The organism is Pseudonocardia kujensis (genome assembly GCF_021283305.1).
In the GTDB taxonomy this organism is placed as follows: Bacteria; Actinomycetota; Actinomycetes; order Mycobacteriales; family Pseudonocardiaceae; genus Pseudonocardia; species Pseudonocardia kujensis.
Genome location: NZ_JAJSOK010000043.1, coordinates 1 through 53,619 on the forward strand (window position 1 = coordinate 1; position 53,619 = coordinate 53,619).

The 53,619-nt window shown below is 75.1% G+C and carries 61 protein-coding genes and 3 pseudogenes (1 of these 64 only partly in view); 32 read left to right on the forward strand and 32 right to left on the reverse strand.

Annotated features, from left to right (window positions below; genetic code table 11):
- The first annotated feature begins 67 nt into the window (after positions 1-67).
- The 5 genes from LWC35_RS40470 to LWC35_RS25350 all read left to right on the forward strand — a co-directional run bounded on the left by LWC35_RS40470 (position 68) and on the right by LWC35_RS25350 (position 3,196).
- A complete protein-coding gene (locus LWC35_RS40470; RefSeq protein ID WP_232872755.1) occupies positions 68-670 on the forward strand; it encodes a phage holin family protein in 603 nt (200 codons plus the stop codon).
- Between the two features lie 9 nt (positions 671-679).
- Positions 680-1,429, forward strand: coding sequence for a DUF3618 domain-containing protein (locus LWC35_RS25335; protein ID WP_232872756.1), 750 nt, complete (start codon positions 680-682; stop codon positions 1,427-1,429).
- A 71-nt stretch (positions 1,430-1,500) separates the two neighbouring features.
- Positions 1,501-2,190: a DUF2231 domain-containing protein gene (locus LWC35_RS25340; protein WP_232872757.1), complete on the forward strand. Its 690-nt coding sequence runs from the start codon at positions 1,501-1,503 to the stop codon at positions 2,188-2,190.
- A 38-nt stretch (positions 2,191-2,228) separates the two neighbouring features.
- Entirely contained in the window at positions 2,229-2,489 is a 261-nt protein-coding gene (locus tag LWC35_RS25345) for a DUF6158 family protein (protein WP_232872758.1), read from the forward strand.
- 206 nt (positions 2,490-2,695) lie between these two features.
- Entirely contained in the window at positions 2,696-3,196 is a 501-nt protein-coding gene (locus LWC35_RS25350; protein ID WP_232872759.1) for a DUF4383 domain-containing protein, read from the forward strand.
- Here LWC35_RS25350 and LWC35_RS25355 read toward each other — a convergent pair.
- Positions 3,193-3,858 (reverse strand): hypothetical protein, encoded by a 666-nt coding sequence (locus tag LWC35_RS25355; protein ID WP_232872760.1) that lies wholly within the window; start codon positions 3,856-3,858, stop codon positions 3,193-3,195. The genes LWC35_RS25350 and LWC35_RS25355 overlap by 4 nt on opposite strands.
- A gap of 118 nt (positions 3,859-3,976) precedes the next feature.
- Between LWC35_RS25355 and LWC35_RS25360 the strand changes: the two genes are divergently transcribed.
- Positions 3,977-4,606, forward strand: coding sequence for a hypothetical protein (locus LWC35_RS25360; RefSeq protein ID WP_232872761.1), 630 nt, complete (start codon positions 3,977-3,979; stop codon positions 4,604-4,606).
- 44 nt (positions 4,607-4,650) lie between these two features.
- Here the strand turns inward: LWC35_RS25360 and LWC35_RS25365 are convergent, their stop codons facing one another.
- Positions 4,651-4,839 carry a hypothetical protein gene (locus LWC35_RS25365; protein ID WP_232872762.1) on the reverse strand — a complete coding sequence of 63 codons (189 nt, stop codon included), beginning with the start codon at positions 4,837-4,839 and terminating at the stop codon, positions 4,651-4,653.
- A 165-nt stretch (positions 4,840-5,004) separates the two neighbouring features.
- Here LWC35_RS25365 and LWC35_RS25370 point away from each other — a divergent pair, with 165 nt between their 5' ends.
- On the forward strand, positions 5,005-5,229 hold the full coding sequence (locus LWC35_RS25370; protein ID WP_232872763.1) for a hypothetical protein: 225 nt from the start codon (positions 5,005-5,007) through the stop codon (positions 5,227-5,229).
- Positions 5,230-5,232: 3 nt separating this feature from the next.
- Here the strand turns inward: LWC35_RS25370 and LWC35_RS25375 are convergent, their stop codons facing one another.
- The gene (locus LWC35_RS25375; protein ID WP_232872764.1) at positions 5,233-5,571 is read right to left on the reverse strand and encodes a DUF3140 domain-containing protein; all 339 of its coding nucleotides are present in this window, start codon (positions 5,569-5,571) and stop codon (positions 5,233-5,235) included.
- A gap of 134 nt (positions 5,572-5,705) precedes the next feature.
- Between LWC35_RS25375 and LWC35_RS25380 the strand changes: the two genes are divergently transcribed.
- Positions 5,706-7,076, forward strand: a complete 1,371-nt coding sequence (locus tag LWC35_RS25380; protein ID WP_232872765.1) for an MFS transporter — start codon at positions 5,706-5,708, stop codon at positions 7,074-7,076.
- Between the two features lie 9 nt (positions 7,077-7,085).
- On the opposite strand, the gene LWC35_RS25385 is transcribed toward LWC35_RS25380, so the two are convergent.
- From LWC35_RS25385 to LWC35_RS25410, 6 genes are all read right to left on the reverse strand, one after another.
- On the reverse strand, positions 7,086-7,253 hold the full coding sequence (locus LWC35_RS25385; RefSeq protein ID WP_232872766.1) for a hypothetical protein: 168 nt from the start codon (positions 7,251-7,253) through the stop codon (positions 7,086-7,088).
- Positions 7,254-7,367: 114 nt separating this feature from the next.
- Positions 7,368-8,402, reverse strand: a complete 1,035-nt coding sequence (locus LWC35_RS25390) for an esterase/lipase family protein (RefSeq protein WP_232872767.1) — start codon at positions 8,400-8,402, stop codon at positions 7,368-7,370.
- A gap of 88 nt (positions 8,403-8,490) precedes the next feature.
- Positions 8,491-9,030: a hypothetical protein gene (locus LWC35_RS25395; protein WP_232872768.1), complete on the reverse strand. Its 540-nt coding sequence runs from the start codon at positions 9,028-9,030 to the stop codon at positions 8,491-8,493.
- An 89-nt stretch (positions 9,031-9,119) separates the two neighbouring features.
- On the reverse strand, positions 9,120-10,208 hold the full coding sequence (locus tag LWC35_RS25400; RefSeq protein WP_232872769.1) for an iron-siderophore ABC transporter substrate-binding protein: 1,089 nt from the start codon (positions 10,206-10,208) through the stop codon (positions 9,120-9,122).
- Positions 10,209-10,323: 115 nt separating this feature from the next.
- Positions 10,324-10,464 (reverse strand): hypothetical protein, encoded by a 141-nt coding sequence (locus tag LWC35_RS25405; protein ID WP_232872770.1) that lies wholly within the window; start codon positions 10,462-10,464, stop codon positions 10,324-10,326.
- Positions 10,465-10,513: 49 nt separating this feature from the next.
- Complete coding sequence (locus LWC35_RS25410) at positions 10,514-11,980, reverse strand: protein adenylyltransferase SelO (RefSeq protein ID WP_232872771.1); 1,467 nt, start codon at positions 11,978-11,980, stop codon at positions 10,514-10,516.
- 292 nt (positions 11,981-12,272) lie between these two features.
- Between LWC35_RS25410 and LWC35_RS25415 the strand changes: the two genes are divergently transcribed.
- The gene (locus LWC35_RS25415) at positions 12,273-13,724 is read left to right on the forward strand and encodes an MFS transporter (protein WP_232872772.1); all 1,452 of its coding nucleotides are present in this window, start codon (positions 12,273-12,275) and stop codon (positions 13,722-13,724) included.
- Between the two features lie 61 nt (positions 13,725-13,785).
- Here the strand turns inward: LWC35_RS25415 and LWC35_RS25420 are convergent, their stop codons facing one another.
- Positions 13,786-14,169: a cupin domain-containing protein gene (locus LWC35_RS25420; RefSeq protein WP_232872773.1), complete on the reverse strand. Its 384-nt coding sequence runs from the start codon at positions 14,167-14,169 to the stop codon at positions 13,786-13,788.
- Between the two features lie 129 nt (positions 14,170-14,298).
- Here LWC35_RS25420 and LWC35_RS25425 point away from each other — a divergent pair, with 129 nt between their 5' ends.
- Positions 14,299-15,045 (forward strand): winged helix-turn-helix transcriptional regulator, encoded by a 747-nt coding sequence (locus LWC35_RS25425; protein WP_232872774.1) that lies wholly within the window; start codon positions 14,299-14,301, stop codon positions 15,043-15,045.
- Here the strand turns inward: LWC35_RS25425 and LWC35_RS25430 are convergent.
- Positions 15,003-15,683: a VOC family protein gene (locus tag LWC35_RS25430; RefSeq protein ID WP_232872775.1), complete on the reverse strand. Its 681-nt coding sequence runs from the start codon at positions 15,681-15,683 to the stop codon at positions 15,003-15,005. The two genes, LWC35_RS25425 and LWC35_RS25430, sit on opposite strands and share 43 nt — an antisense overlap.
- Before the next feature lie 259 nt (positions 15,684-15,942).
- Here LWC35_RS25430 and LWC35_RS25435 point away from each other — a divergent pair, with 259 nt between their 5' ends.
- Together LWC35_RS25435 and LWC35_RS25440 are read left to right on the forward strand one after the other, a co-directional pair.
- Complete coding sequence (locus LWC35_RS25435; protein WP_232872823.1) at positions 15,943-16,338, forward strand: YccF domain-containing protein; 396 nt, start codon at positions 15,943-15,945, stop codon at positions 16,336-16,338.
- A gap of 215 nt (positions 16,339-16,553) precedes the next feature.
- Entirely contained in the window at positions 16,554-17,723 is a 1,170-nt protein-coding gene (locus tag LWC35_RS25440) for a DUF3500 domain-containing protein (protein ID WP_232872776.1), read from the forward strand.
- A 13-nt stretch (positions 17,724-17,736) separates the two neighbouring features.
- Here LWC35_RS25440 and LWC35_RS25445 read toward each other — a convergent pair whose 3' ends face one another.
- Entirely contained in the window at positions 17,737-18,132 is a 396-nt protein-coding gene (locus LWC35_RS25445; RefSeq protein WP_232872777.1) for a hypothetical protein, read from the reverse strand.
- Positions 18,133-18,455: 323 nt separating this feature from the next.
- Between LWC35_RS25445 and LWC35_RS25450 the strand changes: the two genes are divergently transcribed.
- Complete coding sequence (locus LWC35_RS25450; protein ID WP_232872778.1) at positions 18,456-18,830, forward strand: cupin domain-containing protein; 375 nt, start codon at positions 18,456-18,458, stop codon at positions 18,828-18,830.
- A gap of 8 nt (positions 18,831-18,838) precedes the next feature.
- Here the strand turns inward: LWC35_RS25450 and LWC35_RS25455 are convergent, their stop codons facing one another.
- Positions 18,839-19,015, reverse strand: a complete 177-nt coding sequence (locus LWC35_RS25455; protein WP_232872779.1) for a hypothetical protein — start codon at positions 19,013-19,015, stop codon at positions 18,839-18,841.
- 196 nt (positions 19,016-19,211) lie between these two features.
- Here LWC35_RS25455 and LWC35_RS25460 point away from each other — a divergent pair, with 196 nt between their 5' ends.
- The 15 genes from LWC35_RS25460 to LWC35_RS25530 all read left to right on the forward strand — a co-directional run bounded on the left by LWC35_RS25460 (position 19,212) and on the right by LWC35_RS25530 (position 32,265).
- Entirely contained in the window at positions 19,212-21,023 is a 1,812-nt protein-coding gene (locus LWC35_RS25460) for a GAF domain-containing SpoIIE family protein phosphatase (RefSeq protein WP_232872780.1), read from the forward strand.
- Positions 21,020-21,436, forward strand: a complete 417-nt coding sequence (locus tag LWC35_RS25465; protein ID WP_232872781.1) for an STAS domain-containing protein — start codon at positions 21,020-21,022, stop codon at positions 21,434-21,436. Before LWC35_RS25460 ends, LWC35_RS25465 begins: the two co-directional genes overlap by 4 nt.
- Positions 21,437-21,480: 44 nt before the next feature.
- Complete coding sequence (locus LWC35_RS25470) at positions 21,481-22,341, forward strand: tryptophan 2,3-dioxygenase (RefSeq protein WP_232872782.1); 861 nt, start codon at positions 21,481-21,483, stop codon at positions 22,339-22,341.
- 11 nt (positions 22,342-22,352) lie between these two features.
- A complete protein-coding gene (locus LWC35_RS25475) occupies positions 22,353-23,351 on the forward strand; it encodes an amidohydrolase family protein (protein WP_232872783.1) in 999 nt (332 codons plus the stop codon).
- Positions 23,348-24,679, forward strand: a complete 1,332-nt coding sequence (gene kynU / locus LWC35_RS25480; RefSeq protein WP_232872784.1) for a kynureninase — start codon at positions 23,348-23,350, stop codon at positions 24,677-24,679. Before LWC35_RS25475 ends, kynU begins: the two co-directional genes overlap by 4 nt.
- Complete coding sequence (locus tag LWC35_RS25485) at positions 24,672-26,012, forward strand: FAD-dependent oxidoreductase (protein ID WP_232872785.1); 1,341 nt, start codon at positions 24,672-24,674, stop codon at positions 26,010-26,012. The genes kynU and LWC35_RS25485 overlap by 8 nt, the downstream gene beginning before the upstream one ends.
- Entirely contained in the window at positions 26,009-26,452 is a 444-nt protein-coding gene (locus tag LWC35_RS25490; protein WP_232872786.1) for a RidA family protein, read from the forward strand. Before LWC35_RS25485 ends, LWC35_RS25490 begins: the two co-directional genes overlap by 4 nt.
- Complete coding sequence (nbaC, locus tag LWC35_RS25495; protein ID WP_232872787.1) at positions 26,449-26,994, forward strand: 3-hydroxyanthranilate 3,4-dioxygenase; 546 nt, start codon at positions 26,449-26,451, stop codon at positions 26,992-26,994. Before LWC35_RS25490 ends, nbaC begins: the two co-directional genes overlap by 4 nt.
- 116 nt (positions 26,995-27,110) lie before the next feature.
- Complete coding sequence (locus LWC35_RS25500) at positions 27,111-27,572, forward strand: hypothetical protein (RefSeq protein ID WP_232872788.1); 462 nt, start codon at positions 27,111-27,113, stop codon at positions 27,570-27,572.
- Positions 27,573-27,664: 92 nt separating this feature from the next.
- Positions 27,665-28,456, forward strand: a complete 792-nt coding sequence (locus LWC35_RS25505) for a bestrophin-like domain (RefSeq protein WP_232872789.1) — start codon at positions 27,665-27,667, stop codon at positions 28,454-28,456.
- A gap of 88 nt (positions 28,457-28,544) precedes the next feature.
- The gene (locus LWC35_RS25510) at positions 28,545-29,201 is read left to right on the forward strand and encodes a DUF3159 domain-containing protein (RefSeq protein ID WP_232872790.1); all 657 of its coding nucleotides are present in this window, start codon (positions 28,545-28,547) and stop codon (positions 29,199-29,201) included.
- Between the two features lie 115 nt (positions 29,202-29,316).
- Positions 29,317-30,174 carry a universal stress protein gene (locus LWC35_RS25515; RefSeq protein WP_232872791.1) on the forward strand — a complete coding sequence of 286 codons (858 nt, stop codon included), beginning with the start codon at positions 29,317-29,319 and terminating at the stop codon, positions 30,172-30,174.
- 119 nt (positions 30,175-30,293) lie between these two features.
- Entirely contained in the window at positions 30,294-30,467 is a 174-nt protein-coding gene (locus LWC35_RS25520; RefSeq protein WP_232872792.1) for a hypothetical protein, read from the forward strand.
- 1 nt (position 30,468) lies between these two features.
- Positions 30,469-31,446: an Acg family FMN-binding oxidoreductase gene (locus LWC35_RS25525; RefSeq protein WP_232872793.1), complete on the forward strand. Its 978-nt coding sequence runs from the start codon at positions 30,469-30,471 to the stop codon at positions 31,444-31,446.
- A gap of 147 nt (positions 31,447-31,593) precedes the next feature.
- Complete coding sequence (locus tag LWC35_RS25530; protein ID WP_232872794.1) at positions 31,594-32,265, forward strand: hypothetical protein; 672 nt, start codon at positions 31,594-31,596, stop codon at positions 32,263-32,265.
- 225 nt (positions 32,266-32,490) lie between these two features.
- Here LWC35_RS25530 and LWC35_RS25535 read toward each other — a convergent pair whose 3' ends face one another.
- Positions 32,491-32,937 carry a hypothetical protein gene (locus LWC35_RS25535; RefSeq protein ID WP_232872795.1) on the reverse strand — a complete coding sequence of 149 codons (447 nt, stop codon included), beginning with the start codon at positions 32,935-32,937 and terminating at the stop codon, positions 32,491-32,493.
- Between the two features lie 662 nt (positions 32,938-33,599).
- Between LWC35_RS25535 and LWC35_RS25540 the strand changes: the two are divergent.
- Both LWC35_RS25540 and LWC35_RS25545 read left to right on the forward strand, forming a co-directional pair.
- A pseudogene (locus LWC35_RS25540) lies at positions 33,600-34,619 on the forward strand (DUF222 domain-containing protein); the annotation flags it as partial.
- Positions 34,620-34,662: 43 nt separating this feature from the next.
- Positions 34,663-34,887 (forward strand): annotated as a pseudogene (locus tag LWC35_RS25545) (HNH endonuclease signature motif containing protein); the annotation flags it as partial.
- Between the two features lie 386 nt (positions 34,888-35,273).
- Here the strand turns inward: LWC35_RS25545 and LWC35_RS25550 are convergent.
- From LWC35_RS25550 to LWC35_RS25620, 15 genes and pseudogenes are all read right to left on the reverse strand, one after another.
- Positions 35,274-35,457 (reverse strand): annotated as a pseudogene (locus LWC35_RS25550) (class I SAM-dependent methyltransferase); the annotation flags it as partial.
- A gap of 111 nt (positions 35,458-35,568) precedes the next feature.
- Complete coding sequence (locus tag LWC35_RS25555; protein WP_232872797.1) at positions 35,569-36,438, reverse strand: ABC transporter permease; 870 nt, start codon at positions 36,436-36,438, stop codon at positions 35,569-35,571.
- Positions 36,435-37,382 (reverse strand): ABC transporter permease, encoded by a 948-nt coding sequence (locus LWC35_RS25560; RefSeq protein WP_232872798.1) that lies wholly within the window; start codon positions 37,380-37,382, stop codon positions 36,435-36,437. Before LWC35_RS25560 ends, LWC35_RS25555 begins: the two co-directional genes overlap by 4 nt.
- Before the next feature lie 11 nt (positions 37,383-37,393).
- Positions 37,394-38,944 (reverse strand): ABC transporter substrate-binding protein, encoded by a 1,551-nt coding sequence (locus LWC35_RS25565; RefSeq protein ID WP_232872799.1) that lies wholly within the window; start codon positions 38,942-38,944, stop codon positions 37,394-37,396.
- Positions 38,945-39,394: 450 nt separating this feature from the next.
- On the reverse strand, positions 39,395-39,736 hold the full coding sequence (locus LWC35_RS25570) for an STAS domain-containing protein (protein WP_232872800.1): 342 nt from the start codon (positions 39,734-39,736) through the stop codon (positions 39,395-39,397).
- Between the two features lie 131 nt (positions 39,737-39,867).
- Positions 39,868-43,116 carry a bifunctional cytochrome P450/NADPH--P450 reductase gene (locus LWC35_RS25575; RefSeq protein ID WP_232872801.1) on the reverse strand — a complete coding sequence of 1,083 codons (3,249 nt, stop codon included), beginning with the start codon at positions 43,114-43,116 and terminating at the stop codon, positions 39,868-39,870.
- Positions 43,113-43,970 (reverse strand): hypothetical protein, encoded by an 858-nt coding sequence (locus tag LWC35_RS25580; protein WP_232872802.1) that lies wholly within the window; start codon positions 43,968-43,970, stop codon positions 43,113-43,115. The genes LWC35_RS25575 and LWC35_RS25580 overlap by 4 nt, the downstream gene beginning before the upstream one ends.
- Positions 43,967-44,143, reverse strand: coding sequence for a hypothetical protein (locus LWC35_RS25585; protein WP_232872803.1), 177 nt, complete (start codon positions 44,141-44,143; stop codon positions 43,967-43,969). Before LWC35_RS25585 ends, LWC35_RS25580 begins: the two co-directional genes overlap by 4 nt.
- A gap of 199 nt (positions 44,144-44,342) precedes the next feature.
- Positions 44,343-45,653 (reverse strand): acyl-CoA dehydrogenase family protein, encoded by a 1,311-nt coding sequence (locus LWC35_RS25590; protein WP_232872804.1) that lies wholly within the window; start codon positions 45,651-45,653, stop codon positions 44,343-44,345.
- Positions 45,654-45,904: 251 nt separating this feature from the next.
- Positions 45,905-46,516 carry an FMN-binding negative transcriptional regulator gene (locus LWC35_RS25595; RefSeq protein WP_232872805.1) on the reverse strand — a complete coding sequence of 204 codons (612 nt, stop codon included), beginning with the start codon at positions 46,514-46,516 and terminating at the stop codon, positions 45,905-45,907.
- Between the two features lie 287 nt (positions 46,517-46,803).
- A complete protein-coding gene (locus tag LWC35_RS25600) occupies positions 46,804-47,217 on the reverse strand; it encodes a nuclear transport factor 2 family protein (protein ID WP_232872806.1) in 414 nt (137 codons plus the stop codon).
- Between the two features lie 87 nt (positions 47,218-47,304).
- Positions 47,305-47,700, reverse strand: a complete 396-nt coding sequence (locus LWC35_RS25605; protein WP_232872807.1) for an SDR family oxidoreductase — start codon at positions 47,698-47,700, stop codon at positions 47,305-47,307.
- A gap of 217 nt (positions 47,701-47,917) precedes the next feature.
- Positions 47,918-49,300, reverse strand: a complete 1,383-nt coding sequence (locus LWC35_RS40475; protein ID WP_232872808.1) for a dihydrolipoyl dehydrogenase family protein — start codon at positions 49,298-49,300, stop codon at positions 47,918-47,920.
- The gene (locus LWC35_RS25615) at positions 49,297-49,488 is read right to left on the reverse strand and encodes a hypothetical protein (protein ID WP_232872809.1); all 192 of its coding nucleotides are present in this window, start codon (positions 49,486-49,488) and stop codon (positions 49,297-49,299) included. Before LWC35_RS25615 ends, LWC35_RS40475 begins: the two co-directional genes overlap by 4 nt.
- Positions 49,489-49,499: 11 nt before the next feature.
- The gene (locus tag LWC35_RS25620) at positions 49,500-50,000 is read right to left on the reverse strand and encodes a VOC family protein (protein ID WP_269804768.1); all 501 of its coding nucleotides are present in this window, start codon (positions 49,998-50,000) and stop codon (positions 49,500-49,502) included.
- 213 nt (positions 50,001-50,213) lie between these two features.
- Between LWC35_RS25620 and LWC35_RS25625 the strand changes: the two genes are divergently transcribed.
- Positions 50,214-51,005 carry a sigma-70 family RNA polymerase sigma factor gene (locus LWC35_RS25625; RefSeq protein WP_232872810.1) on the forward strand — a complete coding sequence of 264 codons (792 nt, stop codon included), beginning with the start codon at positions 50,214-50,216 and terminating at the stop codon, positions 51,003-51,005.
- A 55-nt stretch (positions 51,006-51,060) separates the two neighbouring features.
- Positions 51,061-51,972, forward strand: a complete 912-nt coding sequence (locus tag LWC35_RS25630) for an anti-sigma factor RsbA family regulatory protein (RefSeq protein WP_232872811.1) — start codon at positions 51,061-51,063, stop codon at positions 51,970-51,972.
- 9 nt (positions 51,973-51,981) lie between these two features.
- On the opposite strand, the gene LWC35_RS25635 is transcribed toward LWC35_RS25630, so the two are convergent.
- The 3 genes in view from LWC35_RS25635 to LWC35_RS25645 are tightly spaced (at most 54 nt apart) and all read right to left on the reverse strand, a layout consistent with a single transcriptional unit that may run on beyond the window.
- Complete coding sequence (locus tag LWC35_RS25635; protein WP_232872812.1) at positions 51,982-52,641, reverse strand: protein-L-isoaspartate(D-aspartate) O-methyltransferase; 660 nt, start codon at positions 52,639-52,641, stop codon at positions 51,982-51,984.
- A 52-nt stretch (positions 52,642-52,693) separates the two neighbouring features.
- On the reverse strand, positions 52,694-53,038 hold the full coding sequence (locus LWC35_RS25640; RefSeq protein ID WP_232872813.1) for a DNA polymerase ligase N-terminal domain-containing protein: 345 nt from the start codon (positions 53,036-53,038) through the stop codon (positions 52,694-52,696).
- A 54-nt stretch (positions 53,039-53,092) separates the two neighbouring features.
- On the reverse strand, positions 53,093-53,619 hold the 3' portion of the coding sequence (locus tag LWC35_RS25645; RefSeq protein WP_232872814.1) for an RNA polymerase sigma-70 factor. It continues 391 nt past the right edge of the window; only the last 527 of its 918 coding nucleotides appear in the window; its start codon lies off the right edge, out of view — the gene reads right to left on this strand; its stop codon occupies positions 53,093-53,095.

The following is a 53,619-nucleotide window of genomic DNA, read 5'->3' on the forward strand; positions in this document are numbered from 1 at the left end:
TCGACGTACTCGCCGACGAGCTGGGCCGTCGCGGTGACCCGCGGGTGACCGACGACCAGGACCAGCGGTGACCGCGCCGGGCGGCGGCCCGCCGCGCGACCTCTCGCGGGACCTTCCGCCGAACCTGCCCCCGACCACGTCGTCGAACCTGCCACCGAACGTGCCACCGAACGTGCCACCGGCGATGCCGCCGGACCCCGTGGCGGGCCGGCACTCGGCCCCCTCCCCCGGGGCGTTCGACCCGCCGGCGGCGCCGCCGCCCGCGGGGGCCGGCCCGGTCGGCGGGCCGCCCGACGTCTCCGACGTCTCGGTCGGCGACCTCATGGGCCGGGTCTCGCGCGACCTCTCGACCCTGATGCGCCAGGAGCTGGCGCTCGCGCAGGCCGAGCTGAAACAGGAGGCCCGCAAGGCGGGCAAGGCCGCCGGCGGCTTCGGGGCCGCCGGGTTCGCCGGCTACATGGTGCTGCTGTTCCTGTCCGTCGCCCTCTGGGCGGCGCTGAGCAACGTCATGGACAGCGGCTGGGCCGGCCTGGTCGTCGCCGTGGTCTGGGCGGTGATCGGGGCGATCGCCTTCGTCGTCGGGCGGAACAACGCGCGGCGCACCCACCCCACCCCCGAACGCACGGTCGACACGCTCAAGCAGGTTCCCGACGCCCTCAAGGGCCGGTGAGGAGGACCGATGACCACCCCGTACGACAGCACCACCCCCTACGACGCCCGGTACGGCGCCGCCGGGGCGTCCGACGACCCCGACGCGATCCGCCGCGAGATCGAACGGACCCAGAACCGGCTCAGCGGGGACGTCGACGCCCTGACCGAGAAGGTCACCCCCGGCCGGGTCGTGCAGCGCCGGGTCGACCGCGTCCGCGACCGGGTCTCGGGCTGGCGGGACGCCGTGATGGGCAGCGACCCCGCGGGCTCCACACGAGACACCGCGCACCAGGCCGCGGACACCGCCCGCTCCCTCGCCGGGCAGGCCCAGGACCGGGCCGGTTCGGTCGCCGGCACGGTGGGTGAGGCGGCTTCGGACGCCGCGTCGACGGTCGTCGACACCGCCCGCGAGGCCCCGCAGCGGGTGAAGCAGCAGACCCGCGGGAACCCGTTGGCGGCCGGGCTGATCGCCTTCGGCGCCGGCTGGCTCGTCTCCTCCCTCCTGCCCGCGACCCGCAGGGAGCAGGAGCTCGCGGGCCAGGTGAAGGACACCGCGACGGAGATCGGACGCCCGCTCGCCCAGCAGGTCGGCGAGAAGGCCAAGGAGATCGGTGAGGACCTGCGCGAGCCGGCGCAGCAGGCCGTGCAGTCGGTGCAGGAGACCGCGCAGGAGGCGGCTTCCACCGTGGCCGAGGAGGGCCGCTCCGCCGCCGGTCAGGTCCAGGACCGTGCCCAGGACGCGGGCCGGAACGTGAAGGAGCAGGCCGGACCGTCCTGACCGGCCGACCCGGGCCGGGGGTTCGCGCGCGACGGCGCGTGAACCCCCGGCCAGTGGGTAGGTCCTGCGGTATGAGCGGCTCACCGATCGTCCGGGCGCTGCGCGCCACCGAGTCCGTCCGCGCCGGCGACGACACCGCTGCGGCCGCGCAGCGCGCCCTGCGCCGGGTCCTCGCCCGGAGCCGGCTCGACGGGGCGCTGCGCGGCTCCTGGCTCGGCCATCCCGTGCACCCGCTGCTCGTGACCGTCCCGATCGGCGCATGGGTCTCCGCCGCCCTGCTCGACGCCGCCGGCAGTCAGGAGGAAGCGGCCCGCCGCGTCGTCGGGGCCGCGATGGTCAGCCTGCTGCCGACCGCGGTGACCGGCCTCGCCGACTGGAGCGGGCTCGACGACCGCCGTCGCCGGGTCGGGCTGCTCCACGCGGCCGGGAACGTGGTGTCCGCGGCCTTCCTCGGGGCCTCCTACGCCGCGCGCCGGCAGGGCCGCCACCGCACCGGCGCGCTGTTGTCGCTGGTCGGGGTGCTTCCGCTGGGCGTCGCCGGCGCACTCGGCGGGCACCTGTCCTACGCCCAGGGCGCCGGCGTCGGGCGCTGGGCCGAGGCCTCCCCCGACGCCGGGCGGACGGAAGGCGACGGCTCCGCCGGCTCCGTCGGTTCCCTCGACACCGCCGAAACCGTCGACACCGCCGAGACCGCCGAGACCGCGGGCACCCCCGACATCGGGCTGATCCCCGGCGCCGGGCCGGAGGCGAACCCGACCTGAGCCGCATGCCCGCCGCCGGCCGCGGGTAGCTGCGGGGCATGACCGACCGATCGCACGGAATCCCGCCGGCCGAGCTCGACGACGACGCGCTCCGCCGGGAGATGACCCATCTGCACGAGACCCGCCACGACACCGTCCTCGGCGGCTCCGAGGACGCGCTCGAGGCCCACACCCGCCGGATGCTCGAGCTCGAGAACGAGTTCCTGCACCGGCTGCCCGCGGAGGCCGCCCCGGACCCGCGGCGCACCCGCGCGGGCAGCCGCGAGGCGGCCGGGCAGCCGGTCACGGGCTCCGGCTGAGCGCGCCCGCTCCGCCGCCACGGCAGTCGTGGCGGCGGAGCACGGGCCGCTGTCGAGCCCTGCCTGCGCGACCCGCCGCCACCGTGCGCGGGGCCTGTCGCACACCCTGTCGCACATCGGGATCGCCGCATGCCGGGCGGGGGACGGGGTACGCGACGACGGTGGGTGCCGGGTGCACCCGCCCACGTCGTCCCGAGGAGGAAGTCATGTCCGAGCAGGCCGCCAGGCAGGCCGCGGAACCGGCCGCCGAGCAGGGGCCGGGGCAGGCCCGCTTCCCCTGGGTCCAGGTGGGGGCGCTGGTCCTCGGCGGGCTGCTGATGATCTACGGCATCGTGGGGTTCTGGCCGGCGTTCTCCCCGCCCGGGGCAGACGGCCGGCAGCCGACGCTGCTGGGCCTGGAGGTCAACCCGCTGCGCAGCGCGCTGCAGCTGGCGCTGGGCGTGATCGGGATGCTGTGCGCCACGCGGCTCTCCACCGCGCGCGTCTACGGCTGGCTGCTCGCCGTGGTGAGCGCCGCGTTCGTGGTGTTCGGGATCCTCGGCGTCCTGGACCATGACATCGACTGGCTGGGCATGAACGTGCCCTCCACCGTGGTCGCGGCCGTGTTCGCCGTGCTCGGTCTCGTGCTGGCGCTCGGGCCCGTGCGCCAGGGGTTCCCCGGTGGCGAGCGGTCCCCGGTGCACGCCGAGTCCCGGGAGAGCCGCTAGGGGGCGCGCGACAGATCCGTGGGCGCGGCGCGTCGGCCGCGCCGTGAGCCGCGGTAGGCCCGCGCGCGCAGCCCGGCGAGCAACGGCACCGGGCGCAGCCGCGGATGCTGGTGCAGGACGGGGTCGAACGCCACCGCTCCGGGACGCTCCTCGGTGAGCACCAGCGTGGCCACCGGCCGTCGCTCCCGTGACCGGGCCTCCACCAGCCGGAACCGCAACGACCGGGTCTGCAGCGCGTCCGGGACGGCGCGGGGGTCGGCCGGCGGGTCCGGCTCCCGCGGCTCCGGCTCCACGAGCAGCCGCAGGCGGCCCACGTCCGTCTCGTACGGCAGCAGGGTGCTGTAGGTCGACGTCCGCCAGCCCCGCGCCGGGGCGAGCATCGCGCCCCCGGCGGTCGAGGTCGTGAACAGCAGGTCGACGGCGTCGCGCGTCCCGTGCGGCTCGACGCGCACGGCCATGCCGAGCAGGTCCGGCGCCAGCCCCGGCGTCCCGGCGCCCTTCGACAGCCGCACCAGCACGCGGTGCGGGCCCGGGCCGAGCGCCTCCCCCACCGCGGACCCGCCGTCGTCGACCCGCAGCTCGCCGCCGAGCAGGACACCGCGCGGGTGGAACGCCGGAGCCCGCCGCAGCCGCGCGAGGGTCCGGAACACCGTCCTGATCACGGGGGGAAGGTGCCCACCGCGGGCGCGCGGAAACCGACGTCGCCGGCATGGGACGCGCGTCCGGTGGTACGCGGTGGGCGAAGGCTCGGCCCGGGCGGAGGCTCAGCCGGGAGGAGCGATGGTGTCGAGGGACCCGAGGATCCTGGCCCGCAGGCTCGCGCCGGTCGCCGCCGTGGCCGGTGCGGCCCTGCTGGTGCGCGGGTGCCTGGGGTTCACCACCGACGTGGCGGCCGCTGCGGCCGTCGTTCTGGTGATCGCGACCCCGCCCGTCGCGGCCTGGGCCCTGCAGGCCGGGCCGGAGCGCCCGCTCGTCCGCGTGCTCGGCGGGACCGGGCTCGCGGTCGTCGCCGTGGTCCTGGTGGGGTGGGGGGCGGTGGTCACCGTGCAGGGCGGCCCGGAGGGAGCGGTGGCGACGGTCGCCCTCGGCGGTCTCCTGGGCGCGGTGTCGCGGCCGGTGTCGCGGCCGGTGTCGCGGCCGGTCCGCCCTCGTCGCCACGAGCCGCCGCGCACCCCGTCGGCCACGCAGTCGGTCCCACTCGTCGAGCTGTGCCGGCAGTGGCGGCTGAGCTGCGCCCGGCTGCACCGCGTCCGCGACGCCGCCGAGCTCGACCTCCTCACCGCGCTGCGGGCCGCCTACCTCGACGAGTTCGAGCGGCGGGACCCCGAGGGCTTCCACACCTGGACGCGGCACGACGTCGCGGGCCGGTCCGATCCCGAAGGGTGGCTGCGGGAACGGCCGGCCCGCTGAGGACCGGGCACGCCGGCCGATCCCGTGCGCCGGGCGTCCTCGCGTCAGGGCGCCACGCTGCCGGGGCCGTCGCCGCGCACGCTGCCCGGCCCCTCGGCGTCCGCGTCCGGTCCCTCCCCCGCGTCGCTCTGCGGGCCCTCCCCCTCGAGCACCTCGTCGCCGTGCAGGATCTCCTCGCCACGCAGCACGGTGTCGTCGTGCTCGCCGTCCGTGGGCTCGTCGGGTCGGCTCATGGGTACGGCCTACCCGCCGGCCCCGGCCGCAACCGGGCGCCGCGGCGCGAACCTCGTCAGGAATCGAGAAGCCCCCGGCGACCGGCCGCTCCTAGCGTGAACGTCGTCGACAGCAGTGCCGGACCGGACCCCGCTCCCGTCCCCTCGTCTCCCAGGAGGTCCCCGATGAACCCCAACAAGGCGATCCGCCAGATCCACCGCTGGACGTCCCTCGTCTTCACGGTGACCGTCGTCGTCTGCTTCGCCGCCGTGGCGGGGGTGCTGCCCTTCTGGGTGTACTACCTGCCGCTGCTCCCGCTCGCCGTGCTGCTGTTCAGCGGTCTCTGGCTGTTCGCCCTGCCCTACGCCACCCGCCGGCGCGGCGCGCGACGCGCCGCGCTGGGGACGTGAGGCTCAGGCGCCCACGGGCTTGAGCGGGTCGTGGCCGAGGCGCATGAGCTTGCGGCGCCAGGCGGCCTGGCCGGCGGTGGGTTCGAGGTCGTCGCGGCGCTGCGACAGCACGCGGTCGACCACGCGTTGCATGCACTCGGCGTCGGCGGCGGTGAGGTCCTCGCGGCGCTTGCGCAGGACGGCGAGCACCTCACGGCCGGTCGGGGTGCCGGCGTGGTCGGGCTCCACCTCCGCGTCGACGTCGGCGGAGTCGGTCCGCAGCCAGTCCTCCAGCTCGCGGGACGTCATGTTCACCACGCGGTGGAACTCGTTCCAGAGGGAGTCGTCGACGTGTTCGGCCATGCCCCCGGTCTACCCGTCGCGGCGGTGCTCACACGGGTCCCGGGCGGCCCGGCCGAACGGGCCGTGAGTCGTCGAGGTCGTCGGGAGCCCCGAAGGACGGGCTGCCGGTGCCTGCGCCCGGCTACGGTTCCCGGGTGGCACTGCACCGGGGCCTGGCGTTGCTCGTCGCCGGGGCGTTCTTCATGGAGATCCTCGACGGCACCGTGATCGCCCCGGCCGCCCCGCACATCGCGGCGGACCTGGGCGTCGCCCCCGTCGACGTCAACGTGGCGATCACCGCCTACGTGCTGACCCTCGGCGTCCTCATCCCGGTCAGCGGCTGGCTGGCCGACCGGTTCGGCGGGCGCCGGGTGTTCTGCGTGGCCCTGGCGGTCTTCGTGCTGGCCTCGGCCGGGTGCGCACTGGCGCCGGACCTCGGCGCCCTCACCGCCGCGCGAGTGGTGCAGGGCGCGGGCGGGGCGATGATGGTCCCGGTCGGGCGGCTGGTCGTGCTGCGGACCACCGCGAAGACGGACCTGGTGCGGGCGATCGCGTACCTGACCTGGCCGGCCCTGCTCGCACCCGTGCTCGCCCCGGCCGTCGGCGGGGTGCTGGCCGAGTACGCGTCGTGGCGGTGGATCTTCGTGATCAACGTGCCGCTCGGGGTGGCCGCGCTGGTCGTGGCCCTGCGGATCGTCCCCGGGTTGCGGGCCGAGGCCCCGCCCCCGCTCGACCGGGGCGGGTTCGTGCTCACCGCGATCGGGGTCGCCGCGCTGATCGTCGGGCTGGAGGGGCTCGGCTCGGGCTTCTCCGCCACGACGATCGCCGCGCTCGCGGCGGCGGTGCTCGGCGTCGGGCTGGCGGTGCGGCACCTGCTGCGTGCCACCCGCCCCCTCGTCGACCTGCGGATCCTGCGGGTGGCGACCTACCGGGTCACGGCGGCGAGCGGCTCGGTGTACCGCGCGGTGATCACCGCGGTCCCGTTCCTGCTGCCGCTGCTGTTCCAGGTCGGGTTCGGCTGGTCGGCCGCGCAGGCGGGCGCGGTGGTGATCGCGCTGTTCGTCGGCAACGTGGCGATCAAGCCGGCGACCACCCCGATGATGCGCCGTTTCGGCATCCGGACCGTGCTGCTGGCCTCGATCGCGGTCGGCGCGGCCTGCCTCGTGGCGATGGCGTTCCTGCAGCCCACGACACCACTGCCGCTGCTCCTGGCGCTGCTGCTGGTCAGCGGGATCGCGCGGTCGACCGGGTTCACCGCCTACAACAGCGTCGCGTTCGCCGACGTCGAGCCCGAGCGGATGAACCACGCCAACACGTTGCTCTCCACGCTGCAGGAGCTGGGCGCGGGCCTCGGCGTCGCGGTCGCCGCCCTGCTCGTGCGGCTCGGCGAGGCGGTACCCGTCGCCGCGGGAGCGGCGGGGCCCTACCGCGTCGCGTTCGTGCTGCTCGCCGTCGTGCTCGCCGTGCCCGCCGTGTCGGCCCTGCTCCTGGACCGTGCGGCGGGTGACGCCGTCACCGGCCGCTGACCCCGCCGCTCACGGCCGGATCCCCGAGACGGCGAGGCCGGCCGGGTCGGCGCGGACACCCACGTCGTCGGACCCCGCGGCGCGCAGCGCACCGCCGACGGCCGTGGTGACCCGGTCCGGGCGCTGCGGCCCGCCGGAGCCGAAGCAGAGGTGGAGCCGGCCGCCGGGGCGGAGCACGGAGTGCAGCCCGGCGAGCTCCGTGGCGGGCGAGCGGGTCCAGCAGCTCGACGGCCCACACGACGCGCTCGGGGACGGGCACGCCGGACATCCTGCCCGGCGTGCCCCGTGTCGTCAGGCGGTCTCGGCGTAGGGCTGCAGCGGCGGCTCGGCCGCGACCCGCGGCGTCGTGGCGAGGGCGTCGGCGACCGAGGTGAGGACCTGGGCGAAGTCGGTCGGGAAGGTCGCCGGGTCGACACCCGGCTGGAAGGGCTGCAGGCAGACGGCCCGGTCGATCCGGTCCGGATCGGCGGGACCGTCGTGGTCGAGCGCGTCGACGACGAGGGCGTACGCGACCGCGTCGCTCGTCCCGATCGTCAGGTGGTCGGCGGGGTGCGCCGGGCAGATCGACTGCAGCGAGACGTTGCGGACGTTCGCCCCGCCGTCGCGCAGGGCCGAGCTGGCCGGCGGCGCGGCGTCGGGCAGCAGCGGCGGCGTCTCGACATTGGGCACCACGACCTCGTCGAGGTCGGTGAAGGCCACGGTGTAGTCGACCTCGTCGTAGGTCTCGCGCCCGGCGTTGAGCACGGCGAGGAACCGCGCGTCGGCCCGCTGCTGCTGGATCGCGGCGGCGCACCCGCCCGGCGCGAGGCAGATGCCGTTCGCGACCACGGTGCCGTGGTTCGACGGGGCGAGTCCGACCAGGTCGTCGACGTCGTGCCGGGTGTCCGGCCAGAACTTCAGCGCCCAGCGCGTGATCATGCCGCCCTGGCTGTGCCCGACGACGTCGACCGGCCCGCCGGCCCGCTCGCTCATGGTCCGCACCGCGGCGACGACGTACTCGGCGGCGACCTGGATGTCACCCATCGCCCTGTCCGGCAGCTCGACCGTGCAGAACGGGCGTCCCTCGGCGGCGAACGCCCGGGCGTAGTTCCACGAGAACTCCGCGGGTGTCAGGGTCGTGCCAGGGATGAGCAGCACGGGCCGGTGCTCCGGCTCGTCGAGGTCGCCGGTACAGCTCAGGCTCCGCGCCAGGGCCTGCTCCGGGACCTGCAGGGCCGGCCCGTCCTCGTCGGCGGCCGCGGTGGCGACCGAAGCCCCGAGCCCCACGGTCACGGCGGCGAGCACCGCCGCGACCCGGAACCCCGCCGTACGCGCGACGTTGCGCATCCCTGATCCCTTCACCGCTCGGCCGACCGGGTGATCAACGAGCGGTCGCGGGCCCGGGATGCTCCCCGTCCGGGTGGCGCCGCCGGCGTCAGTCGTGGCGCAGGGCCAGCCCCACCCACACGAACAACGCGACCCCGGACAGCACGCCCGAGATCACGCCGATCACCGCGGGCCCGGCACCGAGCAGCCCGGCGACGGCACCCGCCACCCCCAGGGCGGCGACGACGACGCCGAGCCCGGTGAACTGCGGGAGCCGCCAGATCCGGGCGAGCCCGAAGAAGTGCACGCCCACCACGAACGCGACCCACGCGACCGCGAACCGCGGCGCCTCCAGCACGCCGTTGATCACCGCGAGGCCCGCCGCCAGCGCGACGACCTCGGCGGCCACGACGGCGGCGTACCGCCGGTCGAAGCCGCCGCGGCCGGGCACCGCCTCGCCGGCCTCGGCCCGCCGCAGCTGCCGCACGGCGCCGACGGCCAGCGCGAGCGCCACCACCACCGCCGCGATCCGCAGGGCGAGGCGCGGGCCCGGGGCCAGCTCCCCGGTGTTGGCCAGGACGAACACCACCCCGAACACGAGCCCGATCGACGAGCCGATGAAACGTCCGGTCCGTGGGTCCACTGCCATGCAGTGGATCTTCCGGCCCGACGCCGGGTCGAGGCAAACCGGTTGCCGCGCCCGGCGTCGTGCGGCGTCGGTGCGGCGGCGGCCCGGGATCAGCCCGCGGCCAGCGGGGTCGGCGCGGGCGGCGCGGTGGCCGGGTCGCCGTCGGACAGCGCGGCGAGCTGGTCGGGCAGGGCGTCGAGCAGCACGGGGAGGCTCAGCACGGTGACGAAGCCGCCGATCGGGTCCAGCGTGCTGCCGCCGTCGTAGGAGACGAACAGGTCCCGCCCCTCGGTGTGCACGGGCCGGGCGGTGTACGACGGTTGGCCGAGCACGGACTGCTGCACGCCCTCACCGCCGGCGTCGAGCCAGATCAGCGCGTCGACGTCGAGGACGTCGCTGCGCTCGAGGCTCACGGTCGCCCCGAACTCCTGGCCGGCCAGCTGGTCGACGACGGGCGGGACGGTGAGGCCGAGCTCGCCCAGGACGCGCCCGCGCGGGTCCTTGCTGCCGTAGACGTAGTACTGGCCGTCGTAGAAGGTGGCGACCTCGGCGGTGCGGCCGGCGAACTCCGGGTGGGCGGCGCGCGCGTCGGCGAACCGCTTCTCGACGTCCGCGACCAGCTCGGCGGCCGCGGCCGGCCTGCCGAGGGCCGCGCCGACGGCGGTGGTCTGCTCGCGCCAGCCCAGCCCGTAGTCCGGCACGTCCCCGGGCTGCGCCACCGTCGGGGCGATCCGGCTCAGGCGGTCGTAGTCGGCCTGGCCCAGGCCGCTGTAGGTCGCGAGGATGAGGTCCGGCCGCAGCGCGGCGACACGCTCGTAGGCCACGCCGTCCGTGAACGGCAGCACCTCCGGCAGCGGCGAGCCGTCCGCGATCTCGTCGAACCGGGCCTTCGCCCAGGGGAACAGGGCGCCCGGCGCGTTGCCGAACCACTCCGTGGTCCCGACCGGCACGACGCCGAGGGCGAGCACGGCGTCCTGGTCGGTGAGGCCGACGGCGACCACCCGCTTCGGCTCCGCCTCGATCGTGGTGCTCCCGAACTTGTGGGCGACCGTCGTGGGAAAGGCCCCGGCCTCGGCCGCGCCCGCCGGCGGGGCGGCGGGACGCGCGTCGGGGCCCCCGGCGCAGCCGGCCAGCGCGAGCGCCAGCACGGCGAGGAACGGGAGCAGAACCCGGGGGGTTCGGGGACGCGGGCGGGGCACGGAACCTCCTGCAGGGTCGGGAAGGCTAACCTAACCCACGAGCCCGCGCCGCGGAACGCCTGCCTGATCGCCGGAGCAGCCGCGACCCGGAGCAGCCGCCGGCCCCGGATCGACCTCAGCGGTTGCGGAAGCGCGTCACCATCCTCCGGGCACGCTCACGGTTGCGCGGGTCGGCGGCGAGGCGGCGCCCCTGGTCGGTGAGCTGTCGCCCGCGCGGGCTCTGCAGGAAGCGCTTGACTCGTTCGACGATCGGCATGAGGCCCGGATACCCCGGGCTCCGCCGATTCACGCGTACGGGACGAACCTCACGTTCCGCAGAAGGTGCGGAAGGAGCCGAAGCTGGGCGGCGCCGGGAGGGCGTAGGTCTCCAGCCCGGGTCGCTCCTCGAACGGGTGGGCGAGCACCGCGAGCAGCCGGTCCAACGGCGCCCGGTCGCCCGCCACGGCGGCCGTGAGCGCCTCGTCGACCAGGTGGTTCCGCGGGACGTAGACGGGGTTGACCCGGTCCATCGCCGCGGCGGTCCCGGCCCCGCCCCCGGCCGGCAGGAGCGCCCGCCACCGCTCGGCCCAGGCGTCGAACCCCTCCCCGACCAGCGTCCGGGCCGGCTCGGGGTCGCCGGCCGCCGCACGCGACAGCGCCCGGAAGAACGACGTGAAGTCCACCTTGCGCTCCTCGAGCAGGGTCAGCAGGTCGTCGACGAGCGCCTCGTCCCCGGCCCCGTCGGCCAGCCCGAGCTTCGCGTGCATCCCCGCCCGCCGGTGCCGGTCGTAGCGGTCGGCGAAGGACAGCAGCACCTCGGTCACGGCCTCGATCGCGGCGTCGGTGTCCTCGGCGACCAGCGGGAGCAGGGCCTCGGCGAACCGGGCGAGGTTCCACTGCGCGACCCCGGGCTGGTTGCCGTAGGCGTAGCGGCCGCCGTGGTCGATCGAGCTGAACACGGTGGCGGGGTCGTAGGCGTCCATGAAGGCGCAGGGGCCGTAGTCGATCGTCTCGCCGGAGATCGTCATGTTGTCGGTGTTCATCACGCCGTGCACGAACCCGACGAGCATCCAGCGGGCGATCAGCGCTGCCTGGGCTTCCACCACGCTCGTGTAGAACGCGAGGTACGGGTTGTCCGCCTCGGCCGCGGCCGGGTGGTGGCGGGCGATGGCGTGGTCGGCGAGGCGGCGCAGCAGGCCGGTGTCGCGCGTCGCGGCCGCGAACTGGAAGGTGCCGACGCGGATGTGGCTGGCGGCGACCCGGGTCAGCACCGCGCCGGGCTCCATCCGGTCCCGCGCGACCTGCTCCCCCGTCCCGACCACGGCGAGCGCGCGTGTGGTCGGGATGGCGAGCGCGTGCATCGCCTCGCCGATCACGTACTCGCGCAGCATCGGCCCGAGCGGCGCCTTCCCGTCGCCCCCGCGCGCGAACGGCGTGCGTCCCGACCCCTTGAGATGCAGGTCGTGGCGGTGCCCCCGGCTGTCGAGCACCTCGCCGAGCAGCAGCGCGCGCCCGTCGCCGAGACGCGGGACGTATCCGCCGAACTGGTGCCCCGCATACGCCATCGCCACCGAGGCGGCGCCCTCCGGCTTCGCGTTCCCGGCCAGGACCGCGACGCCCTCGGGCGTCCGCAGGACCCCGGCGTCGACCCCGAGCTCGGCGGCGAGCCCGTCGTTGAGCACGACGAGCGACGGCTCCGGCGCCGGGGCGGCGTCCCACGGCACGCACAGCTCGCCCAGGTCGCGGACGTAGGAGTTGTCGAACGTGAACACCGACCCGAGCGCGAGACTCATGCGACCGAGGCTAACCGCCGGTCCGCCGGGGTGCCGGTCGCGCGCCGGCTGGTGCAGCTGCGGCATGGTCGTCGGCCGTGCCGCCGAGCGGACGCGCTCACCGCGCTCGTGACCGACGTCCCCGTGCTGTCGCTGGTCGGCGCGGCCGGCCACGCCAAGACCCGCCTGGCTCGTCGACGGGTGTTCCGCCTGCGTGCCACCGCGCCGCCGAAAGGGCGCGGCTGTCCTGAGTTTCCCGGTCACCTCGTCGGGGCGAAGTGCCGCCGGCACCGCGGCCCGCAAGCTGACGACCATGACGAGGACCGACGGGAACGGCGGCGTCGCGCTGGCGGCCGCGAAGGCGGCCGTGCTTCCGCTGGCACTGGCACAGTTCGTGGCGAGCTACGCCGCCTCGAACATGAACGTCGCGATCACCTCGATCGCCGACGACCTCGGCACCTCGGTCACCGGGATCCAGACCACGATCACGCTGTTCACGCTGACCATGGCGGCGTTGATGATCCCGGGCAGCAAGCTCACCGACATCTGGGGCCGGAAGTTCTGCTTCCTGCTGGGCCTCGCCGTGTACGGGGCCGGCGCCCTGCTCGCCGCGCTCGCGCAGGGGCTGCCGCTGCTCATGATCGGCTACTCGCTGCTCGAGGGCGTCGGGTCGGCGCTGCTCATCCCGCCGATCTACATCCTCATCACGGTGCTGTTCGACGACACGACCACCCGCGCCCGCTACTTCGGCGTGGTCAGCGGCGCGGCCGGGATCGGCGCGGCCGCCGGCCCGCTGATCGGTGGTCTCATCACCAGCTACGTGAGCTGGCGGGCGTCGTTCGTCCTGCAGGTCCTGATCGTGGCGGCGATCGCCTGGCTCGGACGCGGCATCGCCGACCCGCCGCTGCCGGAGCGGCGCCCGGCCTTCGACTGGCTGGGCGCGGTGCTCTCGGCACTGGGACTGTTCCTCGTGGTGTTCGGCGTGCTCCAGAGCGGCGCCTACGGGTGGGGCGCGGCGACGAAGGACTACGCGATCGGCGGCACGGTGATCGTCCCGGCGGGCGGCGTGTCCCCGGTGTGGATCTACGTCGGGCTCGGTGTGGTGGTGCTGGCCCTGTTCGCCGTGACCGCGTGGGCGCGGGAGAGGCACGGCCGAACGCCGCTGGTGTCGCTGCGGCTGTTCGCCAACCTGACCTCCAACCTGGGCCTGCTGACGCAGAACCTGCAGTGGCTGGTCCTGCAGGGCTCCTTCTTCGTGATCTCGGTGTTCCTGCAGCAGGTCCGCGGGTTCTCGGCGATCCAGACGGGCCTGCTGCTGATGCCCGCGACGATCGGCCTGCTGCTGTCGTCCGCAGCCGCACCGCGGATGGCCCGCCGGCACAGCCAGCGCCGCCTGATCCGCTTCGGGTTCTTCGTCACCGCACTGGGCCTGGTCCTGCTGCTCGCGCTCGGCGGCACCCGGCCCAGCATCTGGAGCTTCGTCCCCGGCCTGTTCCTCATGGGCATCGGCGTCGGGATCATGCTGACCGCCTCGGTCAACCTCGTGCAGTCGGCCTGGCCGGAGGAGGTGCAGGGCGACATCTCCGGAGTCTCGCGCAGCGTCTCGAACCTGGGTTCGTCGCTCGGTGTGGCGATCGCCGGCTCGCTCGTCGCGGGCGCGATCCCGGGAGGCGGCGACTACTTCTCCGCTCTGGTCATCGTCGGCGCCTTCGCGGTGCTCGGGTGGGTCGCGGCGCTGTTGATCCCGCGGACCGCGCGCACATAGCCGACGGGTCGGGCGGAAGGGTCGGGCGGAGCGTCCGCCCGACCCCTCCGCCGGACGGCGCTCACCGGCCCGGGTCCGGCCCGTCGACGTTGTGCACCGTCGCGCCCACACCGCCGGTGCGGACGACGAACCCGGCGCCGCCGTCGTCGGCGACGGTCTCGCGGTGGACGAGGTGGCCCGGGATGTACACCGCGTCACCGGCCCTCGCCACGATCTCGTCGGCCCCGGACGGACCGAACTCGATGACCATCTCCCCCTCGGTGATGTGGGCATAGGTCGCGTAGTCGCCGTGGTGGTGCCATCCGGTGGTGGCCCCGCCGGGGAACACGGCGTACCCGCACCACACCCCCTCGTGGGCGAACGCCTGCCCACGCTGCATGCCCGCGCTCTGCTCCGTCGCGGGTCCCACCAGTTCGTCGCGGGTCACGATCTCGGGTGTCGTCATCGTCGGCCGCCTCTCCTCGTGCCGCACTCCTGCCGTACCGGACGCGGACCAGGGTCGGGGCCGACCGCCGGGGCGACAATCCCAGAAACTGAACTGTTCGCCGCGCGCCCGGGGGCGGAGACTTCCCGGGTGCGCACCTACGGCCAGTACTGCCCGGTCGCGCGAGCCGCGGAGCTGCTCGCCGAGCGCTGGACGTTGGTCATCGTGCGGAACCTGCTCGCCGGCTGCCGGACCTACGGGGAGCTGCTCGACGGCGCGCCCGGCATCAGTCGGGCGCTGTTGACCCAGCGGCTGGACCTGCTGCAAGAGCACGAGGTCGTCGCCCGCGAGGCCGCGCCGTCAGGCCGGGTCCGCTACCGCTACACGTTGACCGAGCGGGGGCAGGAGCTGGGCCCGGTGGTCCGGGCGATCGGTGAGTGGGGAGCCCGCTGGCTCGAGCTGGAGCCCCACCACTCCGATCCCGCCTACGTCCTCTTCGCCACCGGCCGGCTCATCGACGTCGACCGCGCCCCGCCGCGCGGCCTGGTGGTGCGGGTCGACCTGGCCGAACGGCCGGCCGCCCGCTACTGGCTCCTGGTCCGGCGGCCCCGGGCCGAGGTCTGCACCTCGTACCCGGGGCGTGTCGAGGACCTCGTCCTCCGCACCTCGAGCGAGGTCCTCGCCCGCTGCCACCTCCGCCACCTCGGCTTCGCGCAGGCCGAACGGTGCGGGCTCCTGGAGATCGACGGGCCCCGGTCCGTGGTGCGCGCCTTCCTCGCCTGCGTGCGACCGAGCCCGTACGCCCACATCCCGCCGAAGACCACCACCCGTCCGCCACCCCGTGGGGTGACCGCTCAGCGCGGCAGCTCCGCCCCGACCTGCTCGGCGACCATGTAGGCGGCGTACCAGGCCGGCCAGTTCGCGTCGGGCCGGCCGGTGCGCTTCTCGTGCTCGCCGTGCGCGGCCTCGGCCCGCCGCAGGGCGGCCGCCAGGTCCGCCGTCGAGGTGAAGGTCGTCTCGGCGATGTCGACCCGGCCGGGGAGCCGCCGCGTGATCTCCTGGAGCAGCCAGCCGTTGCCGTCGGGGTCGCGGAAGGTGGCGAAGGAGCGGTAGCTGGTGTGCCGGGGGCCGGGCTCGCCGACCCGCAGGCCCGTGCCGTCGGGCCGGAACTGCGCGCCGGGCGTCCCGGGGTGGAAGACCTCGGAGACCTGGACACCGCGGGCGAGCAGGTCCCCGCGGGCGGCCTCGATGTCCGGGACGACGAGGTAGAGGGCCTGGGCCGACCCGGGCGCGGCCACCGTCATCCCGGTGCCGAACTGGATCGAGCACGCCGAGCCGGGCGGGGTGAACTGGACGACCCGGAAGCCGTTGTCGGACGGCAGGTCGGCGTCGAGCCGCCAGCCGAGGCGCGCGTAGAACCCCTTGGCGCGATCGACGTCCGCGACCGGGATGACGACCACCTCGAGCCTGAGGTCGACGGTCGCGGCACCCACCGGGTCGCGCGCCTCGTCGCTCCGGACGTGCGTCGTGCTCATCGCAGCCTCCTCGGGCGGGCGGCGGGCCACGGAGTCACGGCAGCCCGCCGCCACGGGTGCACCTGTTCCGTCACCGTCGGGGCCAGGGGCCCGGCGAGGTAGGGCCGTCCGGCTCCCGGCGGCCGGGCCGGTCGCTCCTGGAACGCCGCCGACGCAGATGACGACCTGTTCCGCGAGGACCTGCACGTGTCGTCCGCCGGGGGTGAGGTTCCCGGGCGGCCGGCACGGGCAGGATCGGGGTGCGGTGACGGGAGGAACCATGCGGACCCTGCTCAACATCATCTGGCTCCTGCTGTGCGGGATCTGGCTCGCGCTCGGCTACGTGCTCGCCGGGGTCGTCTGCTGCATCCTCATCGTGACGATCCCGTTCGGCCTCGCGTCCTTCCGGATCGCCGACTTCGCGCTCTGGCCCTTCGGCCGGGAGCTGGTGCGGCGGCCCGACGCGGGGGCGCCGTCCGTCATCGGCAACATCATCTGGGTCGTCTTCGCCGGGTGGTGGCTGGCCGTCGCCCACCTCGTCACCGCGGTCGCGCTGGCCATCACGATCATCGGCATCCCGCTGGCGCTGGCGAACCTGAAGCTCATCCCGGTGTCGCTGGTCCCGCTGGGCCGGATCATCGTCGACAGCCGCTCCGTCCGGACGACGGCCGCCTGAGGTCAGGGTCGCGGCGGGGCCTCGGCGACGCGCTCGCCCCCAGGACGACGCCCATCCACAGGATCAGCTGGCCGCGCAGGTCGCTGCCGCCGAGGAAACCCGGCCGCGCCGTCGCCGGCCCGATGACGAGGACGACGATCGGCAGCGACGCGGCCTGCTCGCGGGATGCAGCCGAGGTGTTACCAGGCGCAGGCGGGCCTCGGTACGGTCGGGCGATGGCGGACCTGGGCTCGACGGCGAGGGCCGGGGCGGGCGCGCGCGAGGTCGCCGCGCGGATGGGCGAGGCCGCGGCCGCGTGGCTGGACTCCCTCGATCCGGCGCAGCGGGCCACGGCGGGCGGCGCCGCGCCCACCGCGCAGGAGGAGACCGACGCCGAGCGGCGGCGCTGGTTCTACACCCCCACCGACCACGGCGGCCTGACGATGCACCAGCAGCGGCCCGCGCAGCAGCGAGCCGCCATGCGGCTGGTCGCGTCGGGGCTGTCGGCGCCGGCCTACGGCACCGTCGCCACCGTCATGGGCCTGGAGAACGTGCTCGACCGCACCGAGGGCTTCGTCGCCCGGTTCGACCGCGAGCGCGGCCGCGACCCCGGGATGTACCACCTGCGCGTGTTCGGCGACCCGACCGGGACGGGCTCGTGGGGGTGGCGCTTCGGCGGGCACCACGTCTCGCTGAACAACCTGGTCGTCGACGGCGCGCTGGTCGCCTGCACGCCGTGCTTCCTCGGCGCCGACCCGGCCCGCTCCCCGCTGCTCGGCGGGGCGGAACTGCGCCCGCTCGCCCGCGTCGAGGACCTGGCGCGGGAGCTCGTCCGCTCGCTGCGCCCCGAGCTCGCCGCGCGGGCCACGCTGCTGCCGCGGGCGCCGTCGGACATCGTGGCGGGCAACCGCACCCGGGTCGCGGAGGGCGACCGGGTGATCCCGCTCGCCGGCATCTGGCGCGGCCGGTTCGCCGACGACGCGGAGCAGCAGCGCCTGCAGGCCGCGAGCGACGCGATCGACGAGGCCAGCGGGCTCGACGGCGCCGACCACGAGGCCGTCGCGATCAGCTCCGCGCCGAAGGGGGTCCCCGCCGCCGAGCTCGACGCCGGCCAGCGCGAGCTGCTCCGGGCCCTGCTCGGCACGTACCTCGACCGCGCCCCGGCGGAGGTCTCGCCCCTCGCGCGCTACGCCGACGACCGGGCCCTCGACGAGGTGCACGTCGCCTGGGCGGGACCCACCGCGCCGGGCGAGCCGCACTACTACCGGCTGCAGGGCCCTCGGCTGCTCGTCGAGTGGGACAACACCCAGCGCGGGGCCAACCACGCCCACTCGGTGTGGCGCGACCCGACCACGGACTTCGGGATCGACGTCCTCGCCGCGCACCGGGCCCGGCACCACGCCTGAACCACCGCCCTGACTACCGGACGGCACCCGCGGTCACGATCACGGTCGAGCCGCTCACCGTCGCGCTGATCCCGGGCGTGGCGCTGGCGGAGGCCCAGGGGGTGCCGAAGGCGTCGACGTCGAACTCGACGTCGACGCGCAGGTGACCGGCGTCCGCCGGGAACTCCAGGCACAGGTCGGCCTTGTTCTCGTGGCCGAACCGGTGGCCGACCTCGAAGTCCCACGCCTGGTCCGTGTGCAGGACCGAGCCCACCGCCGGACGGCTCTCCCACTCGCCCGACTCGTACGCCACGATCGCGAGGTCGCGGTCGACGAGGTTGAGGATCTGGAACCGGCGGGCGTAGCCGGCCACGAGGACCTCGGCGTCGTCGACGGCGGTGGCGGGAGCGGTCGTGGCGGGGGCGGTCATGGCGGGCGTCCTTCGCTCGAGGTGGGGCCGGTCGACCGGGCGGTCGGCGGCTCCACGACGGTCCCGCCGACGCGGGCCGGGCCCCATCCGTCGCCCGGCCGGTCCGGCGCACGACCCGGCTGTCCGTCGATCGGTCGACACCCGGGCCCTGACGGCGAGGGGCCCCGACGCGAGCGGGCAGGGGAGGTCCCCCGAAGCGGAGGCAGGAATGACAGGCGCCGACGACGTCGCCCGCACGCTGTCCCGCTGCGGCCCGGAGGGGGCGCTGCGCGCGAGCTGACCCGTCACCTCAGGAGAAGAACCGACACCGAACGGGAGACACCATGTCCGAGACCCTGCAGCCCGTGGACCTCACCGTCGTCGACACGACGACCGCGGAGTGGCAGAAGTTCCCGATCCCGCAGATCGACGCCGTGCTCGACTGCCTGCCGCTCCTGTCGGACCCCGACACCGGCATGCAGGTGATGAAGATGGTCTACAAGGCCGGTTTCACCAACCCCTGGCACACCCACCCGTGCGCCCACGGGATCTACGTCCTGGACGGCACGCTGTCGACCCACCAGGGCGACTACCCGGCGGGCAGCTTCGTCTGGTTCCCGGAGGGCGGCACCATGCACCACGGCGCCACCGCCGACGCCGACTGCACCTTCCTGTTCATCACGAACAAGCCGTTCGACATCCACTACCCCACGGGCTGACCGCCGGGTCAGCCCCGCCGCATCCGCTGCCGCAGCGCGAGCACCGCCCGGTCGCGCAGCTCGTCGGCCGCCTTGATCCCGGTCTGGACGAACGGGATCATGTCCCGGACCAGGTCCAGGACCGCGGCCGTCACGTCCTCCGGCCGCGCCGACCGCGCGCGCCACGTCCCCGGTACCACTGCCACACCGCCACCCCCTGCACTCGGTTCCGGTGGCAGCTAAACCGAGGGCGGGCCGACACGCCAGGGCCCGGCGCCGTCTCGTCCGGTCTCCGGCGAAAGTCGGGTCGGGGCCGTCCCGCGCCGGACGTACGGAAAGGACCACGAACGGCGTGGCGCCTGCCACACTGGACCGCTCGACGAGTGCCGCGGAGGCCGCCCGGTGAACACCACGCGCGCCCACGGCACCGCCCTGCAGCGGCTCGCGGTCGCCCTGCTCGGTGCCGTCACGCCCGAGGCGATCGGCCGGGTGGCCGTCACCGTCTCGGTCCAGCTGCTGGCCGCCGACGCCGGGGTCCTCTTCGACCGCACCGACGCCTGCACCCTGACCTCGCTGTTCAGCATCGGCTGGCCCGCCGAGATCGAGGCGCAGTACCGGCACCTCGCGCTGCACCGGGGCCGCCCGCTGTCCGACGCCGTGCTCGACGGCAGCGCCGTGTGGCTCGAGGGCGCCGACCAGTGGCGCGCCCGCTACCCGGAGATGGCCCCGATCGGCACCGCGGGCGACCGCGAGGCCACTGCCTGCCTGCCGCTGCGCGTCGACGACCGCGACCTCGGCGCGATCGTGTTCAGCTTCGACCACCCGCACGCCTTCGGGCCCGACGAGCGCGCCTACCTCGAGGCCGTCGCCGCCCTCTGCGCGCAGGCGCTGGACCGCGCCCGGCTGCTCGTGGTGGAGCGCCGCGCGCGGGCCGACGCCGAGCGCGAGCGCGACCGCATGGAGGTCCTGGCCCGCACGGCGGGGCTGATGGAGGAACCGCTGTCGGTCGAGGAACGCCTGCAGCGGCTGGCCGACCTGATGGTGCCCGCCCTGGCCGACTGGTGCGCCGTGCACCTCGTGCGCGGCGACGAGGTGGAACAGATCGCCGTCGCCCACGACGACCCGGCCCGGCTCGACTTCGTGCTGCGGCTGCAGGAGCGGTACCCGCCCGACCCGTCGGCGCGCACCGGCGCGTTCGAGGTGAGCCGCAGCGGCACACCCTCGTTCCTGCCCGACATCCCGGACGAGCTCCTCGTCGCCGGGGCCGTCGACGAGGAACACCTGCAGCTGATCCGGTCGATCGGCATGCGATCGGCGGTCCTGGTGCCGCTGGTGGTGCGCGGGCACAGCCTCGGAGCGCTCACGCTGGTGCACGCCGAGTCCGGCCGGCGGTTCGACGAGCTCGATCTCGCGTTCGTGCAGCGCGTCGCGGGGACCGCCGCCGTCGCCCTGGACAACGCCCGGCTGTACCAGCAGCAGCGGCGGATCGCCCACACCCTGCAGGCGGCGCTGCTGCCGACGGGCCTGCCCGACGCGCCGGGGCTGCGGCTGGCCGCGCGGTACCGGCCGCAGACCGACGAGCGGACCGGCGTCGAGGTGGGCGGGGACGTCTACGACGTGGTGGCCGCCCCGGACGGGCGCTGGGCGGCGGTGGTGGCCGACGTCTGCGGCAAGGGCCCGGACGCCGCCGCCCTCACCGCCCTGATCCGGCACACCCTGCGCGCCGAGGTCGCCCACGGCCTCGGCCCGGTCGACGCGCTGCGCCGGCTCAACGACGCGATGCTGCGCGAGGCCCGCGCCGACGGCCGGTTCGCGACGGTGGCGCACGCGCGGATCGCGGTCGAGGCCGACGGCGGGGCCACGGTGACGCTGGTCGGCGCCGGCCACCCGCCTGCGCTGGTGCGCCGCGCGGACACGGTCGAGCTCGTCCCGACGCCCGGGACCCTGCTCGGCGTGTTCCCCGACCCGGTGCTGCGCGAGACGACGCTCCGGCTGGACCCGGGGGACATACTGGTGCTGTACACCGACGGGGTGACGGAGGCCCGAGGCGTGGACGGGTTCTACGGCGTGGAACGCATGACCGCAGCGGCGGGCGCACCCGGCCCGTGGACCGCCGCGGCGCTCGCCGACGCGCTGTTGACGGACGTCGTGACCTTCCAGCAGGGCGTGCTGCGCGACGACATCGCCCTGCTCGTCGTCGAGGTGGCACCGTGAACCCCGTCCCGGACGGCCCCGTTCCGGGCAGCACCGCCCCGGACGGCACCACCCCGGACGGCACCACCCGGGAGGAGACCGTCCCGGGGGGCGCCGCCGTCGCCGAGGTCGTGCTGGAGGGGGAGCTCGACATCTCCACCCTCGACGGCGCCATGCGCCGGGTCGAGGAGGCCGAGCGGGACCGGCCGCGCCTGCTCGTCGTCGACCTCTCGCAGCTGGCGTTCGTCGACTCGTCCGGGGTCCGCCTGGTGCTCCTCGCCCAGGAACGGGCCCGGGCCGGGGGCCGGCGGCTGGCCGTGCGGCTGGGCACGGGACCGGCGCTGCGCGTGTTCCAGGCGCTGGGCCTGCTGGACAAGCTCGACGTGCTCCCGCCGCCTCCCGTCGGCGAGACCGCGCCCGGCGCACGGACCTGACGACCGCGTCCGGCGCGCGCCGGACCTCCACCCCGGGAGCACCGATGACGTCGCCACCGGCGGGCAACACCAGGTCGCTGGAGGCGGACATCGTCCGGGACCTCCGGTCGACGACCTCGTACGGCACCTACCTGTGCCTCGACCGGCTGCTCGACGCCCAGCACCCGCGCAGCGAGCCGCCGCACCACGACGAGATGCTGTTCATCATCCAGCACCAGGTGTCGGAGCTGTGGCTCAAGCTGGTCCTGCACGAGCTGCGCGCCGCGATGCGCAACATCGCGGCGGACGACCTGGCGCTCGCCCTCAAGCAGCTGGCCCGCATCAAGCACGTGCAGCGCACGCTCACCGACCAGTGGTCGGTGCTGGCCACGCTGACCCCCGCCGAGTACGCCGAGTTCCGGCCCGCGCTCGGGCCGTCGTCGGGTTTCCAGTCCCATCAGTACCGCGCGGTGGAGTTCGCGCTCGGCAACAAGAACGCCGACATGATCGAGGTGTTCGGCCACGACCCGGCCGCGCAGGCGCTGCTGCGCGAGCTGCTCGACGCGCCGAGCCTCTACGACGAGTTCCTGCACTACCTCGCCCGGCTGGGCCACGCGGTGCCGGCGCACCTCCTCGAGCGCGACGTCCGGCGGGCCCACACCTTCGACGCGGGCCTGGTCGAGGTGTTCCGCCGGGTCTACGAGCACGCCCACGACCACTGGGCGGTCTACGAGACCTGCGAGGAGCTGGTCGACATCGAGGAGAACTTCCAGCTGTGGCGCTTCCGGCACCTCAAGACCGTCGAGCGGACGATCGGGTTCAAGCGCGGCACGGGCGGGTCGAGCGGGGTCACGTTCCTGCGGGAGGCCCTCTCGCTGACCTTCTTCCCCGAGCTGTACGCCGTCCGCACCGAGATCGGACGGTGACCGTGGCCCCGGTGACCGACGTCCACACCCACTACGTCCCGCGGGGCTGGCCCGCGCTGCCCGGCACCGGTCCGCGGCCGTCGTTGCGGGTCGACGGGCCCGCCACCGCGACGATCCTGCTCGGCGAGCGCCCGTTCCGGGCGATCACCGACTCGGCCTGGAACGCCGACGTGCGGCTGGCCCACATGGACGCCCACGGCGTGGACCGGCAGGTCCTCTCCCCCACGCCGGTCTTCTTCTCCTACGAGCAGGAGGCCGACGCCGCGGCCCGCACCGCCGCCGTGTTCAACGACCTCGCGTTGGGGATCGCCGCCGAGGCCCCCGGCCGGTTGCTGCCCTTCTGTCAGGTCCCGCTGCAGGACACCGACGCCGCGTGCCGGGAGCTGGACCAGGCCGTGGCGGCCGGGCACGCGGGCGTCGAGATCGGCAACCACGTCGGCGACCGCGACCTCGACGACGTCGGCATCGTGACGTTCCTGCAGCACGCCGCCGCCCTCGGGGTGCCGGTGTTCGTGCACCCCTGGGACATGCCGGAGTCGTTGCGGACCTCGCGGTGGATGGCGCAGTGGCTGGTGGGGATGCCGGCCGAGACGCACCTGTCGGTGCTGGCGCTGGTGCTCGGCGGCGTGTTCGACGAGATCGGCCCCGAGCTGCGGATCTGCTTCGCCCACGGCGGCGGGTCCTTCCCGTTCTGGGTCGGCCGGATGGACAACGCCTGGCGCGAGCGGCACGACGTCGTGGGCACCTCCGCGCTGCCGCCCTCGGGCTATCTCGACCGCTTCTTCGTCGACTCGGTGGTGTTCGACGAGCGGGCGCTGCGGCTGCTGGTCGACACCCTCGGCGCCGAGCGGGTCCTGCTCGGTACCGACTACCCGTACCCGCTCGGGGAGCAGGCGCCCGGGTCGCTGATCCGCGGCGCGTCCTTCCTCACCGAGGACCGGCGGGACCTGCTGCTGGGCGGCAACGCCGAGGCCTTCCTGGGCCTGCCCGGGCGCGAGGGGACGCGATGAACACCGTGGTGCGCCCGGTCGACGAGGCGCACGCGCTCCACCTCGACGCCGTCGACCCGCTGCCCGCGCGGCGGGCCGACTTCCACCTGCCGCCGGCCACCGCCGGCGACCACCCCGAGGTCGCGTACCTGGCGGGCAACTCGCTGGGGCTCCAGCCGCGCGCCACCCGCGCGGCCGTCGAGCAGGAGCTGGCCGACTGGGCGCGGCTCGGGGTCGAGGGGCACCTGGAGGCGGGCCGGCCGTGGAAGCCGTACCACGAGCTCCTGCGCGAGGGCGCCGCCCGGCTCGTCGGCGCCCTGCCGGCCGAGACCGTCGCGATGAACTCCCTGACGGTCAACCTGCACCTGATGATGATCAGCTTCTACCGGCCCACCCCGGAGCGGTACGCGATCGTCGTCGAGGACAGCACCTTCCCGTCGGACTCCTACGCCGTGCAGAGCCAGGCGCGGCTGCACGGGCTCGACCCGGCCGTGGCGGTCGTCCGGCTCCGCCCGCGCCCGGGCGAGGACTGCCTGCGCACCGAGGACGTGCTGGCGTTCCTGCGCCGCGAGGGGTACCGGGTCGCGCTGGTGCTGCTCGGCGGGGTCAACTACCTGACCGGCGAGCTGATGGACATCCCCGCGGTCACGGCGGCGGGTCGGGCGGCGGGCGCCGTGGTCGGCTGGGACCTGGCGCACGCCGTCGGCAACGTCCCGCTGCGGCTGCACGAGTGGGGCGTCGACTGGGCCGCGTGGTGCCACTACAAGTACGTCAACGGCGGGCCGGGGGCGGTCGCCGGGTGCTTCGTGCACGAGCGGCACCTCGCCGACCGGACCCTGCCGAAGCTGCAGGGCTGGTGGAGCACCGATCCCGCGACCCGCTTCGCGATGGGCCCCGACGTCGATCCCGTCGACACCGCCGACTCGTGGCAGCTGTCCAACCCGCCGATCCTGGCGATGGCGCCGGTCCTGGTCGCCCTGCGCCTGTTCGACGAGGTCGGGATGGGAGCGCTCCGGGAGCGCAGCGTCCGGCTCACCGGCTACCTCGCCGACCTGCTGGCAGGGGCGTGCGCGGACGCGCCGGCCCGGGTGATCACCCCCGCCGACCCGGAGCGACGCGGCTGCCAGCTGTCGGTGCGGATCACCGGGACGCCGGCCGACGAGGTCTGCGCGCGGCTGCGCCACGAGCACGGGGTGATCGCCGACGCCCGCCCGCCCGACGTCGTCCGGTTCGCGCCGGTCCCCCTCTACTGCACCCACCACGACGCCTGGCGGGCGGCGACCGCGCTGGCCGCCGTGCTGTCGTCCGGTCCCCTGTCGTGCGGCCCCGGGGAGACGCACCATGGCTGAACCGACCTGGTCGGGGGCGCCCGTCGAGCGGGTCGCCGTGGTGGGCGCCGGGCTGGCCGGCTGCCTGCTCGCCGCCCTGCTCGGACGGCGCGGCATCGCCGTCGACCTCTACGAGCGGCGCCCCGACCCGCGCAGCGCCGGGGCCGACCGCGGCCGGTCGATCAACCTGGCGATCTCCGCCCGCGGTCTCGACGCCCTCGACCGCGTCGGGCTCGCCGACCAGGTCCTCGCCGAGGCCCTCCCGATGCGCGGCCGGACCCTGCACCCGGTACGCGGCGCGCTGGGCTTCCAGTCCTACTCCGCGGACGGCACGCGGGCGATCAACTCGATCGGCCGGGCGCGGCTCAACCACGCCCTGCTGGACTGCGCCGAGAAGACCGCCGAGGTCGCGCTGCACTTCAAGCACCGGCTCACCGCCGTCGACTCGGCCACCGGCGAGCTGACCTTCGCCGGGGGCGGCACCCGTCGCGCCGACGTCGTGATCGGGGCCGACGGCGCCTGGTCGGCCGTCCGGCGGTCCGTGCAGTTCAGCGAGGGGTTCGACTTCCGGCAGGACTTCCTCCCGCACGGCTACAAGGAGCTCGAGATCCCACCCACCCGCGACGGGGACTTTGCGCTCGACCCGGGCTCGCTGCACATCTGGCCGCGCGGGTCGTCGATGATGATCGCGCTGCCGAACCCCGACCGCTCCTTCACCTGCACGCTGTTCTGGCCGAAGGAGGGGCCCGGCGGGTTCGCCGCGCTCGACACCCCCGAGGCGGTGACCGGCTACTTCACCGCGCACTACCCCGACGCCGTGCCGCTGATGCCCGCGCTCGCCGAGGACTTCCTGCACAACCCGGTCGGCTCGCTGGTCACGATCCGCTGCGCGCCGTGGGTGCGGGGCCGGGTGGCGCTGCTCGGCGACGCGGCGCACGCCATCGTCCCCTTCTTCGGGCAGGGCGCGAACTGCGCCTTCGAGGACTGCGTGGAGCTGGACCGCTGCCTCGACGTGGCTTCCGGGGACCTGGCCGCGGCCCTGCCGCGGTACCAGGAGCGGCGCAAGGCCAACGCGGAGGCGATCGCCGACCTGGCCCTGGACAACTTCGTCGAGATGAGCGACCGGGTGAACTCCCCGGTCTTCCGCTGGACCACGCGGGCCCGGCACGCCCTGGAGCGGGTGGTGCCCGGGTACGTGTCCCGCTACGAGCTCGTCTCCTTCACCACGCTGCCCTACGCGCAGGTCGAGGGCCGCATCCACCGCCAGGACCGGATCGCCGGTGCGGTGCTGGCGGCGGGGGTCGCCGCGAGCTCTGCCGCTGTCGCGGCCGCCCTGCGGAGCCTGCGGTCGTGAGCGACGAGGCGTTCCTCGTCCCGGGGCGGGCCCGGCCCCGCGGCCGGTTCCCGCACGCCCGCCGGGCCGGCGACCTGATCTACGTCTCCGGGACGAGCAGCCGCCTCCCGGACGGCACGTTCGCCGGTGCCGAGGCCGACGCGGCGGGCACCACGAACCTCGACATCCGGCTCCAGACCCGCGCGGTGCTCGAGAACGTCCGGGGGATCCTCGCCGCCGCCGGGGCCGGGCTGGAGGACCTCGTCTCCGTCACCACCTACCTCGTGAGCATGAACGACTTCGGCGGTTACAACGAGGTCTACGGCGAGTACTTCGACGAGTCCGGCCCGGCGCGCACCACGGTCGCCGTGCACCAGCTCCCCCATCCCCACCTGCTGATCGAGATCTCCGCCGTGGCGTACCGCCCCGTGCCGGCGCCCGAACCGAGGGAGGACACATGACCGGGATCAGCGAGCCCGTCCGGTTCGACGGCTGGGTCGACGCGCACCGCCACCTGCTGCGGCCGCCGGTGGGCAACAAGCAGCTGCACGAGGGGGCCGAGGACCTGATCGTGATGGTCGTCGGCGGGCCGAACCAGCGCCAGGACTACCACGTCGACCCGTACGAGGAGTGGTTCTTCCAGATCAAGGGCGACATCCACGTCCACCTGGTCACCGACGACGGCCCGCGCACGGTGCACATCCGGGAGGGCGAGTCGTGGCTGCTGCCGGCCGGGGTCCCGCACTCGCCGCAGCGGCCGCAGGAGGGCTCGATCGGCCTCGTCGTCGAGCAGGTCCGCAAGCCGGGGACGCTCGAGAAGTTCCAGTGGTACGCCCACACCGCCGACTCGGCGACACTCGTCCACGAGGTCGAGCTGCAGGTCGGCGACATCCGTGCGGACCTGCCGCCGGTCTTCGCCGAGTTCTACGAGAGGACGCTGCCCACGCTGCGCGGGGCCGACGGTGCCCCGTTGCCGCGGGAGGCGCTGTCCCCGGCGACGTGAGCAGAACCCAGCCGTGGGAGGTTCAGGACCTCGGCGAGGGGGAACCCGGGATCCCGGCGTGGTCGGCCGGAGGGCTCGGCCGGGTTGTTGAGCCGACAGCAACTGGAGCGGGGCCGATGTCGGAACAGAGCAGTGCGACGATGCGGGGTCAGGCCACCGTGGGGCCGCCCCTCGGCACCGGCCGGTTCACCGTGACCGCCAACGCCGTGGAGTGGCGGTTGTCCGCGCCGGCGGGCGCGGGTCCGCCCCCGGCCGACCAGATCCGCACGCTGCTGCGGGAGTGGCTGCGCACCCTCGACTGGCCGCGCACTCAGACCGCGCTCGTGCTGAAGGCGGTGGCCGAGGCGGTCGACGTGCTGCAGCGCTGCCGGGACGTCCCCGCGGCCGTCCTCGACGGGCTGCGGATCGAGACGACCGAGGTCGCGACCAGACCGGCCCGGTGGCTGCGGATCCGCGTCGCCGGCAGCGGCACGACGGCAGGCCCGGACGTGTCGGCGCTGCGCGAGCTGGTGGAGGACGTGACGACCGGCCCGGGCGCGACGATCACGATGGAGAGCCGCGTCGTCCCGCGGTGGTGAGGCGGTGCGGCGGGGTGACCGGGCGGGGGTGATCCGGCCGCTCCCCGTCCCGGCGGGCGGGCCGGTCCCGGGGGTGCCGGCGTAATTCCCCGGTGATCGGCTGCGAACAGGGCCGTGTGATCTCGTGGCTGGTCGACACCTCCCTCGCGCTGCTGACCGCGGTGATCTTCCTCGCGGTGTACCTCGCCGCGGCGGTCGTCCTGGCCGTGCTGTACCTGGCGCGCCGGTCCGGCCACGCGGCCGCGCTCGGCCCGCTGAGCCCCGGACTGCTCTCGCCGCTGGGGCTGATCTTCGGCCTCCTGGTCGGGTTCCTCGTGGCCGACGTCTGGTCCGACCGTGCGCAGGCCGCGACCTCCGTCAGCCAGGAGGCGAGCGCCCTGCGCGACGTCGACCTGCTGAGCAGCGCGTTCCCGGCCGAGCGACCGGAGATCCGGCAGCTGCTGCGCGACCAGATCGACGAGTACGTCACCACCGAGTGGCCGCAGATGGCCGACGGGCGGGCCACGTTGAGCCTCGCTCCGGCGCTCCTCGTCCAGATCCGGGGCATCGTCCTGGGACTGCCGATCCAGACCGACGGCCAGCGCGTGGCCCAGGACCGCCTCGAGACCTCGATCGACCGGGCGCTCGAGGCCCGCCGGACCCGCCTGGTGCTGAGCGCCTCCGCCATCGACCCGCTGCGGCTGACGGCGTTGTACCTGGTCGCGGTGACGACCCTCGCCGCCATGGGATGCGTGCAGGCCGACCGGCTACGCCGCGCCGCGACCGCCCTGGCGCTCCTCGCCACGGCCATGGCGATCGCCCTGACGCTACTGGTGGCGCAGGGCGCGCCCTTCACGGGCTACTACGCGATCGACCCCGGTCACCTGCTCGAGGTGCGCCCGTGAACACCGCCCGAGGGCGCCCGGCGCGCGATCGGCGTGGTTCTCGGCCGCTGCGAGCCTCGGTACCCCACACCCACAGGAGGACCCCACGATGACCGAGCACGCCGCCGGCACGCAACGCGACCGGAGCCCCGTCACCCTTCTCTCGATCGTCGCCGGCTTCGTGCCCTGGATCGCCTTCTCCTTCGTCTCCACCCGGCTCGCCGCGAACGGGGTCGCCTGGAGCGCGCTGATCGCGGTGGCGATGACGGTGATCGCGCTGGTCCACGGCCTCCGCCGGCACGGCCCGATCCGGCTCAACCTGTTCTCGCTCGTCCTGTTCGGGGTGATGGCGGTGGTCGGCTTCGTCGGCGGCCCGGACGTCGACCGCTGGCTCTTCGACTGGGGACGGCCCCTGGTCGGGGTCGTGCTCGGGCTGATGATCCTGGTATCCGCACCGTTCTCGCCGTTCACGGCGGAGTACGCCCGGCAGAGCACGCCGCGCGAGTACTGGGGCTCGCCGACCTTCCTGAAGATCAACCGGACCATCTCGCTGGTCTGGGGCGTCGCGCTCGTGGTGATGGGGGCGGCCGCCGTGGTGGTCAGCGCCCTCGACGCGCAGGCCGACGCGACGGACAGCCCGTACCTGCTCGACCTGCTACTGAACTGGGTCGTCCCGATCGTGGCGATCGTCGTCGCGGTCCGCTTCACGGCCGTCTACCCGGACCGGGCCACCCGGGACCGGCCCGCCGGCACCCCGGCGGACTGACCGGCCGGGGACGAACACCCCCGGGCCGCGGGACCTTCGCCGCTGGTCCGCGGGGGGTGGGTCGTCGGAGGCTCGCGCGAGGTACCGACACCTCGGCGAACCGGGAGGAGCACCGATGACCGCCCCCAGGACCGCACCCCGGCCGGACGCCGGCCCCACGGCCGAACGCGACGGCGTCACCGTCGCCGTCGACGGCACCGACGCGGGACTGCGGGCGGTCCGCTGGGCGGTCCGCGAGGCCGCGGCGCGTCGGGCCGGGCTCACGATCCTGCATGCCGCGCCCTACGCGGTGGGCTCCACGGGGTCGCTGCACGCCCACGCGTGGCGGATCCTCGCCCGGGCCCGCGCGATCGCCCACCAGTACGGCCCCCGCGTCCCGGCCCGCACGCTCCTCCTGGAGGCGGAGCCCCTCGCCGCCCTCGTCGCGACGTCGCAGGAGACCTGCCGGCTCGGCGCGCTGCTCGTCGTCGGGCTCGCCGGGACCGGGCAGCCGACCGACGCGCTCGTCGGTTCGCTCGCCCTGGACCTCGCGTCGCGGGCCTGCGGTCCCGTGGTCGTCGTGCCCCGGGCGGGCAGGGCGAGCGGTCCGGTCGTCGCCGCCGTCGGCGACCCCGCCGGCGACCTCGTCGTGCTGCACCAGGCCCATCGGGCCGCCGCCCGGCGCGGGGCCGGACTCGAGGTGCTCCACGCGGCCCGCACCCCGACCGAGGCCGCGGCGGCGCGCGACGCCCTCGAGCGCGTCCTGCGGACCCTGGACACCGCCGAGCCGGGCGTCCCGACGACCGTGCGCGTGATGCGCGAGCCGAAGTACGAGGCCGTGGTCGCGCACTCGGACCGGGCGAGCCTGCTCGTCGTCGGCACCGGGCGGGGGCGGCGCCATCTGCTCGGGTCGACCACCCGCACCGCCATCCGGCTCGCCGGGTGCCCGGTCCTCGTCGCCGTCCCGGAGCCGGAGGGCCCGACCGACCTCTAGGCGGACCCGGGACCCCCTCGGGTCCGAGGGCCGTCCGGCGCTCTCCGTTCGGCCCTGGTCCCCGCCGCGGCGCCGGACGACCGTGGGCGGCGCCCGGCACCTCGACACCAGGAGCGACGATGCCCTCCATCGCCACCACCACGATCATCGTCGACGACCGCGGCGTCCGCATCGGGACCGTGGACGAGCACGGGCAGGTGTACGACTTCGCCCGCGTCCACATCGGCGCCCTCCGGCCCGACGGCGTCGCGCTCGACTTCGCCGGGCGCCGGCTCGGCCGCGTCGCCTCCTGACATGTCCACGGACCTCGCCGCCGGCCTGCTCGAGCGGGCCGTCCAGCTCGCGCTCCGGGCGCCGTCGGTGCACAACACCCAGCCGTGGCGCTGGCGGCTGCGCCCGCGCGAGGTCGAGCTGCACACCGACACCGCGCGGCACCTGCCGGGCACCGACCCGGACCGCCGCGACCTGGTGATCAGCTGCGGCGCCGCCCTCCACCACCTGCGCGTCGCCGTGGCCGGGTTCGGCGGCGCGGTCGAGGTCGACCGGCTGCCCGACCCGGAGGACTCCTCGCACCTGGCCACCGTCCGGCTCGTGGAGGGACAGCCGGACCGGTCCGCCGCGGCGCTGTTCGGCCAGCTCGCGCGCCGGCACAGCGACCGGCGCCGGTACTCCCCGGAGCCGGTGCCGGCGGCGCACGTGGCGGCGCTGGTCGAACGCGCGGCCCAGCTCGGCGCGGTGGCGGTCCCGGTGACCGATCGCGCCGTCCTGAGGAGGATGACCGAGGTCCTCGGCCGGGCCGCCCGGGAGCAGCGCCACGAGCCCGGCTACCTCGCCGAGCTGCTGACGTGGACCCGCCGGTACGCCGACGCCGGCGACGGCGTCCCGCCCGCCGCGGTGCCCGTCCGGACGGGGCAGTGGGACGAACCGGGGCTGCAGCGCTTCCCGTCCGGCACCCTCGCCCCCGGCCGGGGGCTCGGCCCCGACGGCGGCCTGCTGCTCGTGCTGGCGACGGCGAAGGACGACACCGCGGCGCGGCTGGCGGCCGGGGAGGCCACCAGCGCCGTGCTGCTCACCGCCACGCGCGGCGGCCTGGCCACGGATCCCCTCAGCCAGGCCGTCGAGGTGCCGGCGGCCCGGAGGGACCTGCGCGCCGCGCTGGGTCTCGCGGAGCACCCGCAGCTCGTGATCCGGCTGGGCTTCCCCGCACCGGGCGCGCCGCCGCTGGAGCCGACGCCCCGGCGTCCGCTGCGGGCGGTCCTGCTGCCGCCGTGATCCGGTGAGCGCCGGGTGGGGCCACCACCACCCCGTCGCGAAGGCTGCCCGCCGAGGATCGACGAGGTGGCGCCCTGGGTCCGCGACCCCGGCCCGGACAGGGTGATCACGACCCCGTGACACCCTCCGGACCAGGGAGAACCCGCCATGACCACCCTCGCCGCGCCCTCGACCACCGCCCGCACCGCCGCCTGGGGGTGGGCCGGGATCGTCGCCGCGGTGACCGCGGGCGGCGCCTCGGCCTTCCTCGCCCAGGGCCCCGGGACCTTCACCGACCGCGAGGTCAAGTCCGGGGCGTTCATCGCCTCGGCCATGAACCCCGAGCTGCTCATCCGGCTCGGCGCCGGACTCGGGCTCGTGGCCGTGATCGCGACGACCCTGTTCACCCTCGGCCTCTGCCGCCGCGCCGGCGAGATCGCCTCCGCGCGGTCCGGCTGGGTCGAGGCCCTGCGCTGGTCGTCGATCGCGCTGCTGGCGACGACCACGGTCGGCGTGCTCATGCGCTACGTCGCCGCCGGCGGCGCTCCGGGCGCGATGGACCAGTCGATGTACACGACGGAGGCCAGCGCGACCGCGGCGGTCCTCGCCGACCAGATGTCCACCGGCACCTACCTGCCGGCGCTGGGCGTCATGGCCGTGAGCGGCGTGCTGTCGCTGCGCGGCGCGCTGCTGCCCAAGGCCGTCGGGATCGTCGCCCTCGTGCTGGCGGGCGCCTCGTTCGTCGCGACCCTGGCCATCGGCCTGCCCTACAGCAGCGCCCTCGTCTTCCCGCTCTTCGCGCTCGTCGCCGGCATCGGCGCCCTCGTCCGGCGCAGGTGAGGCCGGCGCTGGCCTGGCAGCGCTGCCGATCGTCGCGCGGGTCGGACGGCGTCGCGGCCTCGGCCCCGGGATGACCTGCGCCGTGGCGGTGGCCGCGAACGCACCGAGCAGGTCGCCGGCGGGGTTGGTCCGGTCCTCGCTCGCCTCGAACGACAGCGTCCAGCGGAAGAGGACGGACGGCACGGGGCCGGGACGCGCAGGCGTCCCGGCCCCGCGTCGTGCCGGCTAGCGCGCCGCCGCGGCCTGCGCCTCGCTCATGCCACCGCCGATCCACTCCCACATGGTCCAGCGGTAGCTCCCGTCCTCCTCGACCTCGTACTCGATCACGTTCGCGACCTCGCCGAGACGACCGAGCTTCTCCGACTTCGTCTGCGCGGTGCCGAAGACGCCGTAGCTCGCCTTGTACCCCGGCCCCGTCGGCCGGCCCACACCACCGCCGATCCAGTCGACGAGATCACCGGCCGGCGACATCATCAACACGTGGCCCTCCCCGTAGAGGACGCCGCCGGGCCGGATCGACTGCCGGTAGGTCCCGGTGTCCGCGATCTCCTGTCCCAGCAGGTTCCCGCTGCCCTGGAAGGACACCTCGATCCAGACCTGCTCGCCCTCCGTGGGGAGGATGCGGACGCCCGTGATCCTGCCGGCGGACTCGCCCAGTCGATCACCCAACATTGCTGGTGCACCTCCTCGTGCGTCCGTGGCCCCGGTCGGCCGGCCGAGGCGCACGGGACAGGGTGGGCCCGCGCTGCCCGCGCTCCAATACGGAGACGTACGTACGGGCCGGTGATCACGGCACCGGCTCCGAATTCGAGGACGTCGCGGCGGCGGAACGGGCAGGAACGCGGCAGTCGGTGCGTCGTGGGGTGGTCGTGGTGGACCGGGCGGCTGGCGCAGGCCCCGGCGCAGTAGGTCCTGTGCTCTCCACAGCGAACGTCGAGGAAAGGCGGGCTCGGCGCAGGGGTTCGGGGGCGGGCACCGAGGCGCTCCTGCGTCATTTCGGCGCGATCGTCGCGCGTCCCGCGATGGTCACCGCACGAACCCGCACCACGACGTCGGCCTGGTCGTCGTGCAGACGCGGCGCCGTCGTGATTGGAGGAAGGTGTGTCGCCGCTTCCACACAGGGCTCGTTGAGCCGCCCGGCTCGGAGCACCGGCATCACACAAGGGCGGGTCAGTCAGGTGTTCGGCCCGCTACGTGGGGAGCGGTGAGAATGACGCGACGAGCGGCAAGAGCTTCGAGGACAGTGCCGCACCAACTCCAAACAGAGCGGCCGGTGGTTGTTGACCTGCGACGATGGCCCTGACTTCGAACTTGTGTTCGACTATGGTGTGGGTATGGACGCAGGGCCGGTCGGCACCGCGCGCGAACGCCTCCAGCAGGCGATCGCGCAGCTGACCGACGCCGCCGGCCCCACCGCCGCGCCCGACGAGGTGATCGACGCGCTGCGGGTGGGCGAACAGGCCCGCCGCGCCCTGGACCGGGCCATGGTCGAGGCCACCGCCGACCTGCAGCGCCGCGGCGTGTTCGCCGAGCGCGGCTACCGCTCCCCCACCGGTGCTCTGGCCGACCTGCTCGGCTGGGAACGGTTCGAAGCCCGCCGCCGCGTGGTCGCCGCCGAATCCGTGTGCGCGCAGATCGGGCTCGACGGCACCCCGCTCCCCGCCCGGCTCCCGACCACCGCGACCGTGTTCGCCACCGGCGAGGCCGGACTGCGCCACGTCGAAGTCCTCGCCCGACTGCTCGACAGCAGCACCGCCCGGCGACTGTCCCCGCAGACCTGGGCCGGGGCCGAGGCCCAGCTCGCGGCCAAGGCCAGCGTCTACACGCCTTCCGAGTTGCACACCTGGGGCAGCCAGCTCATCGAGCTCCTCGACTAGGACGGACCCGAGCCCGACGACACCCCACCGGTCCAGGTCAACGAGCTGCGCATCGCCCGCTTCCGGACCCGCCCCGGCGGCACACTCGCCGGCCGGTTCGACGACGCCGCCATGTTCGACGCGATCGCCGCGGCGGTGGATGCCGGGGCCGCGCCACGAGACGTTCACGACCAACGCCGCGCCGCCGAGCGGCAGGCCGAAGCCCTCGCCGAAGTCTGCACCCAAGTCCTCTCCCGCGGCCGGCTGCCCGAGACCGGTGGCCGCCGCCCCCAGCTCACCGTCACCATCCGGCTCGAGGACCTGGAACGGCGCGCCCCGCCCGCGTCGTTGGAGTTCGGCGGCCAACTCACCGCCCGAACCCTGCGCCAGTTGGCCTGCGACGCCGCCGTCATCCCGGTCGTCCTCGACGGCACCGGGGTCCCCCTCGACATCGGCCGGATCTCCCGCACGGTCCCCGACGGGCTGCGCCGCGCCGTGACCGTGCGCGACGGCGGCTGCCTTCCCCGGCTGCGACCGCCCACCCACCTGGAGCGAAATCCACCACGTGAAGCAGTGGCAGCACGGCGGCCCCACCGCCCTGAGCAACCTGGTGATGTTGTGCTCGGTACACCACCGGCTGATCCACCACTCCCACTGGCAGGTCCGCATGGTCGAGGGGCTCCCCGAGTTCCTGCCACCGTCCTGGATCGACCGCACCCGCACACCCCGCCGCCGACCACCACCCCTCCTCCACCCTGTGGGGTGAGGTGGGCCCGGGGCTCGGCGGGCCGGAGCATCGTGCGGTGTCCACCGCTCGCCCCGTCGCGGGGTGTGCCGACCATGGATGTCGAGCACAGCGACGCAGCAGAGCTGGGCTCCGTCCGGTGGAGATCGAGGACGGGTGGGTCAGGCTGGTCCTGGTCGAGCCTGTTGCGACCGGCGTGTGCACGCCCGGGTCGAACCCCCGCAGCGGATCCTCGACGTGGACGGCCGGGACCGCCTGGCCCTGCGCCACCGCGGTCGTCGCGATCCGGTACTCGAACGACGCCGTCCGCACCGGGCCGAACTCCGGGCCGACGTCGAGCTCCGGCCGGTCGCCGCCCCGCGGCACCCCCTGCCGGGGCCGCCCCTGGGCGAGCGCCTCGTGGAAGCCGCGGACCCAGTCGACGCGGCCGTCCTCGGCGTTCCACAGTCCGGCGAGCACCCCGCCCGGCCGCAGCACGCGCGCGATCTCGGGGAACGCGCGCGCGGGATCGAACCAGTGGATGGCCTGCCCGACCAGCACGGCGTCGACCGACGCGTCCGGCAGCGGCATCTGCTCCGCGGTCCCCTCGTAGGTCTCGACGTCGGGACGTGGTGCGCACCGCGGTGTCCTTCCCACTGGTGCCGCCCCTCCCGCGCGGGCGGTGCGGTCACGAGGACCACCCGGAGGGCGAAGGTCGGTTCGTCACGGGGGTGCGGGAGGGTCGCCCATCCGGTTCCCTCCCGCTGACCTGCGCGGATGTTCCCGACACCCGGCCCGGCTGCGCGCGGGCGAACGACGTCCTGCCGCGGAATCCCCGAGGGCGCGCCCGGCGAGGAGGGCCAGCGCCGCGACGAGGACGACGGCCACCGACGGGGCCAGGACGACGTGCGGGGCGGCGAACAGGAACTCCCGGCCTTCCGCGACCATCGCGCCCCACTCCGGGGTGGGTGGTTGGATGCCGAGGCCGAGGAAGGACAGGCCGGACACCGCGAGGAGCGTCCCGGCGAGCCGCACGCAGGCGTGGGCGACGAGCGGGCGGGCGACGTTGCGCAGGACGTGCCCGCCGAGCACCCGCACCCGCCCGGCCCCGAGGGCGGCGGCGCCCTCGACGTAGCCCTGCCCGACCTCCCGCACCGTGAGCTGGTGGGCCTGCCGCGCGAACGGCGTCCAGCCGACCAGGGTCACGGCGATGAGCAGGGCCACCGGCCCGGGCCCGAGGACGACCGCGGCGAGCAGGCCGAACAGCACCGTCGGGAGCGCGGCGAGCAGGTCGGTCAGACGCAGCACCGCCCGCCCGGCACGGCCACCCGCGTACCCGCACGCCAGTCCGACGGCGGTTCCGACGGCCCCGGTGACCAGGACCGTCACCACCGACAGGCCCAGCGTGAGCCGGGCCCCGACCAGCAGCCGGGCGGCCACGTCGCGACCGAGCTGGTCGGTCCCCAACGGGTGCGCGGCCGACGGCGGGCGGAGGATCGCCGCGAAGTCCGTGGCCACCGGATCGGGCAGCAGCACCGGCACGACGACGACCAGGAGCAGCAGGGCCCCGGCCCCTGCGCCGACCCGCCTCACCGGTCGGCCTCGCGGTCGTGGGCGACCGGGTCGAGCGCGAGCTGCGCGACCTCGGCCACCATGCCGGCGACCACCGCGACGGCGACGAGGACGAGCGTGCCGGCCTGAACCACCGGCAGGTCCCGGGCCAGGACGGCGTCGAGCAGGAGGCGGCCGACCCCGGGGATCCCGAACACGGTCTCCACCACCACCGCCCCGCCGAGCAGCCCGGCCACGAACATTCCGGACAGCGACGTCACCGAGGTCAGGGCGAGCCGGGCGGCGTGCCGCCAGAGCACCCGCCGCTCCGGTAGCCCCTTCGCCCGGGCGAGCCGGACGTGGTCGCGGCCGAGGACGTCGATCGTCTCGGCCCGCACCAGCTGCGCGGCGAGCGCGGCCGGGTAGGCGGCCAGCGTGAGCACCGGGAGCACCAGGTGCTCGGGCGCGCCCCAGCCGATCGCGGGGAGCATCCCCGCACCCACCGCGAACACCAGCACCAGCCACGGCGCGAGGACGAACTCCGGCACGGCGATCCCCGCGATGCCGGCGGCGGACAGCGCCCGGTCGAGCGGGCCGCCGGGACGTCGGGCGGCGAACACCCCGGCCGGGACGCCCAGCACCGCCGCGAGCACCAGCGCGGCCCCGGTGAGCAGCCCGGACACCCCGAGCGCCGAGCCGAGCTGGTCGGCGACCGGGGTGCGGGCGACGTAGCCGATGCCGAGATCCCCGCGCAGCACGGCGCCGAGCCACCGCAGGTACTGCCCCACGACCGGGCCGTCGAGCCCGAGCTCCGCGGCCACCCGGGCGGCCACCGCGGGGTCCGGCGCGTCGGCGGCGACCCGGGCGCGGAGCACCGCGCGCGTGACGTCGCCGCCGACCAGCCGGGGCAGCGCGAACGCCACGACCGAGGCCGCCAGCAGGATCAGCGGGAGCGGCAGCAGCCGCCGCAGCAGCGGGCCGAGCACGGGCCGGGCGCTCAGGTGTCGGTGCGCGACAACGGCGGCAGCACCGGGCGCACCCCGAGCGGGTCGGCCACGAAGCCGCTCGCCCCACGCGAGCCCGCGGTGTTCAGCGGGTGCACGACCATCACCCCGACGGCGTCGGCGGTCAGCATCCGCGCCGCCTCGGCGAACAGGCGCTGCCGCTCGGCGGTGTCGGTCACGGTCGGCAGCCGGGCGATCAGCGCGTCGTAGGCCGGGGAGCAGTAGTGGTCGATGTTGTAGCTGCCGGCGCAGGTGTAGTCCGAGGTCAGCGTGCTGGTCGCGTCCGGGTGGTCCGACAGGTAGCTGCGCGAGTTGAGGAACATGTCGAAGCGCCCGGCGAGCACGTCGGGCTCCTGGGCGGCGTAGTCCCTGACGGTCACCTCGACGCCGATCCCGGCCCGGCCCAGCATCGACTGGATCGCGCCGGCCAGGACGGGCATCTCCGGGTGGTTGGGGAAGGTCCACAGCCGCACCTGCAGTGGCCGGTCGGGGCCGTACCCGGCCTCGGCGAGCAGGGCCTTCGCGCCGTCGACGTCCGCTCCCGGCGGCGGGGCCGTCCCGCCCCACGGCACCGCCGCCCCGAACAGGTCCGCCGCGGGCTCGGCGGCGCCGCCGAGCACCTGTGCGGCCAGCACCGGCCGGTCGATCGCCTTCGTCACCGCCTGCCGCACCCGCAGGTCCGAGAACGGCGCCGTGGACTGGTTGAGCAGCAGCTCGATCGTCCGTGCGGCCGCGTACTCGGTCACGTCGACACCGGCCGAGCGCAGCTGGTCCAGGGACGCGTTCGGCAGGCCCTCGGCGAACTGGACGTCGCCGGACTGCAGGGCCAGGGCCCTGCTCTGCGGGTCGCTCACGTACCGCACCGTCACCCGCGCGGCGCCGGCCTTCGGGCCCCAGTAGGCCTCGTTGCGCACCAGCACCGCGGAGTCGGTGCCGTTGACCGTGTCCAGCACGTACGGGCCGGTACCGGTCCGGACCACGCCCGGCTGCCCGCCGGTGTAGGCCGCGGGCGCGAGGATCCCGAGGTTCCCGCTGCTCATCCGCAGCGGCACGACCGGGTCCGGCGTCGCCGTCGTGATCCGCACGGCGTCCGCGCCGTCCGCCGCGATCGCGAACCCGATCCCGCGGATCGAGCGCGGCGGCGCCGTGACGCCCGCGACGAAGCGCAACGCCGTCACCACGGCGTCGGGGGTCAGCGGGCTGCCGTCGTGGAACCTCACGCCCTGGCGGAGCACGAACCGCCAGGTCCGCGGGTCCGCGGTCTGCTCCCACGAGGTCGCCAGGCCGGGCGCGGGCCGCACCGCGTCGTCGACCGTCGTCAGGGTCTCGGCCACGCCGAGGCTCTGCAGCCGGGCGCCGTCGTCGGCGTCGAAGGCGTACGCGGCGCGGGGCGGGAACTGCAGTGCCACGGTCAGCTCGCCGTCCGGCCCGGCCGCGCTCCCCCCGCCACCCTGTCCGCTGCACGCCGCGGCCAGCAGGACCGCCCCGGCCACCGCGGCCACCAGCCGCGCCACCCGCCGTCGTGGCATCCGGTCGTCACCCACCCCTCGTCCGGGCCACCACCCCCGTGCGGCAGCCGGGATGCATCATCTGTGCAACTGTTCAGATTGGTCAACGTGAGATCGACCCGAGCCGCGTTGCGCGGTGGAAGGAACTGCGGCCCGCGGCGCAACCCGCCCTGACCCGTCTGTCGCCACTCCGACCGGGTCGTCGAGGAAGGGTTGGCTGCACTGCCCGACCGGGTTAGGGTCCGTCGACCTCGCGGACCCGGGCACGGGGCGCCGTGGGCGTGCCCGCCTCTCGCTCCGTGCGCCGGACAGTGCCCCTGTGTGTCCGCAGCGGTCGAACCCGGCGCCTGCCCGATGCCCACCCCTCCGGCCTCGTGGCAGGCGCCTGCTCCTGCCGACCCGGCCGTTCAGGATCACCCGTCGTGGACCGGAAGGGTCGGGCATCGACCGGCGCCGTCGGCGACCGGTGATCACGGCCGGATCAGGTCACCTCACGGCGGGCGCGGTCACGACCTCGACCAGCTCGAACCGCCCGCCCAGCTCCAGCACGCGGCGCGGCAGCCAGGTCTCGGGCCGCAGGAGGATCCGCATCCGGCCGCCGGCGCGCTCGATGGCGGCCTGGGCCAGGGCGAGACAGCGCACGCCGCAGACGGCGAGGAACCGGACCCCGGTCAGGTCGACCACCACCGATCTCGGCACCGGCCCGGCGGTGAGCCGCGACAGCGCGCAGGACAGCTCGCCGCAGTTGGTCAGGTCGATCTCGCCCGCGAGGGTCAGCACCGCCAGTTCCTCGGCCGGGTGCGTGACCGTCAGCTCGAGCGCGTCCATGAGTCTCCCGCCCGGTCGGCACGCCGCCGGCGCCTGCCGGCCACCGGCGGTACGTTCCATCCGACCGGGCGTTCCCGTGCCGCACCACGGCAAACCCCTTGTCCTCGCAAGGAACTCGCCCCTGGCCGGGGCTACACCACGGCGGTCTCCCCCCAGATGTCCTCGAGGTAGCGGTTGCTCGCCCGCAGGCCCGCGAGCCAGGCCTCGCCGTCGGCCTCCCCGGCCCCGGTCCTGGCGCGGAACACCGAGACCAGGGCGGCGCGGACGCCGGGGGCCATGGTGGAAGCGTTGCCGCACACGAGGACGACGGCTTCGTCCTGCAGGGCCTCCCACACCTGGTCGGCCGACGCCTCGAGGGCGTGCTGGACGTAGCGGTGCGGGTAGCCCTTCACCCGCGAGCAGGCCGCGATCAGGGTCGCGACGCCGTCGGCCTCGTAGCCCTTGAGCTCGTCGGCGTAGAGCAGGTCGTCCTCGGGGTCCCGGCAGCCGAGGAACAGCAGCGACCGGGCGATCGGGACGCCGCGGGCCCGCAACGACTCCCGCTCCTGGAGGAACCCGCGGAACGGGGCCATCCCGGTACCGGCGCCCACCATGATCATCGGCACGTGCGGGTTCTCCGGGGGCCGGAAGGCGATGCTCGGCTGTCGGACGAAGGTGAACACGGTGCCGCCCTCGGGCACCGCGCTCAGGTGCCCGGAGCAGACCCCGCGGAACGTCGAGCCGTCCCCGCTGCGCGCCGGGCCCTCGAGCACGCCGACGGTCACCGAGGCGGCGGAGCTCATCGTCGGCGACGACGAGATGGAGTAGTAGCGCGGGCGCAGCGGCGGCAGGAGGTCGAGGTACTCCGCGAACGGGAGGTCGCACTCCGGGTGCTCCTCCAGCAGGTCGAGCAGCGTGCGCCGCGGCACCGCGATCTTCTCCCGGTAGCGGGCCTTCGCCTCGTCGTCGGTCCCGGCCAGCCCGGCCAGCTCGTCGCGGTAGGGGCCTTCCGGCATGTGTGCCGCCATCGCCGCCAGGCCGGCCCGGCTCGCGACGTCCTGCAGCTCCACGCAGCCGGCCAGGATGCCGAGCAGGGGGTAGGGCTCGCCGATGGGCAGGTGGGTCGGGCTCGCCCCGGACGCGGTGAGCGTGGCGTACTGGCCGCCGTCCAGGCCGAATCGGGCGATCACCCGGTTGACGACCGCCATGTCGTTGCGCGGCAGCACCCCGAGGTGGTCGCCGGCGGCGTAGCTGGTGCCCGCGGGCAGCGCGATCTCCAGGTGCCGCACCGAGCGCCCGCCCGGGGTGCCCGCCCGGGCGGTGAGCTCGCGGTTGACCCGGACGGTCGCCGCCTGCCCGCGGTAGGACTGCAGGATCGGGCTCGCGGTGCGGCGCTGCTCCAGCTCCACGGCCAGCCGCGGGCCACCGCCGGCCGCCTCCGCCGCCCCGGCCTCCAGGCCCAGGGCCGACCCGAGCGCGTCCCACAGCCCGGCGTACCAGGCCTCGAACTGCCCGTCGAAGTCGCCACGGGCGTCGCCCTCCCCGCGGGGGTAGACCCGCGTCGCGCCGCGGGCCTCGAGCGCGGCGTCGACCCGCGTCGGCACCGCCTGGTAGGTCGCGGCCCAGTCGCGGTTGCCGCAGCCGAAGACCGTGTAGCGCACCCCGGCCGCCGAGGTGGCGGCGTCGTCGACCCAGGTGCAGAACTTCCCGGCGTTGTCCGGTGGCTGCCCGTTGTACGACGAGGTGACGACCACGACGGCGCCGTCGGTCGGCAGCTCGCCCACCGCGTCGTCGAGCCCGGCGGTGCGCGCCGTGTAGCCGCGGTCCGTCGCGTCCCGCGCGATCCGCGAGGCGAGGTCCTCCGAGGCCCCGAGGTTGGAGCCGAACAGCACCAGCAGCGGCGTGCCGTGGCGGTCGGCCGGCGTGACGGCGAGGGCCGGGGACCGCGGGATCGTGACGACCTCCGCCTGCCGCGACGCCGTACCCCAGGTCCGGCCGCTGCGCGGGCGGATGGTGATCGTCAGGCCCTCGGGCTTGAGGGTCAGCGACTCCTTGATCTTCAGCTGGTAGTTCGCGTGGTCGATCAGCTCGAAGCGCTGCAGGACCATGCCGAGCACCAGCGTGGCCTCCTGCAGGGCGAACTGGCGGCCGATGCAGGCCCGCTGGCCGGACCCGAAGGGCCGGAAGGCGTTGGGGGGCAGGGCGTCGAGGCGCTCGGGCGCGACGTGGTCCGGGTTGAACTCCTCCGCGTCGTCGCCCCAGACCGCCGTCAACCGGTGCAGCATCGGCGTCAGGGCGATGACCGCCTGTCCGGGCGCGAAGGGCCCCCACCCGCCCACGGTGGTCGCCCGCCGGGCCTGGCGGGTGAACGCCGGCGCGGTCGGCCACAGCCGCAGCGTCTCGTCGAGGATCTGCCGGACGTAGCCCAGCTGCTGGACCTGCGCCACGGTGGGCGGCACCGACGGGTCGGTGCCCAGCACGCGGTCGACCTCCTCGTGCGCCCGCGCGACGACCTCGGGGTGCTTGAGCAGGTAGGAGACGGCGAACGACAGCAGCCCGCTGGTCGTCTCGTGGCCGGCGACCAGGAAGGTCTGGCACTGGGCGACGATGTTGTGGTCGGGCAGCCTGTTCCCCTGCTTGTCCGTGCCGACGAGCATGTGCCCCAGCAGGTCGTTCCCGGGGTCCCCGGACGCCTTCCGCTCCGCGAGGATCTTCCCCACCGTGTCGTCCATGAACCTGCTGTTCGCCTCGAGCTGCCGTTGGGCCCCGCGGCGCATCTTGATCGCCGCCGGGAGCAGGCGCTGCCGGGCCTGCGTCTCGTGCAGCGCGCCCATCATGGCCGCGACGAACGGGTGCTGACCCTCGCGGTAGAAGGAGTTGAACCGGTAGCTGAACCCGCACAGCGCGATGGTGTCGAGGGTCAGGCGCGTCATGTCGGCGGTGACGTCGATCGGCTCGTCGGTGTTCAGCCGCTCCCACTTGAGGCACAGCTGCTCGGCGATGTCGATCATCGGGTCGAGGTAGCCCTTCATCGCCCAGGTGCTGAAGCTGGGCAGCAGGATGTCGTGCGCGGACTTCCACAGCGGGTCGTCGGTGTCCGCGGTGAACAGCCCCGCGCTCTCGTGCGTCTTGCGCAGCTCCCGCTGGCTCATCCCGACGAGCTTGTCGAACCGGGTGTCGTCGCAGAGGTCGTTCACCATCTCCAGGCCGGAGGCGATGTAGAGCGGCCCGTTGGGGGTGGTGAGCTTGAGCATCGGCCCCCACTCGCGCACGAGCTTCATCAGGTCCTGGATCATCGTGGCCTGGCGGATTTCGAACATGTTGCCGAGGAACGGCACGCCCTTGGGCCCGGGGATGTCGTCGACGGTCTTCGCGGTGAGAGGCGTGACGGAGGCGGTCATGGCTGGTCACTCCTGAGGCTCGGGCTGGTGGTGTCGAGGGCCGCGGCGGGCGCGGGCGCCGCGGGCCCGGTGTCGGGTTCGGGCGCCGGCGCGGCCGCGCCGGTGCCGGGTTCCGGCGCCGGTGCGGCCACGCGGTGGGCGTGGCGCAGCAGGAAGATCGAGATCAGGACGACCCACGCGGGGAAGACGAGGACGGCCGCCGGGTTGTTGGTCACCGCGAGCAGCAGGAACGCGGCGAGCAGGTAGGCGAGCACGGCCGGCACCAGCGGCAGCACCTTGGCGTTGCGCAGCAGGGTCGTGGTGGTGAGCGCGAACATGCCGGCCCCGCGGACCGCGAAGACGAACACCAGGCCGTAGCCGACGCCGGTCAGTGCCCGCGCCGTCTGCGGGTCCTCGGCGGGCGAGTGGCCGAAGTACACCCCGAAGGCGACCGCCCCGACCGCGGCGGTGCCGGCGAACAGCAGCGTCACGAAGATGGCCCCGGCCAGCAGGTTCAGCCCGTGCGCCATCGCCGACGGCGTCGGGGTCAGCGTGTCCAGGACGGCGCGGATCGCGGTCATGTGCCAGAGGAAGGCGATTCCCGCGAACGGCACGAGGTAGAGCCCGACGGCGACGAAGAGCTGGTCGCCGCCGTTCGCGTAGAAGCCCGCGTACGCCGAGTCCGGGTCGGAGAGCGTCGGGGCCCGGTGCACCAGCACCAGCGCCACCACGAACAGCGCCGCGAAGACGACCCCGCTGATCGCCGCGATCCGCGACGCGGAGGCGGTGTCCGACGACGACGTCCCGGCCGGCGCGTCCGGCGCGGAGGGCGCGTCCGGCGCGGGCGGGGTGGCCGGCGCGGGCGACGCGGTCACCGGAGCCGCCGCGGCGCGGGCCCGTCTCGGGGCGGCCCGGGCGGTTCGAGGTCCTCGAGGATCCGCAGCAGGTCGAGCGTGCCGGAGAACGGCAGTTCCCGGCCGGAGTCTGTCGTCACGGTGCCCCCCAGTCGCCCGTCGGCGGTGCGGAGAAGCTGGACCGTCAGGTGCATGACCTCCCCCTGTCACCGCGGACACGGTGGCAGGGACAGGAGCCGGCGGACCACGGTCGGACCTTCCAGCCGACCTTCCAGTTGACTCCGGCGGGCCCGGCCGACCGCCGTCCGTGACGGGGACGGGCCGCCGGAGCACGACGCTCGAGCTGCGCCGGTTCCCGGCCCCGCCGGACGGGGCGGGGCCGGATCGCGCGCGTCAGACGACGACGGTGTCGATCGCCTCGTGGTGCTTCTCGAACTTCACGTACTCGTCCTCCATGATCGCCCGTGGGTTGAAGAGCGGGTCGGCGAGGATGCCGTGCACGCGGCGGCGCTGCATGCCCATGTTGCCGCCGTCGTAGATGGGCAGCACCGACGCCTCGCGGAGGATCTTGCCGAAGCCGGCCTTGGTCTCCAGGGCGTTCACCCCGACGATCTGCATGCACTTGTACACGCAGTCGAACATCATCTCGGTGACCTGGATCTTGTTCATCGCGCCGACCAGCTCGGCGTGCTGGTCGTGCTTGTCGAGGTAGTCCGCCGCCCGCCAGGAGAAGTAGCGGCCCATCTCGATCTTCGCCGCCACGTCGCCGAGCACGTAGCCGACGTTCTGGAAGGAGATGATCGGCTTCAGCGCGCCGGCCGTGTTGCTCCGGGCGAAGTCGAGGGCCGTCTCGTAGGCGGCGCGGGCCATGCCGACCGCGGCGATCGCCGCGATCGGGCCGGACCACGCGAAGTTGCGGTTGATCACGAGGTCGCCGTTGCCCTCCGCCCCGGGCAGCAGGTTCGCGGCAGGGATGCGGGCGTTCTCGAAGACGATCTCGGCGTTCGAGGCGAGGCGGTGCCCGGTCTTGTCGAGGGTCCGGTAGGTGACGCCGGGGGTGTCCCGCTCCAGGACCAGCGCGGACAGCCCCTCGGTGCCGCCCTTGTCGGGGTCGGTGCGCACGATCAGCGTGCCCGCGTTGACGCCCCGCTCGTCCCAGCCCGCCGACGACGGCCAGTACTTGCGGCCGTTGACGACGAAGTCGTCGCCGTCGCGGACCGCGAGGAGGCCGACCCCGGCCGGGCGCGGCAGCGGGATGTCGAAGTTCGCCGTGCCGGCCGGGTTGCCCGGCGGCTCGCTGGCCGTCCACCCGCCGAGGTACTCCCCCGTCGGGTCCGAGGTCGCCGCCCGCAGGAACTTCTCCTTCTGCGCGTCGGTGCCGTACCAGGCGATCGGCATGAGGCCGAGGCCGTTGCACAGGACCGTGCAGGCGAACCCGGGGTCGACGACGCAGAGCTCCTCGGCCGCGATCGTCAGGTCGACGCACGACACCCCGCCGCCCCCGTAGGCCTTCGGCAGCATGCACATCGCGATCCCGGCCTTGTACGCCTCGACGTAGGCCGGCTTCGTCCTCTGGAAGCCCTTGAGCGGGTCGCGTTCGGCGTCGGCCTCCGCGACGACCGGCTTGAGGACGTTCTCGGCGAAGGCGCGCACCTCGTGCTGCAGCTTCTTCTGCTCGTCGGACATCGTGAAGTTGATGGTCATCGGAACTCCGGGTGGCGCTGGCGGTGTCCAGTTCGCTGTGGTGATCGCCGCCGGAACGAAGCGCGGCGTTCGACGCTACGCCGGTGGAGCCGCGCTGGATATCCGTCGTTGCGCCGCCGCAACGGCGCCAGGACGGAGTGCGGAAGCAGGTGCCGGGGGTCCTCCGGTCGGACGCCCGGGTGCCCGGCGATCGCCTCGCCGACGACCGGCCCGGAACCCTCCTCCTCGTGAGGGATCCCACCGGCGAACGCTCACGGCCGGTGGGCGGCCACCGCCTCCGCGCCGCGGGTGTCGCCGACCGCGCGGAGCCCGTCGACGACCCCGTCGATGTCCGCGGCCGGCCGGTTCTGGCTGAGCTTGAACTTCGCGTCGACCCGGTCGATGCGGACCTCCACGCCCACGATGGCGCGCAGCTGGCCGCGGAAGTACTTCTCCGGCGCGTCCTCGACGCGCCACGGCGCCGGCCGGTCCGCCTCGTGCAGGTCGGTCAGCCGCCGCACGACGTCGGCGAGCCAGTCGACGTCGTCGTGCACGGTCACGGTCCCGTGGACGTGGGCGGTCATGTAGTTCCAGGTGGGGACGACGCGCCCGTGCTCGGCCTTGGAGGCGTACCAGGTCGGGCTGACGTACGAGTCCGGGCCGCGGACGATCACCAGGCCCGGCCGCCCGTCGGCGCGCTTCCAGTGGTCGTTGTTGCGGGCGAAGTGGCCCAGCAGCCGGCCGCCCTCACGGTCGTGGACGAACGGCAGCATGGTCGCCTCCAGCCCGTCCGGGCCGTCCGTGATCAGGTCCGCGGCGCCGTGGTGGTCCAGCAGCTGCTGCACGTCCTCGTCGGCGGGGGCGAAGTGGGTCGGCACGTACACGATGCGGGCGCTCCTCCGGTCGGTCCCTGCCGCTCCAGGATGCACCCCGAGGCGGCCTTCGCAGCGTCTCGTCCGGGTGCTGGGTGTGCAGGTAGGCGAGCAGCTCGTCCCGGGTGCCGTCCGCGAGCAGGGCGGCCTGCCGCATGTCGAGCATCGCCGGGTCCGCGGTGCGCCGGTCGAGGCGCAGCGCCCCGACCGCCGCGGGGTCGGCGCAGACCCGGCCACCGAGCCCAGCCGGCTGTCGGCGTTCTCGGGCGACGCGTCGTACTCGGCCGGGCCCGCACCCGTCAGTCGTCGCGCAGCACGGTGCGGCGGTCGATCCGCCAACCGGCCGGCGTGCGGACGAGGTCGTCCACGACGGTGGTGAGCCGGTGCAGCCGCGAGGGCTCGCCGGTCGGCGTGCCGACGATCTGCAGGTAGGCCCGGGAGGTCAGGGTGTCCGGCCCCACCGGCATCACGTCCACGGTGCTGATGACGTGCCGCAGCACCTCGCCGGACTCCACGCAGCCGGCGTGGAAGCGCTCGGCGAAGGCCGTCAGCTCGGCCGCCCCGACGGCCGGGTCGGGATAGCTCGGCGAGTGGAACTCGCCGTCCGCGGTGAAGGTCGCGGCCCAGTCGGCCGCCCTGCCCGAGTCGATCGCATGGCTCTGCCGCCCGTACAGCTGGTGGACGGCGAGCACGTCCTCGGCCGAGATGTCCATGGCCGCATCCTCGCCCCTGGCCGGGGACGTGTCATCAACACCGAGGTCCGCGAGCCCCCGTGCTGCCCGGTGTGGTGCCGGGGTGCGTCAGGCCGGCGGGCCGGACAGCAGCTGCTGCCCGCCGTCGACGTCGTAGACCGCTCCGGTCAGGGCGGTGTTGGTCATGAGATGGAGGGCCAGGGCCGCGACGTCGGCCGGTCCGACCACCCGCCCGATCGGCACGGTGGCGCGGAGCTGCTCGCGGCGCCGGTCGAGGTCGTCGCCGAGCAGGCGGGCCGAGAGGGGCGTGTCGACGAAGCCGGGTGCGAGGAGGTTGACCCGGATCGGCGCGAGCTCGAGCGCGAGGTTGGCGGTGAGCGCCGGCAGGGCCGCCGTGAGCGCGGCCGGCACGGCGAGCCCACGCGCCGGGCGGCGCGCGCCGGTCCCGCCGACGAGCAGCAGGGTGCCGCCGGGCCGGCCCTTCGCGAGCAGGACGCGGGCCACGTGCAGCGGCAGCCAGAGGTGGTCGAGCGTGCCTCGACCGCGTCCGCGGCGCGCCGCAGCCGTCCGGGGTCGCGGCCGGTCAGCACGACGTCGGCACCCGCCGCACGGGCGAGTCGTGCCGTCTCCAGCCCGATGCCGGAGCTCCCGCCGATCACGACGAGCGTCTGCCCGCGCAGCTGCTGGTCGGGTCGCACGGTGGACGCGGTCGGTGCGCTGGTCATGGTGCCTCGCTCGAGGTCGTGGAAGGGGGCAGGGGCGGCGTCGGGCGCCCGGCGGCGATCTCGCCGTGCAGGGCCTTCAGCGCGGCCACGTAGATCTCGGAGAAGGTGGGGAAGGGCTGGACGGTGTCGCGCAGGACGTCCAGCGGCACCCGGGCGCGGATGGCCAGGGTGGCCTGCTGCAGCCACTCGCCGGCCTCCGGGCCCACGGCGTAGGCGCCCGTGAGGCACGTGCCGTCGCCGAGCAGCGTCAGGAAGCCCGGGAGGTCGGCGTAGGCGTGGGTGTAGGTCGCCGTCTTGGCCACCTCGGCCACCGGGACCGTCGCGCGGAAGGGAGCGTCGACGGCGCCGACCGCGGCGACCTGCGGGTCGGTGTAGACCACCCGGGGCACCGCCCGGTAGTCGGCCGGTCGCGGCGCGCCGAGGATGTTCGCCGCGACAACCTCGCCCTGGTACTTGCCCATGTGGGTCAGCAGGTACAGGCCGGTGCAGTCGCCGATGGCCCACAGCCGCTCCCCCGCCCGCAGGTGGTCGTCGACGGGGATGCCGCGGCCGTCGGCCCGGATCCCGACGGTCTCCAGGCCGATGTCGGCGACCCGGGGGCGGCGCCCGGTGGCGACGAGCAGCCGGTCGCCGCGCCGCTCGCGGCCGTCCGCGAGGGTGAGGACGAAGTCCGCCCGGTCCCGCCCCGCGGCGACGGTCGTGGTGCCCACGACGAGCTCGACGCCGTCCGCGGCCAGGACGCGGGCGAGCGCCTCGCCGAGCGGCGCGGGCTCGCGGGCGAGCAGGTGGTCGCCGGCCTCGACCAGCGTGACCGCGCCGCCGAGGCGGCGGACGGCCTGGGCCATCTCCACGCCCACCGCGCCCCCGCCGAGGACCAGCAGCCGCTCCGGGACGGCCTTCATGGCGGTCACCTCGCGGTTGGTCCAGATGCCGTCGAGCTCGCGGAGTCCCGGGACGGGCGGGAGGACGGGCGACGACCCGGTCGCCAGGACCACGTGCCCGGCGGTGTGGCGCACCCCGTCGACCTCGACCGCGCCGGTCCCGGCCAGCCGGCCGGTGCCCCGCAGCAGGTCGATGCCCTTGCCGGCCAGCCAGGTCTGCTGGCCGGTGTCGGTGTGGTCGGAGACCATGAAGTCCCGGTAGGCGAGCGCCGCCGGCACGTCGACCTCCGCGGTCGCCGCCGCGTCGCGCGCGCCGCGGACGGCCTCGCCCGGCCGCAGCAGCGTCTTGGACGGGATGCAGGCCCAGTAGGAGCACTCGCCCCCGACCAGCTCCCGTTCCACGAGCGCGACGCGCAGGCCGCCGTCGGCGAGCTCCCCGGCACAGTGCTCGCCCGGGGAGCCGCCGCCCACGACGATCACGTCGTACTGGCTGCTCACCGGCGTACCGCCGCGACGTGCCGGGCGGCGTCCGCGGCCGCCTCGTCGGGCGTCCGGCCGTCCTGCCGGGCGACGAGGTAGGCGGCGTACCAGTCCGACCACCGGTGCGGCGGGGCGGTCGCCTCGTACCCGCCGTGCCGCTCCTCGGTCTCGCGCAGGAGCGCGCTCAACGCTTCCGTCATGTCCATGTCGGTCCCCTTCACCGGCCCGGGAGCCGTTCCTGGATCTCCTGCAGGACCCACTGGTTGCCGTCGGGGTCGGCGAACGAGGCGAAGGACCCGTAGCTGCGACGTTCCGGGTCGGGGCCGTCGACGCGGCCCTCGGTGCCCGCGTGGTGGAACACCCCGCCGGCGTCGTGGAACGGGCCGCTGACCTGCACCCCCTTCTCGGCCAGCTCCGCACGCGCCCGCTCGAGGTCGAACACGACCAGGTGGAGGCCCTGGGTGGAGCCCGGCGCGGCGGTGGTGACCCCGGAGCCGAAGATGATCGAGCAGGCGGACCCGGGCGGGGTCACCTGCACCACGCGGAAGCCGGGTCCGGTGGTGACGTCGGCGTCGAGGCGCCACCCCAGGTCGCCGTAGAAGCGCAGGGCACGGTCCACGTCGGAGACGGGGAGGACCACGACCTCCAGCCGCATCGCCAGGGCCTGGTCCTCCGCCGCCTCGCCCGCGCTCTCCGGGCTCGTCTGCAGACTGCTCATCGTCGTCCTCCGAGTGGGGTCACGGGGTGCGTCACGCCCTCCCAGTAAGTCGGGACCGGCGGAACGCAAGGGCGACGTCGCGCGACCTCGCCCGACGCCCCCGAAGGCCGCAACGCCCTACCGCGAGCACGGCGCGTGGTGCCACACTCGCGAGGCCTCGAGCAGGGAGGCGCCGATGGAGGGAACCCGTCAGCGACGTGGCCGACCGGTCTCATGACCGGGGCCGCGAGGCTCTCCGCCGACCAGGAACGCCATCTCGTGGTCGCCGCGGGATCCGGTGACCTCGACGCGTGCCGCCGCCTCGTCGAGGAGTTCCTGCCCGCGATCGGGAGCCTCGCGCGCCGCTTCCCGCACGGGATCGGCGTCCAGCGCCAGGAGCTCCTCCAGGAGGGCGTGGCCGGGCTGTTGTTCGCCGCGCGGCGGTACGACCCCGACCTCGGGACCCCGTTCTGGGCCTACGCCTCCTACTGGGTCCGGAAGGCCATGCAGGACCTCGTCGCGGAGCTGACCATGCCGGTCGCCCTGTCCGACCGTGCGGTCCGTGCGCTGGCGGCGATTCGGGCGGCCCGCAACGAGCACCTCCGCCGGCACGGCGTCGACCCGACCACGGACCAGCTCACCGAGGCGACCGGCTTCACCCGGGACCAGCTCCACCGGCTCCAGGCCGCCGCGCGGACCCCGCGCAGCGTCTCCGGACCCGCTGCCCGCGACGGCGAGGGCGGCGCCGAGCAGCTCGGGGACGGGCACGCCGAGCTCGCGTTCGAGCAGGTCCTCGACGCGATCGAGACCCGCGAGGTCCGCGACCTCGCCGAGCGGCTCGGCGAGCGCGAGCGGACGGTGATCCGCGCCCACTACGGGCTCGGCGGTCCGGCGCAGACCCTGAAGCAGATCGGCCAGGGCCTGGGCCTGACCGCCGAACGCGCCCGGCAGATCGAGGCGGCCGCGCTCGGCAAGCTCCGCGAGGCGCTCGCCCGTCCGGCGCCCCCGCTTGATTCCGCTCCGTGAGTGTCTTATTGAAGGGTGGGCCACGTCCGACCAGGAGGTGGCAGAACGGCGAGCGATGAGATCCGGCACCACCGCCCTGCGGCACACCGCCCTCGTCTACGACTCCCGGGAGGAGTACGTGGCACGGGCGGTCGCCTTCCTCCGTGAGGGCCTGCGGTCGGGCGAGGGTGCCGTCGTCGCGCACACCCGCCCCGGGCTCGCCCTCATGCACGAGGCGCTCGGGCCCGACGCCGCCGCCGTCACGTTCGTCGACGTGAGCGCCGCCTACACCCGGCCCGCGCACACCCTGGCGGCCTACCACGACGTCTACGCGGAGCAGCTGCGGGCGGCGCCGTCGCTCCGCGCGGTCGCCGATGTCCAGTTCGGCCCCGACCCCGGCGAGTGGGACCTCTGGACGGGCTACGAGTCCGTGTTCAACGAGTCGTTCGCCCACCTCCCGGCCTGGGTGCTGTGCACCTACGACGGCCGGGTCCTCCCCGAGCCGATCCGGGACGCCGTGTGGCGCACCCACCCGGTCGTCCTCGACGACGAGTGGACCCGCAGCGACCGCTACGAGCAGCCCGGCCGGCTGCTCCGCCGGACCGCCGCACCGGCGGGGCCCCTGCCGGGCCTCCGCCCGATCGGGTTCGGCCGCGACGCCGAGGAGTTCCGCGAGCGGCTGGCCCGCGAGCTCGTTGCGGCAGGGGTCCCGGAGCACCGGACGCTCGACATGCTCCTCGCCGCGACCGAGGTCGCGGCGAACGCGGTGCGGCACGGCGGCGGCGTGCGCGACGTCCGGGTCGGCCGGGTGGCCGGGCGCTTCGCCTGCGAGATCGTCGACGCCGGCCCCGGCTTCGACGACCCCGTGGCGGGCTACCTCGCCCCTCGGCCGGGGATCGGGAGCGGCCTGTGGATCGCCCGCCGGCTCACGTGGCAGGTCGGGTTCTTCCGCGCGCCGGAGGGCTTCACGGCACAGATCCTGCTCTGACGGCGCGGATCAGCGGTCCGCGCTGCCCGGGACGAGCGGGACGAAGCTGACGTCGGCCAGGTGCTCGGTGCGGCCGTCGCGACGGCGGACGAGGGTGCCGACCCGGTGGTCGCCGACCGGGCAGACGATCGTCCCGCCCGGGGCGAGCTGGTCGACGAGGTCCGGCGGGATCGCGCCGCTGGCCAGGGCGGTCACCACGATCCCGTCGAACGGCGCGCGGTCCGCGGCCCCGCGCGTCCCGTCCCCGGTCCGCACCTCCGCGTTCGGGGCGAGCTCGGCGAGCAGCCCGCGGGCCCGCTCGGCGAGCTCCGGGTCGCGTTCGACGGTCACCACCTCGCCGACGCAGCGGGCCAGCACCGCGGCCGCGTAGCCCGAGCCGGTCCCGATCTCCAGCACCCGCGCCGACGGCGGCTGCTGCAGCGCGGCCACGCTGAACGCCACGATCCAGGGCGAGGAGATCGTCTGGCCGCGCCCGATGTCGAGCGGGTGGTCGCCGTAGGCCTCGCCGGCCAGCTCGGGCCGCAGGAAGCGCTCGCGCGGCACCTCCCCCATCGCGGCGAGCACCCGCCGGTCCGTGATCCCGCCCGCGCGCAGCCGCGCCACCATGGCCTCCCGTGCCTTCGCGGCGCCGTGCCCGTCGGTCGTCCGGCCTCCGCGCCCCCGGGCCATGCGACCACCTCCCGCCGGCCGACCTACCCGCTCCGCGCCCGCCCCAGTCGGGTCAGGGCTGGTCCTTCGTCAGGTGCAGCAACCAGTCCTCCCCGGTGTGGATCAGCGCGTAGCGCCGCGAGCCGGTACGCCCGTGCAGGGTGAAGACGATCCGCCGCTCGTCGCGGTCGTGCTCCTCCCACCAGCCCGTGTCGGCGATGGTCTTGTCCTCGTCGGTGTAGCCCAGGTGGTCGAGGTCGTGATCGGGGACGCTGACGGCCAACCGGTTGCGCCGCGGGTCGTCGGGGAGCCCGCGGGGCACCGCCCAGGACCGGAGCACCCCGCCCTCCTCCAGCCGCAGGTCGAAGTGCGGCCGCGGCCGGCGGTGGTCGTGCAGCACGAAGGCGGGACGGTCCACCCGTCCAGTGTGGCGCACGACCGCCGCGCCGACCGACCCCTCACCGCCCTCACCTCAGCGGCGCAGGGCGGTCTCCCGCTCCATGTGCGACAGCTTCTCGGGGTTGCGCACGGCGTAGAGACCGGTGACCAGGCCGTCGTCGATGCGCACCGCCACCACGCTGTCGAGCTCGCCGTCGAGCCGGAGGACCAGGGCGGGGTGCCCGTTGACCTGAACCGGCTGCAGGGACACCGCGCCGGCGACCCGGCCCATCCCGGCGCCGAGCAGCCGCGCCACCTTGTCCGCCCCGACGACGGGGCGCAGCACGGCCTGCCTGATCCCGCCGCCGTCGCCGACGAGGACGACGTCGGGTGCGAGGACGTCGAGCAGGCCTTGCAGGTCCCCGGTCTCGACCGCCCGCCGGAACGCGTCGAGCGCGCCCCGGGTCTCCGCCGGGGACACGACCTCCCGCGGCCGGCGGGCGGCGACGTGCGCCCGTGCCCGGTGCGCGATCTGGCGGACCGCGGCGGGACTCCGGTCGACCGCCTCCGCGATCTCGTCGTAGCCGAGGTCGAAGACGTCACGCAGCACGAACACCGCCC

What these genes read in the sequence shown, in the direction of transcription:
- LWC35_RS25335 (WP_232872756.1), top strand. Translation starts at nt 680, where the DNA reads ATGACCACCCCGTACGACAGCACCACCCCCTACGACGCCCGGTACGGC.
- LWC35_RS25340 (WP_232872757.1), top strand. Translation starts at nt 1,501, where the DNA reads ATGAGCGGCTCACCGATCGTCCGGGCGCTGCGCGCCACCGAGTCCGTC.
- LWC35_RS25345 (WP_232872758.1), top strand. Translation starts at nt 2,229, where the DNA reads ATGACCGACCGATCGCACGGAATCCCGCCGGCCGAGCTCGACGACGAC.
- LWC35_RS25350 (WP_232872759.1), top strand. Translation starts at nt 2,696, where the DNA reads ATGTCCGAGCAGGCCGCCAGGCAGGCCGCGGAACCGGCCGCCGAGCAG.
- LWC35_RS25360 (WP_232872761.1), top strand. Translation starts at nt 3,977, where the DNA reads ATGGTGTCGAGGGACCCGAGGATCCTGGCCCGCAGGCTCGCGCCGGTC.
- LWC35_RS25365 (WP_232872762.1), bottom strand. Translation starts at nt 4,839, where the DNA reads ATGAGCCGACCCGACGAGCCCACGGACGGCGAGCACGACGACACCGTG.
- LWC35_RS25370 (WP_232872763.1), top strand. Translation starts at nt 5,005, where the DNA reads ATGAACCCCAACAAGGCGATCCGCCAGATCCACCGCTGGACGTCCCTC.
- LWC35_RS25375 (WP_232872764.1), bottom strand. Translation starts at nt 5,571, where the DNA reads ATGGCCGAACACGTCGACGACTCCCTCTGGAACGAGTTCCACCGCGTG.
- LWC35_RS25390 (WP_232872767.1), bottom strand. Translation starts at nt 8,402, where the DNA reads ATGCGCAACGTCGCGCGTACGGCGGGGTTCCGGGTCGCGGCGGTGCTC.
- LWC35_RS25395 (WP_232872768.1), bottom strand. Translation starts at nt 9,030, where the DNA reads ATGGCAGTGGACCCACGGACCGGACGTTTCATCGGCTCGTCGATCGGG.
- LWC35_RS25405 (WP_232872770.1), bottom strand. Translation starts at nt 10,464, where the DNA reads ATGCCGATCGTCGAACGAGTCAAGCGCTTCCTGCAGAGCCCGCGCGGG.
- LWC35_RS25410 (WP_232872771.1), bottom strand. Translation starts at nt 11,980, where the DNA reads ATGAGTCTCGCGCTCGGGTCGGTGTTCACGTTCGACAACTCCTACGTC.
- LWC35_RS25415 (WP_232872772.1), top strand. Translation starts at nt 12,273, where the DNA reads ATGACGAGGACCGACGGGAACGGCGGCGTCGCGCTGGCGGCCGCGAAG.
- LWC35_RS25420 (WP_232872773.1), bottom strand. Translation starts at nt 14,169, where the DNA reads ATGACGACACCCGAGATCGTGACCCGCGACGAACTGGTGGGACCCGCG.
- LWC35_RS25430 (WP_232872775.1), bottom strand. Translation starts at nt 15,683, where the DNA reads ATGAGCACGACGCACGTCCGGAGCGACGAGGCGCGCGACCCGGTGGGT.
- LWC35_RS25435 (WP_232872823.1), top strand. Translation starts at nt 15,943, where the DNA reads ATGCGGACCCTGCTCAACATCATCTGGCTCCTGCTGTGCGGGATCTGG.
- LWC35_RS25440 (WP_232872776.1), top strand. Translation starts at nt 16,554, where the DNA reads ATGGCGGACCTGGGCTCGACGGCGAGGGCCGGGGCGGGCGCGCGCGAG.
- LWC35_RS25445 (WP_232872777.1), bottom strand. Translation starts at nt 18,132, where the DNA reads ATGACCGCCCCCGCCACGACCGCTCCCGCCACCGCCGTCGACGACGCC.
- LWC35_RS25450 (WP_232872778.1), top strand. Translation starts at nt 18,456, where the DNA reads ATGTCCGAGACCCTGCAGCCCGTGGACCTCACCGTCGTCGACACGACG.
- LWC35_RS25470 (WP_232872782.1), top strand. Translation starts at nt 21,481, where the DNA reads ATGACGTCGCCACCGGCGGGCAACACCAGGTCGCTGGAGGCGGACATC.
- kynU (WP_232872784.1), top strand. Translation starts at nt 23,348, where the DNA reads ATGAACACCGTGGTGCGCCCGGTCGACGAGGCGCACGCGCTCCACCTC.
- LWC35_RS25485 (WP_232872785.1), top strand. Translation starts at nt 24,672, where the DNA reads ATGGCTGAACCGACCTGGTCGGGGGCGCCCGTCGAGCGGGTCGCCGTG.
- nbaC (WP_232872787.1), top strand. Translation starts at nt 26,449, where the DNA reads ATGACCGGGATCAGCGAGCCCGTCCGGTTCGACGGCTGGGTCGACGCG.
- LWC35_RS25500 (WP_232872788.1), top strand. Translation starts at nt 27,111, where the DNA reads ATGTCGGAACAGAGCAGTGCGACGATGCGGGGTCAGGCCACCGTGGGG.
- LWC35_RS25510 (WP_232872790.1), top strand. Translation starts at nt 28,545, where the DNA reads ATGACCGAGCACGCCGCCGGCACGCAACGCGACCGGAGCCCCGTCACC.
- LWC35_RS25515 (WP_232872791.1), top strand. Translation starts at nt 29,317, where the DNA reads ATGACCGCCCCCAGGACCGCACCCCGGCCGGACGCCGGCCCCACGGCC.
- LWC35_RS25520 (WP_232872792.1), top strand. Translation starts at nt 30,294, where the DNA reads ATGCCCTCCATCGCCACCACCACGATCATCGTCGACGACCGCGGCGTC.
- LWC35_RS25525 (WP_232872793.1), top strand. Translation starts at nt 30,469, where the DNA reads ATGTCCACGGACCTCGCCGCCGGCCTGCTCGAGCGGGCCGTCCAGCTC.
- LWC35_RS25530 (WP_232872794.1), top strand. Translation starts at nt 31,594, where the DNA reads ATGACCACCCTCGCCGCGCCCTCGACCACCGCCCGCACCGCCGCCTGG.
- LWC35_RS25535 (WP_232872795.1), bottom strand. Translation starts at nt 32,937, where the DNA reads ATGTTGGGTGATCGACTGGGCGAGTCCGCCGGCAGGATCACGGGCGTC.
- LWC35_RS25570 (WP_232872800.1), bottom strand. Translation starts at nt 39,736, where the DNA reads ATGGACGCGCTCGAGCTGACGGTCACGCACCCGGCCGAGGAACTGGCG.
- LWC35_RS25575 (WP_232872801.1), bottom strand. Translation starts at nt 43,116, where the DNA reads ATGACCGCCTCCGTCACGCCTCTCACCGCGAAGACCGTCGACGACATC.
- LWC35_RS25585 (WP_232872803.1), bottom strand. Translation starts at nt 44,143, where the DNA reads ATGCACCTGACGGTCCAGCTTCTCCGCACCGCCGACGGGCGACTGGGG.
- LWC35_RS25590 (WP_232872804.1), bottom strand. Translation starts at nt 45,653, where the DNA reads ATGACCATCAACTTCACGATGTCCGACGAGCAGAAGAAGCTGCAGCAC.
- LWC35_RS25600 (WP_232872806.1), bottom strand. Translation starts at nt 47,217, where the DNA reads ATGGACATCTCGGCCGAGGACGTGCTCGCCGTCCACCAGCTGTACGGG.
- LWC35_RS25615 (WP_232872809.1), bottom strand. Translation starts at nt 49,488, where the DNA reads ATGGACATGACGGAAGCGTTGAGCGCGCTCCTGCGCGAGACCGAGGAG.
- LWC35_RS25620 (WP_269804768.1), bottom strand. Translation starts at nt 50,000, where the DNA reads ATGAGCAGTCTGCAGACGAGCCCGGAGAGCGCGGGCGAGGCGGCGGAG.
- LWC35_RS25625 (WP_232872810.1), top strand. Translation starts at nt 50,214, where the DNA reads ATGACCGGGGCCGCGAGGCTCTCCGCCGACCAGGAACGCCATCTCGTG.
- LWC35_RS25630 (WP_232872811.1), top strand. Translation starts at nt 51,061, where the DNA reads ATGAGATCCGGCACCACCGCCCTGCGGCACACCGCCCTCGTCTACGAC.
- LWC35_RS25635 (WP_232872812.1), bottom strand. Translation starts at nt 52,641, where the DNA reads ATGGCCCGGGGGCGCGGAGGCCGGACGACCGACGGGCACGGCGCCGCG.